45 protein-coding genes (2 of these 45 running past the window's edge) are annotated in these 57,671 nt (G+C 70.4%); 23 read left to right on the plus strand and 22 right to left on the minus strand.

The window, feature by feature from the left end; translation table 11 throughout:
• Together ACSRUE_RS44285 and ACSRUE_RS44290 are read right to left on the minus strand one after the other, a co-directional pair.
• Positions 1–957, minus strand: the 5' portion of a protein-coding gene (locus ACSRUE_RS44285; protein WP_441288834.1) for an SDR family NAD(P)-dependent oxidoreductase. The gene continues 6,699 nt to the left of window position 1, outside the view; 957 of the gene's 7,656 nt are visible here — the first part of the coding sequence; the start codon lies at positions 955–957; its stop codon lies beyond the left edge, outside the window.
• Between the two features lie 26 nt (positions 958–983).
• A complete protein-coding gene (locus ACSRUE_RS44290; protein ID WP_441288835.1) occupies positions 984–2,633 on the minus strand; it encodes a PfaD family polyunsaturated fatty acid/polyketide biosynthesis protein in 1,650 nt (549 codons plus the stop codon).
• Between the two features lie 478 nt (positions 2,634–3,111).
• Here ACSRUE_RS44290 and ACSRUE_RS44295 point away from each other — a divergent pair, with 478 nt between their 5' ends.
• Positions 3,112–5,691 carry an ATP-binding protein gene (locus ACSRUE_RS44295; protein WP_441288836.1) on the plus strand — a complete coding sequence of 860 codons (2,580 nt, stop codon included), beginning with the start codon at positions 3,112–3,114 and terminating at the stop codon, positions 5,689–5,691.
• 31 nt (positions 5,692–5,722) lie between these two features.
• Here the strand turns inward: ACSRUE_RS44295 and ACSRUE_RS44300 are convergent, their stop codons facing one another.
• The gene (locus ACSRUE_RS44300) at positions 5,723–6,472 is read right to left on the minus strand and encodes a hypothetical protein (protein WP_437761515.1); all 750 of its coding nucleotides are present in this window, start codon (positions 6,470–6,472) and stop codon (positions 5,723–5,725) included.
• A gap of 303 nt (positions 6,473–6,775) precedes the next feature.
• Between ACSRUE_RS44300 and ACSRUE_RS44305 the strand changes: the two genes are divergently transcribed.
• Entirely contained in the window at positions 6,776–7,972 is a 1,197-nt protein-coding gene (locus ACSRUE_RS44305) for a hypothetical protein (RefSeq protein WP_441288837.1), read from the plus strand.
• A gap of 557 nt (positions 7,973–8,529) precedes the next feature.
• Here the strand turns inward: ACSRUE_RS44305 and ACSRUE_RS44310 are convergent.
• A complete protein-coding gene (locus ACSRUE_RS44310; protein WP_437761397.1) occupies positions 8,530–9,732 on the minus strand; it encodes an IS110 family transposase in 1,203 nt (400 codons plus the stop codon).
• A 574-nt stretch (positions 9,733–10,306) separates the two neighbouring features.
• Positions 10,307–11,116: a transglutaminase-like domain-containing protein gene (locus ACSRUE_RS44315; protein WP_441288838.1), complete on the minus strand. Its 810-nt coding sequence runs from the start codon at positions 11,114–11,116 to the stop codon at positions 10,307–10,309.
• A gap of 558 nt (positions 11,117–11,674) precedes the next feature.
• On the opposite strand from ACSRUE_RS44315, the gene ACSRUE_RS44320 reads away from it, so the two are divergent.
• The 7 genes from ACSRUE_RS44320 (at position 11,675) to ACSRUE_RS44350 (ending at position 15,559) form a co-directional block, all read left to right on the plus strand.
• Entirely contained in the window at positions 11,675–12,448 is a 774-nt protein-coding gene (locus ACSRUE_RS44320; protein WP_437761518.1) for an acyl-CoA desaturase, read from the plus strand.
• Positions 12,449–12,724: 276 nt separating this feature from the next.
• A complete protein-coding gene (locus ACSRUE_RS44325; RefSeq protein ID WP_441288839.1) occupies positions 12,725–12,889 on the plus strand; it encodes a hypothetical protein in 165 nt (54 codons plus the stop codon).
• Between the two features lie 97 nt (positions 12,890–12,986).
• A complete protein-coding gene (locus ACSRUE_RS44330) occupies positions 12,987–13,343 on the plus strand; it encodes a hypothetical protein (RefSeq protein WP_437761520.1) in 357 nt (118 codons plus the stop codon).
• A gap of 222 nt (positions 13,344–13,565) precedes the next feature.
• Positions 13,566–13,730 carry a hypothetical protein gene (locus tag ACSRUE_RS44335; RefSeq protein WP_441288840.1) on the plus strand — a complete coding sequence of 55 codons (165 nt, stop codon included), beginning with the start codon at positions 13,566–13,568 and terminating at the stop codon, positions 13,728–13,730.
• 109 nt (positions 13,731–13,839) lie between these two features.
• Positions 13,840–14,196 carry a hypothetical protein gene (locus tag ACSRUE_RS44340; protein WP_441288841.1) on the plus strand — a complete coding sequence of 119 codons (357 nt, stop codon included), beginning with the start codon at positions 13,840–13,842 and terminating at the stop codon, positions 14,194–14,196.
• A gap of 251 nt (positions 14,197–14,447) precedes the next feature.
• Positions 14,448–15,182, plus strand: a complete 735-nt coding sequence (locus ACSRUE_RS44345) for a hypothetical protein (protein ID WP_441288842.1) — start codon at positions 14,448–14,450, stop codon at positions 15,180–15,182.
• 140 nt (positions 15,183–15,322) lie between these two features.
• Positions 15,323–15,559, plus strand: coding sequence for a carotenoid oxygenase family protein (locus ACSRUE_RS44350; RefSeq protein WP_441293193.1), 237 nt, complete (start codon positions 15,323–15,325; stop codon positions 15,557–15,559).
• 388 nt (positions 15,560–15,947) lie between these two features.
• On the opposite strand, the gene ACSRUE_RS44355 is transcribed toward ACSRUE_RS44350, so the two are convergent.
• From ACSRUE_RS44355 to ACSRUE_RS44380, 6 genes are all read right to left on the minus strand, one after another.
• Positions 15,948–16,778 carry an SDR family NAD(P)-dependent oxidoreductase gene (locus ACSRUE_RS44355; protein WP_441288843.1) on the minus strand — a complete coding sequence of 277 codons (831 nt, stop codon included), beginning with the start codon at positions 16,776–16,778 and terminating at the stop codon, positions 15,948–15,950.
• 368 nt (positions 16,779–17,146) lie between these two features.
• Positions 17,147–17,806, minus strand: coding sequence for a hypothetical protein (locus ACSRUE_RS44360; protein WP_441288844.1), 660 nt, complete (start codon positions 17,804–17,806; stop codon positions 17,147–17,149).
• A 341-nt stretch (positions 17,807–18,147) separates the two neighbouring features.
• Entirely contained in the window at positions 18,148–18,525 is a 378-nt protein-coding gene (locus ACSRUE_RS44365) for a response regulator (RefSeq protein ID WP_437761524.1), read from the minus strand.
• A 36-nt stretch (positions 18,526–18,561) separates the two neighbouring features.
• Entirely contained in the window at positions 18,562–19,098 is a 537-nt protein-coding gene (locus ACSRUE_RS44370) for a chemotaxis protein CheX (RefSeq protein ID WP_441288845.1), read from the minus strand.
• Between the two features lie 48 nt (positions 19,099–19,146).
• The gene (locus ACSRUE_RS44375; protein WP_437943845.1) at positions 19,147–21,933 is read right to left on the minus strand and encodes a nitrate- and nitrite sensing domain-containing protein; all 2,787 of its coding nucleotides are present in this window, start codon (positions 21,931–21,933) and stop codon (positions 19,147–19,149) included.
• 714 nt (positions 21,934–22,647) lie between these two features.
• Positions 22,648–23,157 carry a chemotaxis protein CheX gene (locus ACSRUE_RS44380; protein WP_437297878.1) on the minus strand — a complete coding sequence of 170 codons (510 nt, stop codon included), beginning with the start codon at positions 23,155–23,157 and terminating at the stop codon, positions 22,648–22,650.
• Positions 23,158–23,635: 478 nt separating this feature from the next.
• On the opposite strand from ACSRUE_RS44380, the gene ACSRUE_RS44385 reads away from it, so the two are divergent.
• On the plus strand, positions 23,636–25,807 hold the full coding sequence (locus ACSRUE_RS44385; protein ID WP_441288846.1) for an alkaline phosphatase D family protein: 2,172 nt from the start codon (positions 23,636–23,638) through the stop codon (positions 25,805–25,807).
• A 25-nt stretch (positions 25,808–25,832) separates the two neighbouring features.
• On the opposite strand, the gene ACSRUE_RS44390 is transcribed toward ACSRUE_RS44385, so the two are convergent.
• The 3 genes from ACSRUE_RS44390 to ACSRUE_RS44400 form a co-directional block, all read right to left on the minus strand.
• Positions 25,833–27,257: a multicopper oxidase family protein gene (locus tag ACSRUE_RS44390; protein ID WP_441288847.1), complete on the minus strand. Its 1,425-nt coding sequence runs from the start codon at positions 27,255–27,257 to the stop codon at positions 25,833–25,835.
• Positions 27,258–27,415: 158 nt separating this feature from the next.
• The gene (locus ACSRUE_RS44395) at positions 27,416–28,936 is read right to left on the minus strand and encodes a right-handed parallel beta-helix repeat-containing protein (protein WP_441288848.1); all 1,521 of its coding nucleotides are present in this window, start codon (positions 28,934–28,936) and stop codon (positions 27,416–27,418) included.
• 143 nt (positions 28,937–29,079) lie between these two features.
• Positions 29,080–30,723, minus strand: coding sequence for a GMC oxidoreductase (locus ACSRUE_RS44400; protein WP_441288849.1), 1,644 nt, complete (start codon positions 30,721–30,723; stop codon positions 29,080–29,082).
• A 24-nt stretch (positions 30,724–30,747) separates the two neighbouring features.
• Here ACSRUE_RS44400 and ACSRUE_RS44405 point away from each other — a divergent pair, with 24 nt between their 5' ends.
• On the plus strand, positions 30,748–30,972 hold the full coding sequence (locus ACSRUE_RS44405) for a hypothetical protein (protein WP_437761532.1): 225 nt from the start codon (positions 30,748–30,750) through the stop codon (positions 30,970–30,972).
• Between the two features lie 59 nt (positions 30,973–31,031).
• On the opposite strand, the gene ACSRUE_RS44410 is transcribed toward ACSRUE_RS44405, so the two are convergent.
• Entirely contained in the window at positions 31,032–34,022 is a 2,991-nt protein-coding gene (locus tag ACSRUE_RS44410; RefSeq protein WP_441288850.1) for a DNRLRE domain-containing protein, read from the minus strand.
• A gap of 581 nt (positions 34,023–34,603) precedes the next feature.
• On the opposite strand from ACSRUE_RS44410, the gene ACSRUE_RS44415 reads away from it, so the two are divergent.
• Entirely contained in the window at positions 34,604–35,083 is a 480-nt protein-coding gene (locus tag ACSRUE_RS44415) for a hypothetical protein (RefSeq protein WP_441288851.1), read from the plus strand.
• A 9-nt stretch (positions 35,084–35,092) separates the two neighbouring features.
• On the opposite strand, the gene ACSRUE_RS44420 is transcribed toward ACSRUE_RS44415, so the two are convergent.
• The 3 genes from ACSRUE_RS44420 to trmB all read right to left on the minus strand — a co-directional run bounded on the left by ACSRUE_RS44420 (position 35,093) and on the right by trmB (position 37,338).
• Positions 35,093–35,878, minus strand: a complete 786-nt coding sequence (locus tag ACSRUE_RS44420; protein ID WP_441288852.1) for an MXAN_6577-like cysteine-rich protein — start codon at positions 35,876–35,878, stop codon at positions 35,093–35,095.
• 485 nt (positions 35,879–36,363) lie between these two features.
• Positions 36,364–36,621 carry a hypothetical protein gene (locus ACSRUE_RS44425; protein ID WP_441288853.1) on the minus strand — a complete coding sequence of 86 codons (258 nt, stop codon included), beginning with the start codon at positions 36,619–36,621 and terminating at the stop codon, positions 36,364–36,366.
• 36 nt (positions 36,622–36,657) lie between these two features.
• A complete protein-coding gene (gene trmB / locus ACSRUE_RS44430) occupies positions 36,658–37,338 on the minus strand; it encodes a tRNA (guanine(46)-N(7))-methyltransferase TrmB (protein WP_441288854.1) in 681 nt (226 codons plus the stop codon).
• 111 nt (positions 37,339–37,449) lie between these two features.
• On the opposite strand from trmB, the gene ACSRUE_RS44435 reads away from it, so the two are divergent.
• From ACSRUE_RS44435 to ACSRUE_RS44465, 7 genes are all read left to right on the plus strand, one after another.
• Complete coding sequence (locus tag ACSRUE_RS44435) at positions 37,450–39,705, plus strand: hypothetical protein (protein WP_441288855.1); 2,256 nt, start codon at positions 37,450–37,452, stop codon at positions 39,703–39,705.
• A 388-nt stretch (positions 39,706–40,093) separates the two neighbouring features.
• Positions 40,094–42,433 (plus strand): TonB-dependent receptor, encoded by a 2,340-nt coding sequence (locus tag ACSRUE_RS44440; protein WP_441288856.1) that lies wholly within the window; start codon positions 40,094–40,096, stop codon positions 42,431–42,433.
• Positions 42,434–42,618: 185 nt separating this feature from the next.
• Positions 42,619–43,119: a chemotaxis protein CheW gene (locus tag ACSRUE_RS44445; RefSeq protein ID WP_441288857.1), complete on the plus strand. Its 501-nt coding sequence runs from the start codon at positions 42,619–42,621 to the stop codon at positions 43,117–43,119.
• Positions 43,116–43,628: a response regulator gene (locus ACSRUE_RS44450; protein WP_441288858.1), complete on the plus strand. Its 513-nt coding sequence runs from the start codon at positions 43,116–43,118 to the stop codon at positions 43,626–43,628. The genes ACSRUE_RS44445 and ACSRUE_RS44450 overlap by 4 nt, the downstream gene beginning before the upstream one ends.
• 75 nt (positions 43,629–43,703) lie before the next feature.
• A complete protein-coding gene (locus tag ACSRUE_RS44455; RefSeq protein WP_437761541.1) occupies positions 43,704–44,285 on the plus strand; it encodes a YfiR family protein in 582 nt (193 codons plus the stop codon).
• 137 nt (positions 44,286–44,422) lie between these two features.
• The gene (locus ACSRUE_RS44460) at positions 44,423–45,988 is read left to right on the plus strand and encodes a methyl-accepting chemotaxis protein (RefSeq protein WP_441288859.1); all 1,566 of its coding nucleotides are present in this window, start codon (positions 44,423–44,425) and stop codon (positions 45,986–45,988) included.
• Positions 45,972–48,152 carry a hybrid sensor histidine kinase/response regulator gene (locus ACSRUE_RS44465; RefSeq protein WP_441288860.1) on the plus strand — a complete coding sequence of 727 codons (2,181 nt, stop codon included), beginning with the start codon at positions 45,972–45,974 and terminating at the stop codon, positions 48,150–48,152. The genes ACSRUE_RS44460 and ACSRUE_RS44465 overlap by 17 nt, the downstream gene beginning before the upstream one ends.
• Before the next feature lie 30 nt (positions 48,153–48,182).
• Here the strand turns inward: ACSRUE_RS44465 and ACSRUE_RS44470 are convergent, their stop codons facing one another.
• Entirely contained in the window at positions 48,183–48,974 is a 792-nt protein-coding gene (locus ACSRUE_RS44470) for a hypothetical protein (protein ID WP_441288861.1), read from the minus strand.
• 302 nt (positions 48,975–49,276) lie between these two features.
• Between ACSRUE_RS44470 and ACSRUE_RS44475 the strand changes: the two genes are divergently transcribed.
• Positions 49,277–49,963, plus strand: coding sequence for a hypothetical protein (locus ACSRUE_RS44475; RefSeq protein ID WP_441288862.1), 687 nt, complete (start codon positions 49,277–49,279; stop codon positions 49,961–49,963).
• Between the two features lie 609 nt (positions 49,964–50,572).
• Positions 50,573–52,027, plus strand: a complete 1,455-nt coding sequence (locus ACSRUE_RS44480; RefSeq protein ID WP_441288863.1) for a glucose/sorbosone family PQQ-dependent dehydrogenase — start codon at positions 50,573–50,575, stop codon at positions 52,025–52,027.
• A gap of 57 nt (positions 52,028–52,084) precedes the next feature.
• On the opposite strand, the gene hcp is transcribed toward ACSRUE_RS44480, so the two are convergent.
• Positions 52,085–53,386 carry a hydroxylamine reductase gene (gene hcp, locus ACSRUE_RS44485; RefSeq protein WP_441293194.1) on the minus strand — a complete coding sequence of 434 codons (1,302 nt, stop codon included), beginning with the start codon at positions 53,384–53,386 and terminating at the stop codon, positions 52,085–52,087.
• Positions 53,387–53,717: 331 nt separating this feature from the next.
• Here hcp and ACSRUE_RS44490 point away from each other — a divergent pair, with 331 nt between their 5' ends.
• Complete coding sequence (locus tag ACSRUE_RS44490; RefSeq protein ID WP_441288864.1) at positions 53,718–55,508, plus strand: CotH kinase family protein; 1,791 nt, start codon at positions 53,718–53,720, stop codon at positions 55,506–55,508.
• Positions 55,509–55,566: 58 nt separating this feature from the next.
• On the opposite strand, the gene ACSRUE_RS44495 is transcribed toward ACSRUE_RS44490, so the two are convergent.
• Positions 55,567–55,989 carry a DoxX family protein gene (locus ACSRUE_RS44495; protein WP_437761548.1) on the minus strand — a complete coding sequence of 141 codons (423 nt, stop codon included), beginning with the start codon at positions 55,987–55,989 and terminating at the stop codon, positions 55,567–55,569.
• 97 nt (positions 55,990–56,086) lie between these two features.
• Positions 56,087–56,989: a LysR family transcriptional regulator gene (locus ACSRUE_RS44500; RefSeq protein WP_044963922.1), complete on the minus strand. Its 903-nt coding sequence runs from the start codon at positions 56,987–56,989 to the stop codon at positions 56,087–56,089.
• A 414-nt stretch (positions 56,990–57,403) separates the two neighbouring features.
• Between ACSRUE_RS44500 and ACSRUE_RS44505 the strand changes: the two genes are divergently transcribed.
• Positions 57,404–57,671, plus strand: partial view of a glycoside hydrolase family 15 protein gene (locus ACSRUE_RS44505; RefSeq protein WP_441288865.1) — the 5' portion only. 1,103 nt of this gene lie beyond the right edge of the window; the window shows 268 of its 1,371 coding nt (coding positions 1–268); it begins with the start codon at positions 57,404–57,406; the stop codon falls past the right edge of the window.

Here is a 57,671-nt window from a genome sequence, read left to right on the forward strand (position 1 = left end):
TTCCGGCACCGGCGCGTACACGCTCTTGCTCCGCCCGTCCGAGGACGAGCCGATCCCGCGGATCACCGCGTAGACCCGGTCCCCGTCGCGCTCGGCGTCCTCGAGCCGCTTGAGCGCCACCATCCCGATGCCCTCGCCGAGCAGCGTGCCGTCGGCCTTGTCGGAGAACGGCCTGCAGTCGCCCGACTTCGACAGCGCGGGCGTCTTGCTGAAGCACATGTACATGAACGCGTCGTTCATCGTGTCGCAGCCGCCCGCGATCACGAGATCCGACTGGCCGAGCGCCAGCTCGTTGATCGCCATCGACATCGCCGACAGCGACGACGCGCACGCCGCGTCGGTCACGCAGTTCGTCCCGCCGAGGTCGAGCCGGTTCGCGATGCGCCCGGCCACCACGTTCCCGAGCAGGCCCGGAAAGCTCGACTCCTGCCATGGCACGTAGTTGCCAGCGATCTTGTCGCAGGCGCGCTTCACCTCGTCCTCCGGATACCCGAGATCCCGGAGCGCCTTCGCCCACACCGGCCGCTGGATCCGGCTCACCATCGAGGCGAGCAGCTCCTGCGCGGAGGTGACGCCGAGGATCACGCTCATCCGCTCGCGGCTCATCGCCTCGAACTGCCCCTGCGCCGCGTCCTCCAGGACCCGCTTCGCCACGATCAGCGCGAGCAGCTGCGTCGTGTCCGTCGCCGGCACGATCGAGGGCGGGACGCCCCACTCGAGCGGATCGAACGGCACGTCCTTGAGGAAGGCGCCGCGCTTCGCATACGTCTTGTCCGGGGCGGACGGGTCGGGATCGTAGTAGTCCTCGACCAGCCAGTGGGTGCTCGGGACATCCGTGATGAGGTCTGTCCCGGACAGGATATCGCGCCAGAAGCCGTGCGCGTCGAGCGAGCCGGGGAAGATGGCGCTCACGCCGACGACGGCGATGTGCGGGATACGCGAAGACGAAGGATGCATGAGGACCTCGGCAGGTGGTCAGGCGCTCAGGCGAGCGGGCGAGGAGTGAAGTGGAATGCGGCGCTCGGCACGGGGACGCCGTACGTCCGGAGCTGCTGGGCGCGCGTGACGACGGCCGCGCCCTCGAGCAGGTTGCGCGCGACCTGGACCGCCGTGCGGCGCGCCGGGTCCTCGAGGAACGACCCCTTGACCCAGCGGTTGAACGCGCCCATGGCCGGGCCGCACCAGATCTGGTAATCGGCGCGGCGCTTCGGGTCCCCGGCGATCGCCCACTTGCTGGACATGCCGAGATACCAGCGGAAGATCAGCGCCATCTTGTGCTTCGGGTCGCGCGCGGCGCGCTCGAGCTCGGCCGGGTCGCGCTCCGTGAAGAACCGCTCGCAGCCCGCCCACACCTCGTCGCACGACATCTGGAACAGCTCCCTCTCGATGCGCGCGCGCACGTCCGCGGGCAGCGACTCGATGGAGCCGTGGGCGACGTAGAGGTCGTAGAGCCGCTGCGCGCGGACGCCGAACATCGTGCCGCGCTTGAGCACCTGGACCTGCACGCCGAGCTCGAACATGTCGGCGGCCGGCGTCATCACCACGTCCGGGAGATCGGCCTGGGCCAGCATCTTCTTGCCCTCGTCGGACAGGCCCGACTCGACGCACGACTGGTTGACCGAGCCCGTGAGCACGTACGCCGCCCCGAGCGCGAACGCGGCGGCGACCGACTCCGGCGTGGAGAGGCCGCCGGCGGCGCCGACGCGGATCGGCCGGTGATACCCGTACTTCGCCGCGAGCTCGTCGCGGACGCCGAGGATCACCGGGAACAGCGCGACGAGCGGCTGGTTGTCGGTGTGACCGCCGGAGTCCGCTTCCACGGTGATGTCCTCGGCCACCGGGAGGCTCCGCGCGAGCTCCGCCTCGTCGCGGGTGAGCCACCCGTTGCGAACGCAGGTGTCGAGGATCTCGGCCGGCGCGGGCGACAGGAAGCGCGCGGCGACCTCCGGGCGCGAGATCTTCGCGAACAGGTGGTTCTTCCGGTCGACGCGGCCGTCGGGCAAGCGCTTGACGCCGCTGTAGGCGAACCGCACGACCATCGGGTTCAGGGCCATGTAGGCGGCCGCCTCGGCCCGCCGGACTCCCCTCTTCAGGTAGAGCTCCACCGTGTCGCTCTCCAGCCTGGGCTGGTTCGGAGCGTGGATGAGGTTGCAGCCCCAGGTGGGGCCGTCCGTCCCGAGCGCCGCCGAGATCTCGTCGATCGCCTGCTCGATCCGGTGCAGCCCGAGGCCGGCGGCGCCGAAGAACCCCATCATGCCTGCGTTGGCCATCGCGATCGTGAGCCGCGTGGTGTGGATGCCGTTCGCCATCGCGCCGGCCACGTAGGGGAAGCGCAGGCCGTGGACCTCGACGAAGGAGCGGTCTCCGAGCCACTCCGGGTACAGGGCGGGCAGCGTTCCGAGGAGCGGGAACGTGGGGACCCCGTTGACCTGATCCTCGCGGAGGACAGCGCCGCCCCGGGACACGCCGACGCGCCCATCCGGCGTCTCACGCACCACGTGCACCGGCTCTCGCACGCAGGAGACGGCCTCCCGCAAGTCCGTCGATGTGAACGCGGGGAGCCAGGGCCCGCTGCGCCAGATGCCGATCGGCTGGAGGCCGGCGCTGCGGATGACCTGCGGATCCTCAATCATGCTGAGCTGCCTCCTAATGACAAGCACGGCCTCTATAACACCCGTCGTGAGCGGCCCGCGGTAATGGTTCGGTCACGGCGCAACGGCGGGACGGACGCCTTCACCAGCCCATGAAAGCGCTTTCCCTCGGCTCCTCTGCGCCTGACGCGCCCTCGTGACGCACCGCGCCTTTGTTTCGTGACTGTCACGCGCGCCGCAGCGCGGCGCTCACGCCCAGGCGCCGGTGCAGAGCGGGTGGCGTTCAGGGCCAGTGGTACGAGGCCAGCGGGCGCGCAGGCCAGCGGCGCCGGGAGGGCTCGACGGGACCGACACCGGGCGCTACCACAGCGCCCCTGCGGCGAGGCGAGCGGCGGACTCGGACGCGCCAGCCTGCTCGCGCGTCATTTTTCGCGACCGCACGCGCTCGACCGCGGCGTCCCGGTGCTGCGCAGGTTTGATGTCGCCCGCGCTCGTCTTATGCTCCTGTGACGATACGACGATGAGACGTCTCTACCGCCTCTCTGCCAAGATCAGCAGGCTCCTCACGGCCCGTCGGACGCGCGAAGCACGCGCGCAGACGCCCCGTGTGGCGCCGCCGGACGAGGCCCCGACTGGCACCGCCGCCCAGGAATGGACGCCGGCGCCCCTCGACCAGCAGCAGGCGGTGCTCAAGTACGTCATCGCCAACGTCCCCCACGCCATCTTCTGGAAAGACCGTCATGGACGGTTTCTCGGGGGAAATCAGAACTTCCTCAACGACACCAACACGAAGGTGCTGGAGAACCTCGTCGGCAAGACCGATTTCGACGTGTGGGGCAGCAAGAACGCGGAGAGCTTCGTGCGCATCGACCGGGAGGTCATGGAGGGCGGCACCCCGATCCTCGACGTCGAGGAGCCGCTGCTCCGCCCGGACGGCGAGCAGCGGTTCCTGCTCACCAGCAAGGTGCCGATCCGCGACGAACGGGGCAATGTGACGGGGATCCTCGGGATCTACGCGGACATCACCGAGCGCAAACGGATGGAGATCGAGCTCCAGAAGGCCAAGGAGGCGGCGGACGCCGCGGCCTGCGCCAAGGGAGAGTTCCTCACGATGATGAGCCACGAGCTCCGGACGCCGCTCTCCCTCATCCTCGGACCGCTCGAGTCGCTCCTGTCCAACCGGGACGAACCGCTCTCGCCGCGGGTGCGGGCGGACCTCGAGCTCATCCAGCGCAGCGGGCGGCGGCTCCGCCGGCTGGTCGACGATGTCCTCGATCACCAGAAGATCGAGGCCGGCAAGATGCAGATCGACTGGGAGGCCGTCGACGTCGTAGAGCTCGTCTCGGACATGGTGGAGGAGGCTCGCCCGGCGGCGGCGCGCGGCGGGCTCGATCTCTCGATTCACGTGGATCCCGAGCTGCGGAGGGTCCCCGCCGATCGGCGCAAGCTCGAGAAGATCGCGCTCAACCTGCTGGGCAACGCGCTGAAGTTTACCCCTCCTGGCGGGCGCGTCACCGTCGGCCTGCGGGCGCTCGATGGTCTGTTCGAGCTCTCGGTCGAGGACACCGGCCCTGGCATCCCGGCGGACAGGAGACACCTGCTCTTTCAACGGTTTCAGCAGATCGACGCCTCGGCGACGCGAAAGCACGAGGGGACGGGGATCGGGCTGTCGCTGGCCAAGGAGCTCACGGAGCTCATGGGCGGCACGGTCGGCGTGGAGAGCGAGCCCGGGGTCGGCTCTCGCTTCTTCGTGCGGCTCCCGCGCGCCGCGGATTTCCTTGCAGCGCGGCGGGCGACCGCCGCGCCCGCGTCGCCGAGCTCGCTCGGCGGCGCGGGCACCTGCGAGCCTCCCCCGTCGTCGGTCAACCTCCGCGCCTTCGAGGTGCCTCCGCAGCCCGCCGCAGGCGCGCCCTGCGCCGGCGGCGGCGCGGCGGGGCCGCGCGTGCTCGTGGTGGAAGACAACCCGGACATGAGATCGTACCTGGCGGACATCCTGTCGGCCGGACACGAGCTCGCCCTGGCGACGAACGGCCGGGAAGCGCTCGAGTCGATCACGGCGAAGCGGCCCGATGTCATCGTCTCGGACGTGATGATGCCGGAGATGGACGGATTCGAGCTGGTCAGGCGGCTCAAGGGGGATGCCGCGCTCCGGGACATCCCTGTCCTCCTCTTGACGGCCAGGGCGAGCGGCGCGGAGGCCGTGGGGGGGCTCGACGTCGGCGCCGACGAGTACATGAGCAAGCCGTTCGACCCCCTGGAGCTCAGGGCGCGGGTCCGCGCCGCCGAGCGGCTGCACCGCGCCTATCTGGAGCTCGCGGCGAAGAACGGCGAGCTCGCGGCGGCGCTGGAGCGGCTCTCGGAGGCGCAGCAGGAGCTCCTCCAGGCGGGCAAGATGGCGGCGATAGGGACGCTGGTGGCGGGGCTGTCGCACGAGATGAACAACCCGGTGTCGGCCATCCTGATGAACGCCCAGCTGCTGCTCAGGCGGCACCGGAAGGGGCACGGCCTGCCCGACGAGGCCTCGCTCCTGAAGGCGCTCAGCACCATCGAGCGGCAGGCGATCCGGTGCTCGGACCTCGTGACGGCGCTGCTCGAGTACGCGCGCGGCAAGCCGATCGGCCGGGAGCCGTGCGACGTGCGCGCGGCGCTCCGCCGCGCGGTCGACCTGTCCACGCCGCGGGCGCGCGAGCGCAGGGTCCACCTCGAGACGGACGGCACCTCCTCGGCGCTGCCCGAGGTGCTCGTCAACGCATCGCAGCTCGAGTCGGCCTTGCTCAACGTGATAGGCAATGCGCTCGACGCGAGCCCGCACGGCAGCGCCGTGGTGGTCGAGGCCCGCCCGCTGCCCCGCGGGGACATCCACGGCGTGGAGATCGACGTGCACGACCGCGGCTGCGGCATCCGCGCCGAGGACCTGAACCGCATCTTCGAGCCGTTCTTCACGACGAAGCCGCCCGGGCAAGGGACCGGGCTCGGGCTGTCGCTGACGCACCGGTTCATCGAGGAGCACCAGGGCAGCATCCGTATCGAGAGCGCGCTGGGCGAGGGCACGACGGTGCGCATGTGGCTGCCCGCGCGGCAAACGGAACGGGCGGAGTGAGGCGAGGGAGCGACCGCGCCGGCCGCGCCGGTCAGCTCGCCGGCGAGGCGCGGAGCTCCGCGGCGAGCGCCGCGCCCAGGGCGAAGAACGCCGGCCGGGCGGGCTCCGGGCCGCCGCCCAGCCGGCGCTCGAGCCGCGCCGGATCCCAGCCGCAGGCGTCGTAGGTCTCCAGCGCGTGCCGGTCGCGCCTGGACAGCCGGGCCCTCGCGCCGTGGAGCGCTGCGGTCATGGCCGGCAGCACCGCGGAGAGCGCGCGGCCGGTCTCCCCCCAGTCGTCGAGCGACGATGGGCTCTCCAGCACATCGACGACGAGGCCCGTGAAGAACAGGCCGACGACGGCCTCGCAGAGGCGATCCAGCGCGCCGCGGACGGCGTCGTCGCCCATCGTCCAGAGCGCCGGGTCCGGGTTGAAGTAGCCCAGGAACGCTTGCAGCATGAGCATCGGCGTCTCGGGCATCAAGAAGCGACGCTCGCCCCGCTCGCGCGACCGCCTTCGGAGCACGCGCATCATCGAGATCATGATCTCGCCGACCGCGAACCCCTGCTGCGCCTGCTCGGCGAGATCGTCGCCCATGTCCACCTCGACGCGGACCCCGGGGGCGAGCCGGGCGACGAACGTGATCCCGAGCGGGTGCACGAACAGCGTCCTCGTGGCGAGCATCTCGACGTCACGGAGGACATCCGCGGGCAGAACCGCCGCATAGGCGACCAGCGCGCGCTGGACCGCGCCGGTGAGGAGCGGCTCCTCGGGGACGTCGTCGACCAAGTCGCCCAGGCTCATGATCGACTCCGCATGATCGCGGAATAGCACAGCTGGGCGAGGAGCGGCGCCCGCTTCGCGCCGGACGCCCTCGATGCCGCCGGCGGCGGCGCGACATCGGATCTGTCATTTATTTGCGGCGAGCGTTCTGTCATTTATTTGTGACGGGAGATCTCGTCATTTATTGATCACGAAGAGGGAGGGAGGCCACGGCGCGCCGCGCCCCCCTCGGGCCGACAGCGCACCGCATCAAGCTCGCCCGCGAGCCGGAGCTCGATCTGCGGCGCGCGCCGTACGGGCGCCCCTGTGTGATAGCTTCGGCGCATGACCAGCGCGGGCGCGACGCTGCCAGTCCCGGTCGCGACGCCGCGTCGAGCCGCGCTGCGCGCCCACCTCGCCGAGTTCCTGCTCGTCGGGGGCGCGACGCTCGTGCTCTTCCCGCTCGCGTGGCTCGCCCGCAGGGCCGTCGGGCTCGACGCGGCGGAGCTCGCGATCGGCTTCCTGACGTTCCACGCCGCGTCCGTGATCAACGATCCTCACTTCGCGGTGACGTACCTGCTGTTCTACAAGGACGCGAGGCGCCGCGCGCTCGGCGGCGCGTTCGCCCCGGCGCAGCGAGCCCGCTACCTCCTGGCCGGCCTCCTGGTCCCGGCCGCGCTGCTCGCGTGGGCGATCGGGGCGCTCTCGACCGGCTCCGCGCGGTCCATGGGCTTCATGATCCAGCTCATGTTCCTCCTGGTGGGCTGGCACTACGTGAAGCAGGGCTTCGGCGTGCTGACGGTGCTCTCGGCGCGGCGTGGGTTCCGGTTCGGCCCCCTGGAGCGCAAGGTGATCCTCGCGCACTGCTTCGCGGCCTGGGCGTACGCGTGGGCGAGCCCGGCGGATCCGGGCAGGGAGGTCGAGGAGAAAGGCGTGGTCTACACGTCGCTCGCGCACCCACCGGCGCTCGAGCCCGTCACCGGGCTCGCGTTCGGGCTCAGCGCGCTCGCGCTGCTCTGGGTGCTCGCGCGCAGGTGGCGAACGGAGCGGCGCCTGCCGCCGCTCGCGCCGCTGACCGGTTTCCTCGTCACGATCTGGCTCTGGACGGTCTACTCGAGCCTCGACCGGCTCATGGTGTACGTGATCCCGGCGCTCCACTCCGTTCAGTATCTGTATTTCGTCTGGCTCATGAAGCGGAACGAGGCGCGCGACGCCGAGGGCCCGCCGCTGTTCGGGCGGCCGGCCGGCCTGCGCCTCGCGATCCTGGCGGCGACCGCCGTCGGCCTCGGGTGGGTCGTGTTCCGCGGCGCCCCCGCGCTCCTCGACGCCGCGCACGGCGCGCACGGCGCGCACGGCGCGCTGGTGCTGGGCTCGAGCGACGGCGAAGCGATGTCCGACCTGGGCCCGACGCCGTACTTCGCGGCCGTCTTCGTGTTCGTGAACATCCACCACTATTTCATGGACAACGTGATCTGGCGCCGGGACAACCCCGAGACAGCGTATCTGCTGCGACAGGACGACCGAGGCAGCGCGGCCGGCTGAGCGAGCGGCCCGGCGCGGCGGCGCTCCCGCCCCCGGCCCTGCGAAGCGCGGAGCGCCCGCCGGCGCGACCAGGCGGCGCAAGGAGGAGCCCCCTCACCGCCCCGATGAGCGCGGCCACCGCGCGAGGCTGCCCCGGGCGGAGCTAGAACACCAACGATGAGGCAGCCCCGAGGTCAAGGGCTTTAGCGCTCTCTTTCCGCGGCTGGCCGGCTTCGGCTCGGCAGCGGTAGCGCTCGATGTCGTCAGTGCAGGTCGTTTCGGCATGGGCGTCTCCCTTCGCCCTGGCGGGCGTCGTTACGGTTGGGCTGGAGCGCCGCGTCGCGTGCGCAGGAGCGAGCTGTGGCTCAATCGACGATCCGCATTCACAGGCCGGCGGTCGCCCTGGTGACCTGGATGCAGGCTGGGGTCCGAAACGGGATCGTGGAGGCGCAATCTATCAAACGGCGTGTTCCACCCAGAGGCGGATCACCCTCGGTGTTCCCGCGCTCATCCACGTAGCCCTCGTTCACGCTCCTGGCGTGGCGCGCTCGTGGCGCATGTCCCCCGTGTGGGGGAAGTCAGTGCATCGAGGCCCTCCTTGAGGTCGAGCTCGGCCTCGATGGAGCCGCTGCCGTGGCGGCGTTGAGTCCCTTGTCGACGGACCGTTGCCGGCGGCGCGCCTTGACCGTGGCTCGCTGCAAGGCGTGCGCCTGCTGCTCGACCGACTGCGCCTGCAGGCGCAGGCCCTTGGCCGAGGCAGCCGCTGCGCTCTGCGCGTCGTAGAGCGTGCCGTCGCGCCACATGGCCCACAGCACCCCCGACAGCCGCCGCGCCAGCGCCACGACGGCGATGTGGCGACCCCGGCGTTCGGCAATGGCGTCTGCCCATCGACGCAGTGGGTCGTCGCCGCTCTTGTTCTTGTGCCGCAGGATCGTGTGCGCGGCCTGTGTCAGCAGCACGCGCACGTACGCGTTGCCTTGCTTGGTGATCGAACCCAGCCGCCGCTTGTCGCGCCCGCCGGAGGTGTCCTCCAAGGGAACCAGACCCAGGTAGGAGGCGAGCTGGTGGGCGTGGCGAAAGCGCTTGGCTTCGTCCACGACCGAGACGAACGCGGCAGCGACGACCAGCCCCACGCCGGGCGCCGTGGTCAACCGCGCGATCACCGGCTCGTGGGCGCACAGCTGCTCGAGCGCGGCATCGACCAGCGCGATCTGGGGGTTGAGCACCTCCAGCGTGATCACCAAGGGCCCGACCAGCTGACGGCTCTCGGCTGGCAAAGAGGCCTCGCGCAGCCGCGCGAGAAAATCCTCGGTCATACATGTCGCGAGCTTGTGTCCGCAGGCGCGCAGAATGCCGCGCACGGTGGTGACGTACTGGGCTCGCGTCTCGACCAGCGCGCGCCGGACGGCCAGCTGGTGGCGAATGGCCCGCCGGTGAGGCGAAAGCACGTGAGCGAGCGGAATGCCCCCGCGCTCGACGGCGCGCGCCAGCGCCTCGGCGTCGAGGCGGTCATTCTTGCGGCCGTGCTGGCCAACGCCGACCTGACGTGCTCGCGTGGTGTCGACGACCAGGACGTCGTGGCCCCAGTCGCGGAGCTTGTCGTGAGCCACCCAGGCCTCCCGGCACGCCTCGATCGCCACCCGGGCCGGCGAGGACGACGGACCGAGGACATCTTGAAGCGAATCAAGCGAGCGGACCGTGCGTCGCAGCGCCACCTGCCCGCCCACTACCTCGCAGAACGAAATCTCGTTGACCCCCAGATCCAGCGCTACACTTCGCATGGCTGACCTCTCCTGGGCCCCCGTCGACTGCGTCTTCGAACGCGTGGGGGTGCCCGCAGGCAACCCTGCAGGCGAGAGGTCGGCCATCTTGCTTGCTGCTCCGAGTGGCTCCTTCTTGCGCGCTGCTCTCCGGAGCTTGGAGCCCCCGCCGGAGGCCTCCGTCCGCCCATCGCCCGCAGCTTTGTCCGGCTGGAGCGCGCAGGGGGAGTCAAGGGCGGCGGAGCCGGCGAGCTCCGCTCGCGAACCCTTGACCCCCCCGAGCACTCCAGCACGCTCTGCTGCTGCCGATGGGCCGACCTCCACGGTGATGCGGGCTGTCTTCGCAGGCCCCGCCGCGCGAACGCGTCGAGCAGACGCACGGGTCGGTGCGGTCGGCATCGTGGATCCAGGCGCCGCTTGGGCTGCCTCATCCCATCTATCAATCATGTTGAAACCCGGAGAATTTCACAGGGAGGCGAGGAGGCGGGGAGGAAGAAAAAAAAGACTCTCTCCTTCTCGCCGTCTCTCGCTCCCCTTCTCCTCGCCTCCCTGTGAAATTCCTGCTTTTTCTCGGGGTTTCAACCCGTTTGTCGCTCTAGCCCCCGATCTCATCCGTCCAGACGCGGAAGCTCCGCAGCGTGTTCTCGCCGAAGGTCGTGGTGATCGCCACGTCGGCGGCATCGCGCCCGCGGGCGATCAGCACGCGCCCGATGCGAGGCACGTTGTTGCGCGCGTCGAACGTATGCCACTCGCCGCCGAGATAGGCCTCGAACCAGCCGGAGAAGTCCATCGTCCCGTGGGGAGGAGGTACGCCGATGTCGCCCAGGTAGCCGGTGCAGTAACGAGCCGGGATGTTCAGGCAACGGCAGAGCGCGATCGCGAGATGCGCATAATCTCTGCAGACGCCTCTCCGATCGTTGAACACCTCCTCCGCCGTCTTGGTAGGGCTCGCGAACTCGTAGCCGAAGGCGATGTGCCGATGAACGAAGTCGCAGACGGCCTGCACGCGACCCCAGCCGGTGGGCGACTGGCCGAACAGGTCCCATGCCGCCTCTGACAGGCGATCCGTCTCGCAGTACCGGCTGCCCAGCAAGAACACCAGCGTCTCCTCCGGCAGCGCATCGACGGGGTGTTGCTCGGCCGATGTCACGACGCGGTCCGGCGCGCCCGTGTCGTTCACCACCGCGTCGGCGGAGATCTTCAGCTGCCCCGCCGGCGCGACGATACGGCTACACCAGTTGCCGAAGGCATCCCGGTAAGCTCGGACCGGGATCGACGGGCTGGTGAGCATGTGATCGGGCCGCACCAGATCCGATGCGCGCGAGTAGTGGACGCTCAGCGTCAGGATCACCGGCGTCGGTCGTGGGAATTCGTAGAGCAGCTCGTATCCTACGCGGATCTGCATGCGTGCACCTCGATGTGATCGCGCGGCTCCAGTCACGAGCAGGACGCAGCGAGGCCCCCTGTTCTTGCGGCGCACGAACCGCCGCGCGACGGCCGGCCGCGCCGGCTCCCCGCCGCGACGGAGCGCTCGGACGAGCCATCCCACGTCAAGCTCGACGAGCCCGCACCGCGCGACGCCGCTGCGAGCCCCTGGACCCCGAGCGCGACGAACACTTCGGCGCACGCTCGAATGGCTGACTGAAACAGTCTGTACGCAGCGCCCATGTATGTCAAGAACGATCCACCGCCGCTGACGGTCTCGACGTTCGGCTCGTCGTGATAAGGCGGCGTGCGACGTCGCTTGCGCGTCGCCGTGATGCGCTATACCTGCAGGAGCGACGCGGCGCCTGGCAGCACAGCATTGTTTCCGGTCGATGAACTTGCCCGTTACGGACTCGCCTCCACGGACGAAATCGCGCGGCAAAAGAACGCGCTCGCACGAGCGACGCGGCGACGGACCTCGCGAATCGTGACCGTGAGCTGACCGCAAGTGGGCCCAACCGGGGTGTACAAGCGAGCCATGGAATTCGTCGCCATCCTGATCGCCCATTCGACGCTATCGGTCTTTTTCCAGACCTTCTTCCTGCACCGGTACGCCTCGCATCGGATGTTCACGATGTCGAAGCGCTGGGAACGGATCTTCCATCTCCTCACCTACGTCACGCAGGGCTCCTCGTACCTTGTGCCCCGGGCGTATGCGATCCTGCACCGCATGCACCACGCGTACAGCGACACCCAGAAGGACCCGCACTCGCCGCGCTACTACGCGGAGCCGGTCTCCATGATGCTGTCGACCGCGAAGCGCTACGACGCCATCTGCGACGGCACGGCGGAGGTGGAGCCGCGCTTTCTGGGCGGCTACCCCGAGTGGCGCGCGCTCGACCGCATCGGCAACTCGTGGGCCAGCCGCCTCGCGTGGGGGACGGGTTACGCGCTCTTCTACATCGCCTTCGCCACGCAATGGTGGCAATTCCTGTTTGTCCCGCTCCACTGGACGATGGGCCCGCTCCACGGCGCCATCGTGAACTGGTGCGGCCACCGCTACGGTTACCGCAACTTCAACAGCGACGACGACTCCCGCAACACGCTCGCCCTCGACCTCGTGACGCTCGGCGAGCTCTTCCAGAACAACCACCACAAGTACCCGCAGAGCCCGAGCTTCGCGGTGCGCTGGTTCGAGATCGACCCGGCCTACCAGGTCATCCGCGTGATCGCCTGGATGGGCATCGTCCAGATGCCCGGCAGGCGCCAGATCGCCCGGTTGGACACCGGCACCACGGGGGCCGAGGGTTGAGCTCCCCTCCTTGAGAGACATCTCTCATGAGGCCCGGGGCGCCGCGCCGCGAAAAAGCATCGTGCCGGTGAAATCGTGTGTGCTCCGCCGATAAACGTGGTGCCGCGGCCGTCCCTTCTGCTATAGGTTGTTTGCGCACACGCAGCGAAGTTGTCGGTGATGCCGTCTGGGCCCCGTCGAGAGCTATAGGCCATGAAAGCGTCGTTGTCGCGGGTCGTGGACGGTGTGGAACAGAGGCTCTGCTGGCGTTTCCATGTGCATGGGAGGAGCGACGTCATGTACGAGCCGGCGAGCGGGCAGCACGGTCCATTCGATCGCGACAGGCAGCGGCACCTCAAGACGGGCGAGACGTTCAAGCGGCTCGACCGCTCGGGCTCTCCCCGGAGGTACGACGGGCTCTCCTGGCAGCCGGCGAGCGCGCTCGCCGGCGCAGGCCCGTGATCGCCGGCTCCGCGAGAGCTCGGCCGCCGGGCAGCCCCGGAACGACACGTCGCACGGGAACTTGCAAGGTCCATCAACGGAGCTGTTCATCACCGCCATGTCCATCCCTCAGAAGCCAGTCGCCTCCTCCCTGTTGCTCGCCACCGCTGCCCACCTCCACTTCCGCGCCACGGCGCGCGACCGGAGCGGCTCGACGCTCGGCGTGCTCATCAACACGTCGGGCGCTCGGCAGCACCTCGTGATCGAATCAGGCGGCGCGGAGGGCACCTGGACGCTGTCCAGCGCGGCGCCCGCCGGTCACGCCTCCTTCCTTCTCTACGAGAGCGCCGCCAACGTGTTGCGCGGCGGAGACCTGAGTGAGGACGGGAGCATCTCCTACCAGGGAGCGTTGTACACCATCGAATCGTCGCTCGACGGGAATACCCGTACAGCGAAGGTGAGCGGCAGCGTGTGAGCGGTGCCATCGCCGGTCCTCGGCGGACGCGCCGTGACAGCGCGGTGTTCCGGCCGCCTGGCAGGCGAACGAGGACGGAGGAACGCGCGGGTCCGGCTGTCCGGCGTGGTGCTCGTCACGGGCCAGCCGCGGGTGGCGGGCCTCAGGAACCGCTTCCGCCGCGACGCATGGACGGGTCGCCATCTCGGCCGCCGAGGCCGTGCGATCGAGCGCGCTCGCTCGATGCAACCCCATAAAAGAAGAACCGGTTGCGAGCGGGGCTGGTCGTCGGACGCCGGCGCCACCGTGGGAGAGAACCCCGGGCTGCTCGGCATCTCCCTCGACGCGATGGTCTTCGATCCCGTCCCCTGGAATCGCCGCGACGTCACCGCGGACGCCGCGGCGTAAGGGCAAGCCTCACGCGCTCACCGAGACGGGCACCTACCGGCTGCACCTCCTCCACCGGGTCAGCAAGCTCGCCGCGGGCGCGGCGCTCACGCTCTACCCGGCAGACCACGTGAGCAAGTGGCACGACACCCTGTTCGATGAAGGCCTGCGGACGGAGTTCCTGGCCAACTACGGCCTCGGCGCGGCGGGCGCGGTCGCGCTCTCTTCCGCCGAGGTGACGAGCCTGTTTCCGGACGCGGGGCGGGGCGCGCTCACCGAGGACTGGTACAACACCCACCTCCTCGATCTCGCCAAGAGCGCCGGCGTCGCTTACGCGCTGACGTGGCAGACCTACTACGACGGCAGCGACTTCGACGACAAGGCCGTCTACTACTATGTTCCCTTCCCGGGCCACCCGGAGGCGGACAACTTCCGTCGCTTCGCGGACGATCCGGCGGTCTGCTTCGGCGCGGCAGCCTGCCAGTAGCCCGGCGAGGAGGCGAGGAGGCGAGGAGCGAAACGCGGACATCCGCTCTAGACGTGAAAGCTGCGTCGAGCCCCGGGCCTCGCGGTCAGGTGACGAGGATCAGGCGGTCCCAGGCGGCGCAGGGCCGCCGGAGCGAGGGAGCTCGGGCGGCTCCTTCACTGTCCCTGTCGCCGCGGCCGAGCGCTCCCTCGCCGGCGCGCGCTGGCCTCGACGACCGCGCTGGAGTAAGGGGAGAGTGTTCAGGAGGCACCATGGGCATCTCCATCGCGTACTCGGGCAAGCTCCGCGACCCGATCGTCGTCCCCGAGCTCGTCGCGGATCTCGCCGCCAAGGCCGCGGCCGCCGGCTGGCCCAGCAAGACCATGAAGGAGCTCGTCGCCGATCGGCGCGTGACGTGCTCGGGTCTCGAGGGGATCACGCTCTATCCCCACCGCGAATGCGAGCCTCTCCACTTTCACTTCGACGGTGAAGGCACCTTCATCAACCACACGTACCACGCGCTGCTCAGCGACTCGAAGATGGCGGACATGATGCGGGAGGCGCTGGCGGAGTCCGCGGCCATCACCCGCAACCTCACCCGCGCAGCGCAGGAGAAGGCGGGGCGCGGCGGAGGGCCGCACGTCAGCGTCAGCGTCCCCAGCCTGCCGGAGGCGCCGGGCGTCGAGTTCTTCAAGGAGGGGAGCCGCTACAACTGGACGAAGACGCAGTTCGCCGGCCCCAAGGTCCACGTCGCCGTGTGCGCCATCCTGCGGTACGTGAAGCAGCGCTATGCGCCCGAGCTCGACGTCAAGGACGACAGCGGGTACTTCGTCGACGGGGACTACGAGAAGCTCGAGGGCCAGCTCGCCTACGTCGAGCGCCTCACCTCGCTCGCCTCGCAGGCCATCGAGGCCGCCGCCGCCGCGAGCAAGGGCCCGATGACCCTCGACGCGTTCGTGGACCGGATCAACGAGGAGCTCGCCGAGGCCAAGGACAGGCTGCACTGACGAGCGCGCGCGCCGCCGCCGGCGGGGCGGCGCGCTGGGTCCCACCTTCTCGGCCCACCCGCACCGGGTCGCTGCGAGGAAGACGAGCTACAACTTCGGCGTCCATCGCCCGCGTCGACGTCGACACGGGCGCGATCACCCTGGCGCGCGTCGCACACCACGAGCGCCCGTCGGAGCCGATCTTCGTGCCGCGCGCTCCCGGCGCCCCGGAGGGCGACGGCCACGTGCTCGCCGTGGTCACCGATGCGAAGGCCGGGAAGAGCGCCGTCCACATCTGGGACGCCGCGCACCTGGACGATGGGCCAGCGGCGCGGGTCCACCTGCCCCACGCCTCGCCCCAGACCTTCCACGGGGCGTTCCTGCCCCGCGCGGATTGAAAGCCGCTGCTTCCGCCCCGGCTGGCGCGTCGCCGTCAGGCAGGGAGAGGAGGTGGCGCCGCGCCGAGCGAGAGGCTCGTCGGGCGTCGAGACCGCGGGGAGACGCGGAGCTAGAACGACAAGCGAGTTGAAACCACGAGAGAAAGCAGGAATTTCACAGGGAGGCGGGGAGGCGGGGAGGGAGAGACGACAAGAGCGAGAGATTCATTTCTTTCTTCCTCCTCGCCTCCCCGACTCCCTGTGAAAATTCTCCGGGTTTCAACGTGATCGGTAATCTAGACCCGCGGGCGACGCATCGCCCCCCGCGCCACGGCTGCTGAGAGCCTTTCGAATGGCGAGCTCAGCGTCCGCGGCGAGGAGTGGAGCACCACGCCCCACGCTCGAACGCTCACCGTCGCGTCGCTCGCTCTTTGGCGATCTCGTCGCGGCCGCCCTTCTCGACGAGCGCCGGGAACATCCTGCCGAGGCGCCAGAGGAAGCGTGCGCGCGAGGGCAGCACGATGACGGGCTCGTCGTCGGCCGCCGCGTCGAGCGCCTCGCGCGCGAGCGCGTCGGCCGGGTAAGGCGGGCCGGCGAGGGCCTCGAGCAGGCGTCGCGCGTTCGGAACCCACGGGACCGCCGGCAGATCGCGGGGGTTCTCGGAGTCCAGGATCGGGGTCTCGACCGCGGCCGGGCAGAGCACGCTGACGTGGACGCCGTAGGCCGCCGCCTCGATTCGCAGGCTCGTGCTGAGGCCGACGACGGCGTGCTTCGTCATCGCGTACGGCGTGAAGAGCGGCGCAGGGCCCAGGCCGGCGAGCGAGGCCACGTTGAGGATGTGGCCGCTCTTCTGGCGCACCATGATCGGGTAGCCCGCCACGATGCCGTGGAGCACGCCGCGCACGTTGACGTCGAGGACGCGGTTCCAGTGCAGGAGCGGGATCTCGTGCGCCTCGCCGGCGGCGCCGACCCCCGCATTGTTGATGAGCAAGTCGAGGCGCCCGCCACGGGCGGCCGTGTCCTCGATGGCCTCGCGCATGCCCGCTTCATCGCGCACGTCGAGCGCGCGCGACGAAGCGCCGTTGCCGGCCTCGGCCGCCACCTTCGCAGCGGCGTCGCCGTTCACGTCGGTCACCGTCACGCGCGCGCCGCGCCGCGCGAGCTCCAGGCTGAGCGCTCGACCGATCCCCGAGCCGCCGCCTGTGATGAAGGTGACTGCATCTTTCCACGTTTTTTTCATGGGCTCTCCGAGCAGGAGAGGGCATACGATAACGTTGCTCGTGTCAAGCTCCCGTTCGGCTCGCCGGGCGCACGCAAACGCGCTCTTCGCGATTCCGTCGGCCGACGCGCGGAAGCTCGGTCACGTGACCTGTGGCGACACGCCCGTACCAGCGTGCCGCCCTTCGTGGCGCCGCGCCTGCCCAACGTCTTCGTCATCAGCCGCAAGGCACCTTGGCAACTGCATTGCCGGGTTCGGCGGCCTCGCTTGCGGTCCGCCCCAGGGCGTCAGTGCTGCGGCAGCTGCAGGAGCGCATAACTATGTACGTCGAGCCCAAAAAGTTCGCAGGAAATTCAGGACTCCTGCCAGCTGCCGACCACGAGGCCATGTCAGGGCACGCCCACGTCATCGCCCGCGGAGAAAAAGACGACGAGCGCCGCCTGCACCGCACCGGTGATCAACCCCGTCGCGAGCAGCGCCACAACGATCCTGGCGAGCAAGCCCGCGCGCAGAGCCGAGAGCCAAGGCCCCAGCAGCACCGCAAGCCCACCGAGGACGATCGCCAGGGCGCTCGCCAGCACCAGGCCGAACAGCGCATCGCCGGGCGTCGCGAACGCTCGGATCGCCTGCCACGACGCGCACGGTGTAGCGCCGTACCCAAAGGTCGTCGCCCCCACCCCCACGGCGATCATGAGGCCCGCAGCGACGGGTGCCGTGAACGGGAGGAGCGCGTACGTTCGCCAGAGCGGGCGCTGGGCGCCGAGGCCATGGTGGGTCTGCCACGCGAGCGCGACACTGCAGGCGGACGCGGCGACTTGGGCAGCGCCAGTGCGCAGCACGGAGGCTACCAGCAGTCCGGCGAGATGCTTCTCTGCGCCGAACGCTGACAGCGCGTATCCGATCTGAAAGGCGAGCGCGGCGCCCCTCACCAGCGAGGCCCCGAGAAGCCACGTGACGAAAACCCTCGCAGCGCTTCGTGACAAGGGGCCCGCGGGGACGGCCTCGACCGGGGTGCGCGGCGCCTGGTAGCGGTTCTCACGCTGGTTCATCGCGCTCGACACTGACAGAGCACGCGCGGGGCGCACAGGCGAATTACGAGTTCATCGGCTGGCACAGGCCGAAGTCAAACCGGTGGACCAGATCCGTGCGTTCGGGCTCCTTTGGAGAACTTCCGCACCGAGGGTCACACTGTTCGGCGCTGCGCCGCAAGTGCCGAGCGCTGTCCAGCGCCGTCGGGTAGCTCTGTCTAGGAGCAGCGGCGGCTGTGATTCGGCCCTTCCGGCCTCTGCCGCCGCAAACGAGGATTTCGCGGCGCTCGAGGTCGCGGCCCGCAAGGGGAGACCGCGCCCCTTCGTGCACGGGGAGCGGTCTCCCCTTGCGGGCCGCAGCTTCAGGGTTCGCCGGCGAGCTTCTTCACCGCCGCGAGCAGCAGATCCGGCTTGAACGGCTTGATGATCCACCCCTTCGCCCCGGCCTTCCGGGCCTTCTCGATGAGCTCCGGCTGCCCCTCGGTGGTGAGCATCAGGATCGGAACGCCCGGCGCGAGCCCCTTGTCGCGCAGGCTCTGGATCATCTCGATGCCGTTCATCACCGGCATGTTCACGTCCGCGATGATCATCGCCAGCCCGTCCTTGTGGGCCGCGACCGCGGCGACCGCATCTCGGCCGTTGTCCGCTTCCAGCGTGCCATAACCCGCCCCCGACAGGAGAATGCCGACCTGCTGGCGGACCGTACTCGAATCCTCGACGAGAAGAATCTTCTTGGCCATGTGACGTATCTCCTCTTGCGTGTACGGCCATCCGGCTCAGAACAGCAGCACTTCCCCCTCGGGCTGCGGATCGGGCATGTTCACTTCCTCGAGCTCCAGCGCGCCGTCGGGCGCGAGCGCGTCGAAGAGCACGACGAGCCGGTCGGGCCCCGCCGCGAACAGGATCCGCCGGAAGCCCTCGCTCTGCTCCTCCCTCGCGCGCAGGTGCTCGCCGATCGCGGCGCTCGGCGTCGAGAGCACGATGACCAGCCCGAAGTGACGCAGGCGGTTCTTCACCCGCCCGAGGAGCTGGTTGGCGAGCTCGCTCGCCCAGTCGCACACCATGTCTTCGTCGATCTCGCGCTGCTCTCGCAGCGGGTGGCTGCGCGTGATGAGCGCCACGGGGGCGACGACGGTCAGGCTCCCGCGAAGGTGGTCGCCCGTGAAGCCGATGAAGGAGACCACCGCGTTGCCCGGCGTCGCCTCCGACGTCCCGTCGTCCAGCCGCCGGAGCTCGACGCCGTTGTCACGAAACAGGTGGACGCACGACGAAGCGAGCTCCTCATGGATGCGGTCCCAGCTCTCCGAGTTCATTCCCCTCTCCTCGATATCTCGCTCTGCATTGTCGATGTGCTCACCGTGTCACGCGCTCCCCGAGGCCATGCCCGGGCTCGATCCGCCCCGCGAAGGAGGAGGTACCAGCGAGCCCCGCCCGCTCGGAGGCGGCAGCGAGGCAGGGAGCGACACCCCCGCGGCGTCGCTCGGCTCCCGGGGGAACCGGAAGCGGAAGGTCGTCCCCTGGCCGCGCTCGGTGTCGAGCTCTATCCGGCCCGCGAGCCGCCGGCACTCGTGGAGCGCCACGCCGAGACCGACGCCGCGGCCGGAGACGTCCGTGACCTGCTCGGCCGTGCTGAAGCCGGGCGCGAACAGCGCGGCCTCGAGATCTCGGCGCGTCGCGCCCGGCAGCCCGACGGCCACGGCCTTCTCGCGCACACGCTCCCAGTCGATGCCCGCCCCGTCGTCGCCGATCTCGATGACGATCTCGTCCGCCGTCACCCGCGAGACGAGCGTGAGCGTGCCCCTCGACGGCTTGCCCGCCGCCTCGCGCGCCTCCGGCCGCTCGATCCCGTGGTCCATCACGTTGCGCACCACGTGGCCCAGCGCCTGCCACATCCCGGCGAACCGCGACGCGGGCAGCCGGACGCCCCCGGCGTCGATGCGCACCTCGGGCTTCGGCTTGCCGAGCTTCCGGGCCAGCGTCTCGGCCTGGTCCCTCATCCGGCTGAACCGCACCTCGGTCCGCTCGTCGCGGAGGGCCGCGACGGCCCGCTCGATCTCGGCGGGGTCGCGGCGGTGGCGCACCATGGCGAGCAAGGCCTCGACCTCTTCATGGCCGACGTCGGCGCGCGAGGACTGCGCCGTCGACGCGAGCAGGACGCTCACGCGCCCCACGAACGCGAGCCACACGTCCCTCAGCGCGTCGATCTGCTCGTCGGACGGCAGCGCGCGCTCCTCGACGACGAAGCTCTCGATCTCGTGCGCCACCCTCGCCACGCTCGTCACGTCCCAGAGCCCGGCGTTCCCCTTGATCGTGTGCACGAGGCGCATCACCTCGTCCACCTCGCCGCTGGACCGCGCGCTCACCGCGTCGACGAGCTTCGTCGTGTCGTTGACGAAGCCGACGAGGCCGAGCCGGTCCTTCACGGCCCGCTCGAACACCTGGATATACTCGTGCTGCTGCTCGGCCTCGCGCACGGAGGCGATCGTGGACGTGACGTCCGTGATCACCATCAGCGCCCCGTTGAACTGGCCCTCTCCCGACAGGATCGGCTTGAAGCCGAGCGCGAGGTAGCGGCCCTCGCGGCGCAAGGTCTTCGGGAGCTGGTCGAGGACGACCTCGAGCGGGAGGAAGTCGTCGCAGGCCGCCTCCCACCCCATCCTGAGGAACGCGCTGGCCCGCGGATCGTGGCCGGCGATGCGATCGGCGAAGTGCTCGTCGCGCGCCGGTACGCCGAAGAGGCGCTCGAAGGCGGCGGAGTGCACGGGCTCCATCGTGCCGTCCCGGTGGAGGGTCACGAGGGCCTGATCGACGTTGTCGAGGACGAGGCGCATCTCCCGGTTGCGCTTCTCGAGCTCGGAGGTCCGCTCCGCGACCGTGGCCTCGAGGTTCTGCCGGTGGCCCTCGAGGACCTCGTCGCGCGCCTGGATGCCCGCCAGCATCTCGTTGAAGGCGTCCGTGAGCGCCCCGAACTCGTCGTCGGCGGTCTTGCGGGCGCGCGTCGTGTAGTCGCGCGTCCGCCGGACGTGGGCCGCGGCCTCGCCGAGGACCTCGAGCGATCGGGAGATCCCCCGCACGAGGACCAGCGCCAGCGCGGCCGACACGAGGAGCACGAACGCCGAGACCGCGACGCCGTCGCGCACCGTCCTCCGCGTGTCCGCCACCCTGGCCGCCGCGGCGCGCCTCATCCCGGAGATCGCCTCCTCCTCGATCGCGGCGAGCCCGTCGACGCGCCCCTGCTGCGCCTCGAACCACGCGTCGTGATCGATCGCCAGCGCCTCGTCGGTCGACGCGATCGCGGCGGCGCGCAGCTCGTCGGCGCGCCGCACGCGCGGGTCGGAGCGGGCGGCGTCGTAGAGCGCCCGCGCCGGCTCCGACGCGTTGGCGATGAACTCCTCGTGGTAGAGCTGCTCCTCCGTCATCAGCGTCACGAGCGTCTTGAAGGCGCCCGGCTCGAACTGCGTGGACGCGAAGGCGTGCGCGAGCAGCGCGTGCTGGCGGCTGGCGCGCTCGGCGAACTCGTGGACGGCGACGATCGACTGGATGCCGCGCAGGAGCTCGCCTTCGTCGCTCAGCTCGGCGAGGCCGGCGTTGGCCCGGATGAGGCTCACGTTGATGCCGCCGAAGACCCTCAGCACGCTGTCGAGCGACACCGTCTTCGCGTCGGCCTGGCCCCGGAACGCGCCGAGCTCGCCGACCTTGGCGCGCCCCTCCGCCAGATCGCGGGCGAGCCGGCGCGGCAGCCCGGAGAGGTCGCGCGCGGCCAGGAACGCGTCGAGCTGGGCGAGGCTCTCGTCGGTCGCCGCCCGCGCGTCCCGGAGCTGGCCGCCGGCGCGCAGGAGCTCCGCCGCGCGATTGAGCGGCGGCGCGGCGTGCGGCTCGCCCTCGACGTCGGTCGCCTCCGGCGGACGGGCCTCCAGCCCCTCGACCAGCGCGGTCCACGCCCGCTCCTTCTGGAGGGCGTGCAGCGGCTGCGCCATGATCGAGGAGAGCTGCGCGAGGTCCTCGATCGAGCCTATCCCCGCCGCCCTCGCCGCCTGCTGCCGCGCGTCGCCGACGATCATCGCCGCCAGCAGCAGGGCCCCCGCGACGGGGACGCCGGCGAGCGACCACAGCTTCAGTCGAATCGAAGCGCTACGCAATGTCGGCATGCCCCCGTCCCCCCGGCGTGGCCCGCGCGGCGCGGCGCCCGCGCGCGTCTCGTGTGCTTCGTGACGAGGGCTCTCGCGCGAACGCCTGTCTCCCCGCGCGGCGCACTCAGCGCGAGCACCGGGCGAGCTGAGCCCCGCGCGCGGCGCGGATGATGCGGATGACGCTGATGATGCTGCTGATGCAAACGACAATCAACACGCGCCCACGTGGAGTCATCATCGACGTTCGCCCGCACACCATGTACGCTCCCCTGATCCACGTTCTTTTCTGTTGAGATGTCTCACCTGGCCGTGGTGCACCGGAGCGTCACGGAGCGCGTCGAGTTCCCCGACGCCCTCGTCGCTGTGTATGCTACGCGTGAAGGTCGCGAGTCCGCAAGAGCGCGTGCGACGTCGGCCGGAGCCGCAACGAAGGCTCCGCGAGCGGGGAGAAATCAAAGAGGATGGGCCGGAGTTCACTGCGGCGAGCGCGGACAGGTCGCCTCGCGCGCGCTTCGAGCGCGGCCATCGGAGCAGTGCTCTTCACGGCATCTCTCGCGCACGCGCGGAGCCCTGGCGCCGGCGTCGCCCCGGCGCCCGCTGCGACCGGGGCGCCCGCCGCCGCGACCGGGGCGCCCGCGGCCGCGCCTGCCGCGACCGGCGCGGCCGCGGAGACACGTGAACCCCACCGCAGCAGAGCTTGACCGCGCGGCGCGGGCGCCGCGCAAGAGCGGCTCAGAACAGGATCACCTTGCCATCGAGCGGAAGCGGGGACGAGTTCGAGAACACCAGCGAGCTCTCGTCGAAGTCGCCGCCCAGCGTGACGACCACCTCGCCCTTCAACGTCCGGAAAGCATAGCAGAACTGCTGTTTGCTGCCCCGGTACCGCCGCGCCACGTCGCTCGCGCGGCGCAGCTGCGGCAGCTCGGCGTGAAGCGCTATCTGGAACCGCGCGAGGCGGCTCTTCACCTTTCCCATGAGCTGATTGACGACCTCGCGCATCCAGTCGTCGACGCTGTCGAGCGCGGGCGGCAGCCCCGTCATCGCGCGAAACACGCCAGGGTGCGCCGACAAGGCCAGCAGGCCGGAGAAGCCGGGCGCAGAGAACTCGACCGTGCTCGCCGGATCGCTGTGAACGAGCGCCTCGTCGCGGCTCTCCCCGATGTCGGCAGGCGCTATGGCGACGCCGTAAAAGTGGAAGAGCTCCACGGTCGCGCCCTGAACGAGGACGTCGATGGTCCGCACCTTGCGCGATGAAGCAGACCTTGGAGCAGGCGACGGCTCGCTGGACGGGCCGGAGCGCTCAGGCCCGGAGGATGGCTGCCCGAACCGGGGCGGGGGGAGCGAGTCGCGACGCTCGGCGCCGGGGCGGTCAGGGATGCTGTGCCCCGACCTCATGTCGGACTCACCCTCCGGTGTCGTGCTCCGCCGTCGCATGACAAACGCTCAACTTAGCTCATCTGCCCCTCGAGGACCAATGCGGTCCTCGGACAGGACGCACGAGCACGCAACGCCTTGTCTATCACACTTGATCACGCTCGACCACGCTTAGCCACACTGGACCACGCACCTCAACGCTCGGAAACGTGTGGGCACACACACTTGTCCGGATCACCGGACGCCGTGCCTTGCGCTTTACAGGCGTGGCCGGCAGCGCGCGAAGCGCGCGGGGTCCACGAGGAGATTGACATCGGCGAAAGTTCCAGGATTCCCTGATCGCCCGATGCTGAAGCGCAGAGATTTCCTTCGAGCCACGCTCGTCACCGCCGGCGCGCTGGTCGTCCCGGCCTGCGGCGATGACCCCGAGCCGATCAACCCGCTCGACGACGAGCGCGAGCTCGCGGACGGCTCCGAGTACTTCCCCCAGTCGGTCGCCTCCGGCGATCCGCGCCCCGGCAGCGTCGTCCTCTGGACCCGCGTGCAGGACGGCGCAGCGGATCTCGATCTCGAGGTCGAGGTCGCGACCGACGCCGGGTTCGCGCGGCGGGTGGCGCTCGACGCCGGACAGGCGAAGGTGAAGGCGCTCGCGAGGCACGATCACTGCGTGAAGGTGAAGGTCCGCGGCCTCGCGGCGGGCACGGTCTACTACTACCGCTTCATCTACGTGAAGGGCGACACGAGCTACGCGTCTCGCGTGGGGCGCACCAAGACCGCCCCGGCCGAGGAGGCGGACGTCAAGGTCCGCTTCGCCTACGTGTCGTGCCAGGATTACGTGGGGCGTTACTACAACACCCACCTGGCGCTCGCCCAGGAGGAGCTCGATTTCTTCGTCCACCTCGGCGATTACATCTACGAGACGGACGGCGATCCGAGCTTCCAGAGCGCGACCGGGCGCCGCATCGTCTTCACCGACGTGGCCGGCAGCATCTCCCTCGGTGACGGCGACGGCGCCTACCACGCGGCGAGATCGCTCGATAACTACCGGGAGCTCTACAGGACATACCGCTCCGACGCGAACCTCCAGAAGGTCCACGAGAGCTTCCCGATGATCGCCACGTGGGACGACCACGAGTTCTCGAACGACTGCTTCGGCGCCACGGCCACCTATTTCGACGGCCGGCAGGACGAGACCGACGCGGACCGGCGCAAGGCCGCGAACCAGGCCTGGTTCGAGTACCAGCCCGTCGATTACGGCGACGACGTCGAGCTCGACCCGGACGCCTCGCTCCCGGACGAATTCCACATCTACCGCGACTTCGTGTTCGGCCGGCACGTCCACCTGGTGATGACCGATCTGCGCAGCTACCGGCCGGATCACCTCATCCCGGAGGACGCTTTCCCCGGCAGGGTCGCGCTCGATCAGCCGAAGCTCGTGGCCGAGCTCGGGGAGGTCCCCGCGGCCGCCCTGCCCTACGTGGACGTGGAGACCTACGGCGGCGGCATCTATGCGCCGGTCCTCCTCGGGGCCGCGGAGGCCGCGGGCTACGACCCCGCCGAGGTGACGGGGAAGATCAGCGTCGCCTTCATCAACGAGATCGTCGCCGCCGCCAACGAGGGCCTGCCGGCGGACATGCAGATCCCCCTCATCGACGCCGCGGAAGAGGGCCTGGAGCGGGGCATCGCCTACGTGGATTTCGGCAAGATCAACGCGTACGGCATGATCGGCACCCGCTACTTCATCGCCAAGGACCCCTTCGATATCTACGCTGCCATCCGCTACAAGGAGACGCAGGGCGCGAGCGAGGACGTGATGGGCGCCGAGCAAGAGGCCTGGTTCCTCGACACGATGGAAGGCTCGAAGGCGACCTGGAAGGTCTGGGGCAACGAGTACTGCCTCGTCCAGATCGCCGTCGATCTCAGCCCCTATTCCCTCCCCGCCCAGTTCAAGCGCAGCTTCTACACGACCACCGACGCCTGGGACGGCTTCCGCAACAAGCGGGACGAGCTGCTCGGGAGGCTCGTCGGGCTGGGGGGCGTCGTGGCGATCACCGGCGACGTCCACGCCTTCTACGCCGGCACGCCCGGGCCGAGCGGCGATCCCACGAAGAAGATCGTCGAGCTCGTGGGCGGCGCCGTCTCCTCGGCGTCCTTCCGCGAGATCCTGACGGGCCAGATCTCGAGCGATCCGACGCTGCGCGGGCTCCCGGGCGCCGCGGCGCTCGCCCTCAGCATCGACACGCTGCTCACGTCGCCCGAGACGAAGATCAACCCGCACCTCGCCCACGCCAACAGCAGCGCCCACGGCTATGTGGTGGTCGAGGCGAGCGGGCAAGAGCTCGTCGCCGACATGCGGAGCATCAAGGCCTCCGAAGCGCAGACCGACTACTCGGGGAGGATCGGCGAGCTGAAGATCAGCAGCAAGCGCTTCCGCACCCTCCCCGGGGAGAGCGAGCTCTACCTGGACGACGCCGGCGCCTGGAAGCGCTGGGATCCCACGACGCAAGCGTGGGTCTGACGCCCGGCAGCCCTCGATAGACCGCTCACGGCATCAGGTGGAGCATCGCCATCATCCCCAGATCCGCGTGGTCGAGGATGTGGCAGTGGAACATCCACATGCCGGCGCGGTCGTCGAACGGGATGGCGATCCGCACGGCCTTTCCAGGCACGAGGTTGACGGTATCGCGCCATGCGCGCACGGGCGGCTCGGCGCCGTCGATGTCGAGCACCTGAAAGAAGAACCCGTGCAGGTGGAACGGGTGATCGTAGTGGGTGGTGTTCGTCAGCGTCCAGATCTCGACCGTGTTCGTCTTCGCAGAGAGCATGAGAGAGCCGTCCGTCTGGCCGTTGATCCCGAGCACCGCTCCGTCGGCATCGCCCTGCTCCATGAACTCCACCGCCTGTCGTTGCGCGCCCGTGGTGTCGATCGAGGCGATCTCGGCCAGACGCTCGGGAAGCGGCGGTGCGCCGCTCCCCGGAGGCTCGTCGGCCAGCTCGAGACGCATGAGGTCCGTGGGATCAACCTCGTTCGGCAGGTGGAATCGATTCGCGTCGAGGAGCGGGATCACCACCGGCTCGCCCTCGACGGGCAGCATATAGAGCTCCGCGCGCTCCCCCGGGGCGAGCCTCACCTCGTCCACGGGGAGCGGGCTCTCCGAGAGGCCCGCGTCTCCGCCGATGAGCACGAGCGGCTGGCCCGGCACGGTGAAGCGGAAGTAGCGGCTGCGCGCGGCGTTGACCACCCGCCAGCGCTGCGGAACCCCCTCCCGCGCCGCGACCGTCGGCAGGATCTTCCCGTTGACCAGGACCGTCCCGCCCTCGCGCCCGAAGTAATCGCCGAACCATCCGCTCTCGTCGGCGGGGGTGAGCGAGCCGTCTTCCTCGACGCCGATGTCGCTCATCACGAGCAGCAGCTCGTCGCCGAGCGGCGCCTCCTCCGCGGCATCCTCGACGACGAACGCGCCGTAGAGGCCCGCGCCGACCTGGGCGCTCGAGCGAAGGTGGGGGTGGTACCAGAACGTGCCGGCGTCCGGCACGGTGAAGGAGTACTCGAAGCCCTCGCCCGGCTCGATGGGCTTCTGCACGTGCTGCGTCCCATCCATGGCCGCCGGCACGCGCAGACCATGCCAGTGGACCGTCGTCGCCTCGGGAAGGTGGTTCTCGAGCTTCACCACCACGCGGTCGCCCTTCTTCGCGCGGATCGTCGGACCGGGGAGCATCCCGTTGTAGGTCCAGACCTCGGTCGTGAGCCCTGGGACCACCTCGATCGCGGCCACCCTGGCCTCGAGGTGCACCTCGACCACGTCGGGCGCGGGGTCGTGATCCTCGGCGTCCGGCAGCCGCAGCGCGTCGTCCCAGCCCGCCGGCTGGCGGAGGTCCGGCGGCGGCTCTTCCGCGCCGCACCCCGCGAGCGGGCTCACGAGCGACAGGATCACCGCAACCTCTCCGGCAAAGCGTGCCGAGGACACGCATCCTTTGCGCCTTGCGCGGGGCAAGGCGCATCCGATCCAGCGCATGCGCCGCCCCCCTGCAAGGCGCGATCCTTCACGGGGGAGCCGACCTGGGTTGTGTGGGGTGACCCCGCGGGCCGTGGCGTGAGCCTCGCCGCGGGGCTGCGCGGCGCGGGCTACCGCCCGAACGCGCCGATCGTGAGGGTCGCGCCGTCGTTGCGCGCCCTGGCCTGCTGGTGCGGCGTGTACTGGTGCTCGACCGGCGGGAGGCCGTCGAGCGAGGCGCCAGCGCCGATGAGCGGCGCGCTCGCGGCCGGCATGAAATCGTGGTTTGCCGCGGACGCGAACGCCGGATCGACGCCGAAGATCGAGTCGTCCAGGCCGTCCACCTGCCCGACCACCTTCACCACCTCCCGGACGGGATCGAACGGCAGCCACCCGTTCGTCACCCAGTTCCCGGACAGGGTGAGGGCCCCGGCGGCCACGCCGTCGCGGTCCCCGAGGAAGGTGACCGCGCGGAGCTCCGTCGGCTCCAGGCTGCTGGCGAACACGTTGTTGCGGGCGTCGATCTGCTCGTCGTTGGTCGAGGCCTCGAACATCGCAGAGCGATCGTAGTCGTCGTAGTTGTCGTTCTTGACGAAGACGGTGTTGGAGAAGAAGTGGAGCGTGCCCTTCCTGTAGTACTCGGTCTCCCCGCTGTCCCCGCCGTAGTGGATCATGGACGCGCCGTAGCCGTTGCGCAGGAGCACGTTGCCGTAAATGAACGTCTCGTGGAACGAGGGCAACGCGACCGAGTCGGTCGCCTCCTGCGCGTCGACGAGGTCGATCAGGTGGGCGCCGTCCTCGATCCAGTTGTACCGGATGACGACGCCGGCCGAGCGCTCCTTGATGTTGTTGCCATGGCCGCCGCGCGTGGGGCCGAAGCGGTTGAACTGGTAGATGACGTTCGAGGCCTCGTTGTAGACGTTGTGCTCGTTGTAATCATCCATGCCGTTGTCGTGGATGTAGTTGGATTCGATGAGCACGTTCGTGGTCAGGATATCCCCGCCGGCCGTGCCGATGAAGAGGCCATTGGCGTTCTCGTGCACCTCGCAGGCGCGGATGGTCACGTGATCGCCGCGCTCCACGAAGACGCCGGCCGCGTTGCCCGCGTAGCCCACCCCTGACCCCGCCTTGTCGGTGAAGCCGTGGGGGGGCGCTGCGTTCTTGATCTCGAGCCCCTCGATCGTGATGTGGGTGGGCCCGAGCTCCCACGGGTCGTCGTGCTTGTGCCCGACGATGATGAGCCCCCGCACCTGGTGGCCGTCGAAGGGGAAATCGAGCTCGGGCCGGGTGGTCGCGTCCTGACCGTCGATCACCGGCAGCTCGCCGTTCGGCCCCGGGACGCCGCAGAGCCGGATGGGTTGCTCGGCCGTCCCCTGGCCCCCGAGCATGATCTTCTCGTGGTACCCCTCGGCACGCCAGAAGACGCGCACCGTGTCGCCGGCGACGAGCGATTCAAGCGGGACGTCGCCGATCGCCTCGAATTCCTTACCAGGACCGACCTGGTAATCCGTGCCGCTTCCGACGTGGCTGCAATCGACGTGAATCGGCGGAATGTTCACGACGGGCGGAGGGAGCGGCGCCGGACCGCCGCCGCCGTACGTCGTTCCGCCAAGCTCGCCGGTGCAACCGGCAGCCAGGAGCAATCCTGTCACGCAGGCTCGAACTCTCACAGAGGCTCCTCCTCAAATCTGCTTTTGCAAGCGATGTTGGATTTTTACAGCAGAGCGCACAAACGCCCCGCAGTGGACCAAGATGACACGTCGGCGCTCGTTGTCATCGGCCCGGAGGCCCTTCTTCATCGCGGATTCCGTGCGTCGGTGGGAGGATGTGTCCCGGCGCTCCCGGACGTTCCGGCGAAGAGGGCGTTATCGCACCTCGGGGGCAGCTTGCTCATCGCCCGCTCCGCCATGGCGGTGATGGTGAGCGACGGGTTCACGCCCAGGTTGGACGGCACCATCGAGCCGTCGACCACATAAAGGCCCTCGTGGCCGAACACCTGGTTGCGCTCATCGATCACCCCGCGCTCGGGGCTCTCGGCGATCGCGCAGCCGCCGAGGAGATGCGCCGTGGTCGGCACGTTGAGCACCGCCTCGTTGATGGCGTTGCGCGGGGTGCCGTCCATCAGCACGGCCAGCCGCCTGCCGACCTCGTTGGCGACGGGGATGTACGCCGGCGGCTTCGGCTGGTCGGGCGGCCTGTGGGTGGTCATGCCGCCGCGCTTCCAGACGAGCTGCATGTAATTGTCCAGCGTCTGCATCACGAGGAGGATCGTGGAGCGCCTGGCGAATTTGAACGGCAGGAGCCCTGAGAGCAGGTCGATCGGGTGGAGCAGCCGCCGCCCCAGCCAGCGCAGCCAGCGCGGCAGGCCCGGCGCGTCGTCGGTGAGCACCGTGCCCAGCGCGCCCATCACGTCCGAGCCGGCGGGGTAACGCACCGGCTCGATGTGCGTGCGCGCGTCGGGGTAGATGCCGCTCGTGATCGCGATGCCACGGGAGTAATCGACCCGATCGTCGCTGGCCGTCACCCCGAGGATGACCTCGCTGTTGGTGCGCACGTAATGGCCGAGCTGCGGAGAGAGATGGGGTAACCGGCCCTCGGCCCTCGCCTTCAGCAGGAGCTTCACCGTGCCGAGCACGCCGGCGCTGAGCACCACCGCGCGCGCCCGGAGCACGCGGCGGCGCTTCCTGAGCAGCGCGGTCGAGCGCTCCAGGGTGAGCTCGTAGCCGCCGCCCGGGAGCGCGTCGATGGCGGTGACCATCGTCTCGGGCTGGATGGTACAGCCCTTCTTCTCGGCCAGATAAAGGTAGTTGAGGTCGAGCGTGTTCTTGGCGCCGAAGCGGCAGCCCACCATGCATCCGCCGCAGTGGACGCACGTGGTGCGGTCGGGCCCCTCGCCGCTGAAGAACGGGTCCGGCACGCGCTGCCCTTCCTGCTCGCCCTCCCTCGCGAAGAGGACGCCCACGCTGGCGACGTGGAACGTGTCCCCTCGACCCATCTCGTCGGCGATCTGCCGGAGCTGCCGGTCGGCCGGCCAGAGCTTCGGGTTCGCGGTCACGCCGAGCATGCGCTTCGCGAGCTCGTAGAAGGGCATCAGCTCGTCGCGCCAGCTGGCGCCGGCCGGCCAGCCGGGGCTGGCGAAGGCCTCGGGCGGGGGCACCAGCAAGGTGTTCGCGTAGACCAGCGAGCCGCCGCCCACGCCCGCGCCCGAGAGGATGAGCGTGTCCCTGAGCAGCGTCAGCCGCTGGATGCCGTGACAGAGCAGCCTGGGCGCCCAGAGGAACTTCCGTACATTCCAGTTGGTCTTCGGGAAATCCTCCTTGCGCCAGCGCTTGCCGCACTCGAGCACGGTGACGCTGTAGCCCTTCTCGGTGAGGCGCAGCGCGGAGACGCTGCCGCCGAAGCCCGAACCCACGATGGCGAAGTCGACGTCGAAATCCATGCCACTCGCTTCTCGGGACGGAGTATGGCCCAGCCGGTCTCCGGAGCCCACCCGCGGATGCGGCCCGGCCGAGCGCGGGTGCAGGTCGGCTGCTCGCTGCGCAGCAGCGTCGCGCGCTTGCCCGGTGGACAGGTGTTCGGCAGCACCGGGGAGCGCGATGAGGCCGCGCGCGCCGCCCTGCGCCGCGCCCCCAACCTGCGCGCGCCGGGCGGCAGCGTCCTCGGCGCGGGCGCCGCGGCCGGGGGATAGGCGACTGGCTGCACATCAAGGTGGTGGGATCCGGGAGGACCTGTCTCGACTGCGCGGCGCTACTGGAAGGTCACCGAGAGCGTCGGACGCCTCGCGGTATTGGCCACCTCGCTCGAGCAGATGCGCAGATCCTTGCCGGTCGCGGAGTTGGCGAGCACGAGGCCTTGATTGGCGGCGCTGCTCCGGACCCACCTCTGCACGCTGCCGGGGTCGAGCGCGATCGATCTGCGCTGATAGCCGCTGGCGTCGATGTTCAGGAACTGAAAGGTCGGTCCCTGCACGTCGCCCGAGCCGATGCCCGGCGCCGTCCAGTTGCTGCCCGCGCCCCCGCTGGCGAAGCCCAGCGTCGCGGAGCTGTAGCTCCACGGCGTCTTCATGAAGTTGCCGTTCAGGACTTGCGGCCCAACCCAGCTCTCGAAGGTCACGTCGAGCCTGGCGGCCGTCACCGTGGCGGTGGTGGGGATCTGCGATACGTCGAAGCGAATGAGCGCCTTGGTGCTGTAGCGGCGCGTGTCGGCGAGAAGCACGTCGTTGGTCCTGTAGACCGTGCCGACAGGGTTGCTGGACGAGTAATTCATACTGGAGATGCTCAGATCCTGCACGCCGGTGTAGCCATTGACGCCCTGAGTGAAGGTCAGCGTCTGCGCTGTACCGCTGGGCGCCGGCGGCGCCGGCTCGGTGGGGGTCGCGGGCGTCGGCGGCGCCGGCTCGGTGGGCGGCGACGGCGGGGTCGGCGTCGACGTCGGAGGCGTCGAGGAGCCCGCCGTGACAGCGCCGGTGGCGCTGACCTTGAAGCTTAAGGTCTTGCTGGGGCCCGACACCTGCAGCGCGCCGCCCGCGCTCACGCGGATGCGCCATTTTCCGCCGGAGGCGACGGCCGTGACCGCATATCCGGAGCTCGAGGGCGCAACGTCGACCAGCACGTGCTCGGCTGCCGTTTGCGAGACCAGGTACTCCGCGCTCGACACGGCGCCGGTCGCTGCCTGATCGGCCGAGAAGAGCACGACCTGATTCTGCGGCGCCGAGAGCTCGACGCCCACCACGTTGCCGGCGATGACGTTGCCGTCTGCAGACGACAGTCGCGTTTGCTCGCCGGGCGTCGCGCCCGCCGAGACGACGGTCAGCCACTGCTGCGCCGCCGCACGCACCGGAGCGTGCACCTCGAGCCGCGCCATCGAAGCCGGCAGCATCGTCGTCGTCGTGCTCGCGCTCTTCGGCAGCAGCGCGCGCACGCTTCCGACCAGCGCGGAACCCACCACGACGTCGAAGCGCCTCTGTGTCGCGTCGGCGGTGGTCACCTGACGCGGCGCCACGGGTGTGTGAAAGCTCATCCACTGGTCCGCGCTGGCCTTCGCCACCGTCGTGCGGTCGAACAGCACGAAGCTGCCTGGACGGAAGAACACCACGTCGCGCGTGAACTGCGAGACCGGCTTGACCGTGGGGCTGCCGTACTGGTCTTCGAGGCCCGTGGCGCGCGCGCGCACGAAGGCGCCGCGGTCCTCGTACCGCTCTACATGGGCCTTCGAATCGGCCGGTGAGAGCGAATTTTGTCCGGGGTTGTACCGGTTCGAGGCGTCGTCGACGAAGAACGTATTGTGCAGCCGGCGCTGGCTCTTGCCGTAGCTGTCGTCGTTCACCAGGTTCTCGCAGGCGTTGCCGCAGTTCTGGGGCAGCCAGCCGGTGGCGTTCATCAGCACCGGCTGATCGCCGACCACCACGCTCAGACCGCCGGCGTTGAACATCTGCTCACCGGAGTAGGCGGCGTTGATGTACGCGCCGCCAGACAGCGCCCCCCACACGGCCGTCCTGTCCCAAGACGAGCGCATGCCGACGTGGCCAGGGCCCGCCGCGAAGTGCGACAAGCCGGTCGACTGGTACCCGCTCTTTGCGGCGCCCGTATCGCCATACAAGAACCTGGACCACGGCGCCGAGTCGTCGCCTGCTGCCGCGATCACGTCGGCGGCGAAGCCGCGCGCGACGGCGGCCGAGGTGTCGCCCTGCTGCTCGAGCATGGTCGCCAGACCGAGGAACAGCGCCGCAGAAGGACGCATGTTGATGCCCGCACGAATGGTGCCCTGGTCGTCCATGTGCTTGAGTGAAGGCCACGTGAAGTACCGAGCATAGGTCGCCTCGTCGCGGGCCAGCGGCAGCTCCTTCCACCAGTCGAGGCCGGTCGCCGTCCTGGTCGCCCACAGCGCCTCGACCATGTACAAGACGGCCCTGCCGCCGTAGCCCCAGCCCTCCGGCCAGCCTCCGCCGCCCATCATGCTCGTGAACTTCGGCTTCACGAGCTGTCCCCACATGCGCGTCACGACGTCGTTCCAGTACACGCTGGCCTTCGCGTTCTCGCCCTCGGTCGCCAGCGCCGCCGCGGTCTTGGCCAGGTAGTAGCCGGCGAAGTAGTTACCGATCGGGTCGTTCTTGATCAACCCGCTCTCGTCGTACCAATCGATCCACGCGTTCATCGAAGCGACCAGGCGCGTCTTGGTCGCAGCCGGCAGCGCCGGGTAGAGCCAGTCGTAGCCGAACGCCATACCGACCACGTAGTTTCGGATGCCGTAACCCAGGTCCGTCGACGGCTTCTGCCCCCCGGACGCGACCGGGGTGCTCATGGCCTCCAGCAGGCGAACGCCGGCCTCGCCGTAGCGAGCCTGCGCGGCCGTGTCGGTCGTCACGCGATAGCAGATGCCCAGCGCGCGCACGACCGGCGGATACTCGTCACCTTGATAGCCTTGCCCGACGTTCGGGTAGCCCGGGTAGGTACTGCCGTTCGGCGGGTGCATCGTGCCGGTCGTGTAATCGTCGCAGCGCTTCTTCAACGCCGTCCAAGCGGCGTCGCCAGCCGCGGCGCGCGCCTTCAGGCGCGCGATGACGGAGTCGGTCAGAATGAGCCGCGCGGCGGGGCGCGCTACCAGCATTTCCTCGCTCGCGCCCACGTCTTCGTCGGCCAGTTCAGCCAGCTCGTCCGAATCGGGGATGCCCAGGCAGCCGAGCAGGCCGGAGATCCCGGCCAAGAAGGTCAAGGGAAGGAAGCGGCTGATTCTACGCATTGAGTCTCCTTTGAGGGCACACACGTGCCCCGTCGCAGACTTGCTTCGTCTGCCGGTTACCCGTTCAGCGACTGACTTCGAATCGGGGCCTGGGCGGCTCCTCCGCGGTCACGTCCTTATCGAGCGGCGCTCGACGTTCGACATCGCCACGAGCGAGGCGATGAGCTTCCCGGCGGCAAACGACCGCGGCCCAAAGCCTTGAGAAATCGAATGCATGGCTTTTCTCCCCCGGCGTCGTCGAACCGCTGTGGTGGACAGGGCCGCGACGGGCGAAGGCACCAGGGGGCAGAAGAGGAGCCTCCCGCTGCATGCCTTCGCGCCGCGAGCCATCGGTGCAGACCATCCAGCACCAGAGGGTGCGGATACCGGCGCTCTCGTGAAACGACTTTATTCCCGGATCGATACGTCCGGTCAAGACGAAACACTTTCGAAGATCAAACGACCGCCCGATTAGGTCGCACACTTCGGCCGTTCTTCACGTCAAGGTCACAAATTTTCGATAAAGAACTTAAGCGCTCAGCCCGCCCGCCGGTGTGAAGCAAGGCATAGAGAAGCGGTCGTTCGCTCGCTTGAATGTAGGAATGCAGACGAAATCCACAGAAGTGTCGGCGAACACCAAGCGCGACCAGGTTATCCAGGCCAGCCAACGACCTTTACTTACCCGCCCCCGCGCTGGCTGGCTCGGCGGCGGCTCCCGCGACGCGATGGAAGTCGCGCGCTTCGTCGGCGACACCGCGACTCCGCAAGCAAGAGGCCGCTCGCAGTCCTGCTCGAGCGCTGCGCCGGTCAGCTACCCGGGTCGCGGCTGGCCAGCGCCGCTGGAGCGCCGCTCGCCGCCCGCGTCGACTCGCTGCCGAAGCCTTGCCGCTCGCCAGCGCCTGGCGCGCTTCCTCTGCGTCGACCTCGATCTGGTCGAGGAAACCACCGCACGTCTGCAGTTGGCGCGGGGTCGCCTCGACGATCTCGATCACGACGCCGCCCGGTGTGGTGAACCGCTCCCCCCGCAGCCGGGATCCGCCCCGCGAGTTCCAGGCACAGCCCGGCTCTGGCGGGATCTCTGACACGCGGAACTAGCGACAGATACCCGTGACGCAGTTCTGTCCGTCGGTGCAGACGGCGCCGCACGCTCCGCAGTTGCTCTCATCGTTGCTGAGATTCACGCATCGGTCGCCGCAGTACGCCAGCCCCGCATTGCACGTGCACTCCCCAGCGGTGCAGAACGAGCCGCCGCCGCATGTGTTGCCGCACACCCCGCAGTTGAACTGATCGAGGTTCGTGTTGACGCAAAGCGAATCACAGTAGGTCTGCCCTGCCAGCGGGCATGTGCAGGCGCCGGCCTGGCAGGTCGAGCCCGCTGTGCACGTGGTGCCGCACGCCCCACAGTTCATGCTGTCCGTCTGCGTATCCACGCACGAGGCGTCACAGAACGTCTGGGTCGGGGGACACGGAGGTTCGCTGGCCCCACCCTGTCCCCCCGAGCCGTCGAGGCCGCCTTGCCCCCCCGCGCCGCCGGAGCCACCCGCGCCGCCGTCACCGCTCCCGCCTTGCCCTCCGGCCCCCCCGAGCCCACCCGCGCCGCCGGCGCCACCCGCGCCGCCGGCGCCGCCCGTGCCTCCATCACCGCTCCCGCCTTGCCCTCCGGCGCCCCCGAGCCCGCCCGTGCCCCCCTGCACGTCTCCACCGCTCCCCCCGTCCCCGCCAGTAGCGCTACCCGTGCTCGTGGTGGTGGAGCCTGACGTGGCGCTCGTCTCCTCCTGGGCGCTCTCGCCGCCGCTACATCCGACCATCGTTACCGAACAGACGGCCACGCCCGCCAGCGAACCCAGGATCCACATGTTCACGCGCGCAAGATGCATGTCGTCCTCCAGATGTAAGAGGTAAGTGGAGTCGTGCCAACATCATGGCTTGCTCTGGGCAGCCTCGACGACTCCCATGGACCCGCTGTCGCTGCAAACGGCGCGTGCGGCTCAGCTTTTTCTCATCAGGGGTCCGAAAAAGCGACAGCCTCTGTTCGGGGAACCACGGAGAGCCCAGGACGGCACCTTCTCTCGCGCCTCGCGCCCCCATGAAAGATGCGCCCCTATTTCAGCAGGGCACACCTGAGCCACAATACCGGGCGAACGGGCCCGCCGTCGACAAGGAGGCGCTCAACTCCCACTGTTGCGTCACCACGGCGGTGTCGGCCCACGACGAGGGTCGGCGGCGCACATGCGGAGATGGGCTCTGCTCTGCGCGCCGACCAGGCTCCCTCTCCCGATCCGGCAGCATTGTGGCGGCCACCGTGCGTGCCCGGGCGGAGATCTTCAGAGCTCGAGCATCGCCCGCCGAGCAACGGAGGACGCTACTCCTCGTCGTCACTCTCCATCTCGGTGTTCGGCGTCGGCCGAGAGACATCGTCTTCCTGCCGCAACCCCGAATGCACAATGAAGGATCCCGCGACCGGCAATAGCCATATCAGCGCGCTTTGCAGGAGATTCTGGTCGCGCGAGCACAGCTCGCTCCGCCACAGGCGCACGGTGATGAACGCCTGAGCGAGGATCGCCGCGGCGACGGTTGTCCACGTGAGGATCGAACGCACGATGTGCAGCGCAGCCGCCATCCGCCTCACGCGCCTCGTCGAGCGCGTCCAGCGGGCTCAGCCGGCGTCTTGGCCGGGATCCAGCGGCGCACCGCCGGCCGGGCGCGGCCGCCTCCGGTAGAGCAGCCGGCTCACCGGCAGCCCGTCGGCGATCGCGTGGTGCTCGCGGGGGCTCCGCGCGCCGTAGGGGTTCTCGGCGAGGTGCGGCGAGCCGGGCGCGTCGCCCGCCGGCTCGAAGGCGGGGTGCGCGCCGATCTGCTCGGCGTAGAGCGCGCCGCGCTCCTCGACGTCGGTCTGCACGAAGAGCTCGCCGCCGTCCACGAGCAGGCGCGCCAGGCTGTCGAGCAGCGTCGGGCCCATCACGAGGCGCTTCGTGTGGCGCTTCTTCCACCACGGATCCGGGAAGTGCAGGAAGAACCGCGCGATCGACGCGTCGGGGCGGAGCCGCGCGAGCGCCTCGCGCGCGTCGGCGTTGAGCGCCCGCACGCGTCCGCCGAGGCCGCCCTTCCTCAGGCGCCCGTCGACGATCGCCGCCCACTTCAGGCGGATCTCCAGCCCGAGCAGCCGCGCCTCGGGGCTCGCCGCCGCGCGCTCGAACAGGAAGCCGCCGCGGCCGGGGCCGATCTCGATCTCGACGGGGCCGGCGCCCGGGATCAAGGCGTCGATGGAAACGTCGTCGCCGTCAGGGAAGCGAGGCGCGTCGGCGTACGGGTGGTTCGGGCGCGGCTGGAAGACCATGGATCCCCGGCGCTCTACCAAATGCCGGCCGCCCCCGCGCGGGAAATCCGCCGGCCACCCGGCGCGGGAAATCGCTGTCCCCGGGCGGCACGGTGGTATGCGTCGGGCCCCATGGCGGCACCTCCGGCCCCCTCCCGGCTGCGCGCCCTCGCCGCGCGCGCCCTCCCCTATGCGCCCGCCCTGGCCGTGAGCGGCGCGCTCGGCGCGCTCTGCGTCAGGGCGATCCTTGCGCAGGCCGGGCGCCCGGCCCTGCCGCTCGACGACGCGTTCATCCACATGCAATACGCCCGGCGGCTCGCCGAGGGCGGTTTCTTCAGCTTCGTCGCCGGCGACGGCTACTCGAGCGGCGCCACCAGCCTGCTCTGGCCCGTGCTGCTCGCCCCCTTCCACGCGCTCGGCCTGCGCGATCTCTCGCTCGTCTATGCGGTCTGGGCGCTCGGGCTCGTGTTCCACGCCGCGCTCGCCGTCGAGACCGCGCGCCTCGCGCGCCCCCTCGCCGGCCCCGCGGCCGCCGCCGGCGCGGGCGCGATGTGCGCCGGGTTCGCGGCGTTCGCGTGGTTCGCCTGGAGCGGGATGGAGACGGTCGCCTTCGCCTGGATCCTCACCCGCACCGCCCGCCTTGCAGCGGCGCTCTGCGAGCCAGCACCGCCAGATCCCGCCACGGACAGCGCCGCGCCCGCGCGGCCGCCCGGCGCGCCCGCGCAGCCGCCCGGCGCGCCCGCGCGGCCGCCCGGCGCGCCCGCGCAGCCGCCCACCGCCTCGATCGCCCGCTCCCTCGCCGTCTGCGGCTTCGTCGCGCCCCTGCTCCGCCCGGAGGGCGCGCTCGCCTCCCTGCTCGCCGCGACCGCGCTCGCCCTCTCGGCGTCACGCGCCGTGCCTCCAGCGCTCCTCCCGGCGCCGCCCCTCTCCGCTCCATCCCCCTCCCGCAGCGGCGCTCTCTGGCCCTCCGCGCGCTCCGCCGGGCGCCTGCTCGCCCTCGCGCCGCTCCTCGGCCCGCTCGTCGTCCCGGCCTTGAACCTGCTGCTCGCGGGCCACCCGACCTCGTCGACGACGTCCGTCAAGTGGCTGATCGGCAACCCCAACTACGACGGACCGACGCTCAGGGCCGCGCTCCTCGACAACGTCCGGCTGCTCGTGACCGACGTGATCGACGGCGGCCAGTGGACGGCCGTCTTCCTCCCCGAGGGCTCCGCCGCCGTCATCGCCCTCGGCGCCGTCGCGCTCGCCGTGGCAGCGCACCGGAGAGGCCGCCCGGCGCACGCCGCGATCGTGGGCGCCCTCGCGCTCGGCGCGCTGCTGCCCTGCACGTACCTCAGCTTCCTCTGGAACCGCGTGCGGTACGTCTGGCCCTTCGCGCCGGCGTGGATCGTCATGGCCGCCTGCCTCGCGCGCGAGCTCGGCGACGCCGCCCAGCGGCTCCGGCCCTCGCTCCACTACGTGACGCCCCTCCTCGCCGGCGCGTTCGCCGGCGCCCTGGCCGCGCGGCTGCCGTGGGCCATCGGCGACCTCGCCAACTCCGCCCGCGCCATCGATCGGCAGCAGGTCTGGCTCGGCCGCTGGGCCGCGCAGCACCTGCCGGAGGACGCCAGGATCGGCGTCAACGACACAGGCGCGCTCGCCTACTTCAGCGGCCGCAGGACCTTCGACGTCGTGGGACTGACCACCGAGGGCGAGGCGCGCTACTGGGTGGCCGGCGCCGGCTCCAGGTTCGAGCACTACGAGAAGCTGCCCCCGGAGCGCCGGCCGACCCACTTCATCGTCTACCCGCACTGGATGGCGTGCCCGCCGGTGCTGGGCCGCGCGCTGGTCGACGCCACCGTCGAGGACCAGGCCATCCTCGGCGGCACCACGATGATCGCCTACGAGGCGCGCTGGGACCTCCTCGGCTCAGGGGCGCTGCCGGTGCGGTCCGTGCCCGGCGAACGGATCCTCGACGAGCTCGACGTCTCGGACCTCGAGTCCGAGGCGGCGCACGCCTACGCGCTCGAGCCGCTCGCGGACCAGCGCAACATGGCGATCGCGCTCGCCGCGCCCGAGAGCAGCGCGCCAGGGGAGCTCGACCTCGCGCGCCCGGAGCTCGCGGACGGCGGCCGCTACCACCGGATCGCCGATCGCTTCGTCGCCCACCTCGCGGCGCTCCCCGCCGAGGCGCGCCTCGTGCTCCGGGTGGCCTCGGACGACGGCGCCGAGCTCGCCGTCTCCGTGGCAGGCGAGGAGATCGGCACCGTCGACGTGCCGCGTGGACCGTGGGTGGAGCGGGCGCTGCCCCTCCCCGCCGCGCGCCTCCCGACGCCGACCCCGATCGCGATCACCCTGCGCCGCGGCGCTGGGTTCCACGCCTTCCATTACTGGATCACCGGGCGCTGACGCCGGCCCCCTCGCCGGGGAACACCACACCTTCTCACATCGACCTCACATCGACTCCTATCGAGTCGCGCTCAGGGAGCGACTCCCGCTCCCGCGATGCGCTCTCGAGGGCGCGCCGGCGGGCTCGCGGCGCTCCACGTGGAGCGTTCAGGACAGCCGTTGACGCACCCGGGCATTCGTGTAACATCGAGATGTTCGCGCAATACAGCAAGTCAGCGAACAGATCCGTTGCAGACTCGTGGGGGAGACCGGGCAGCGCGCGCCCGCTGGCGCCGCCGCGCACAGCCATGGCCGGCGGTCCAGGCGCGCTCCAGACTTCGGGCCACCGGCACGCCGGCTCGCCCCGAATCCCGTGCGCCCTGCCCGGCGCTCGGACGTGGGGGAATCGATGCGCAAGTCGGCTTTGCTCCTCTGCTCGCTGCTATGCCCTCTCGGGGCGGCGGGCTCCTCCTGGGCGCAGGCCCCGGGGAGCGAGGCGCTGGCCAGCGGCGATGACGGCGGTCAGGGGCAGTTCCTCTCGCTCGATCTCGAGGAGCTGCTCAACGTGAAGGTCTCGTCGACTGGCTTCTTCGAGACCGAGAGCAAGACGTCGACCGGTCAGGCGCGCCTCTATGACGCGCGGACGCTGAAGCTCTACGCCGTCCGCTCGCTCGACGACCTCTTGCAAGCCCACCAGCCCGGCGTCGTGATCGGCGAGCACGAGCGCACCTCGCGCCTCATCGGCGCGCGCGGCGTGCTCATCGACAACAACGCCAAGACGCTCGTCATGGTCGACGGCGTGAACACGAACATGCGCGCCCATTTCGGCGCCATCGGGAGCACGCTGGCCGTGCCCCTCACCGGAGACATCGAGCGGGTCGAGGTGATCCTCGGCCCCGGCGCCATCGTGCACGGCTCCGGCGCGATCAGCGGCTTCGTCAACGTCCTCAGGCCCACGGGGATCACCCGCCCCGGGCTCTGGGGCAAGGCGTCGTATGCCTCCGGCGACACGCGCACCCTGGAGGTCAGCTACGGCGGCCTGCTCAGCGAGAAGCACAACGCCGATTGCTTCCTCTACTTCGGCCACGCCGACAACGAAGGAGAGCTGCCCCAGGCGCCCCGGCCGAACACCGCGGAGCTGTATGGCAAGGGCTACGCAGGCGTCACGACGTCTCCCTTCCTGCGCCACACGCGCGTCAACGCCCTCGGCGAGCCGAGCTACAAGGGCTTCGGCCGCTTCCGCTACGGCTCCGAGCGCAGCCCCGTCAGCGTCGATCTGCGGCTCGACTACGCGCAGACGTCGATGATGGGCAACGCCCCGAACAGGGCCATGACCCGCGAGCAGCTCGCGGGCCAGTGGTCCGACAGCAACACCGGCCATGTGCGGCAGAGGACGTTCGCCGTCACGCCGGAGATCCACGTCCACCTGTCCAAGCAGCACAAGGTCGAGCTGGTCCCGACCTTCTCGGCCTTCGAGACGGCCCTCGTCCCGGCCGACTGGGTCGCAGACGAGATGGCGAAGGCGTCCAATCCGGTCCCGGGCGCGGGGGTCCTGCCGGTCGGGGGCCTCGGCGAGGAGCACCGGGACATCAAGGCGGTCTACAAGACGACGGCGCTGCCGAACAGCCAGATCGCGATCGGCGCGTCGGCGAGCCACAAGCGCTTCAGCGACCAGAGGTCCCGCTGGGGGCGGCTCTACGGGACCGCCTTCGAGTCTCCGGAGAGCTTCTCGTGGACCGAGCTCGCCGCCTTCGGCGAGAGCACGGTTACCTTCCGCGATCTCACCGTCTCCGCGGGCCTGCGCTTCGATCACACCGGGTTTGGAGAGCTGAACCTCCGCGGGGGCCTCTCGCGCGCGCCCGAGCCGGTGAACAGCCCCTCCTACCGCGTCGCGGCCGCTTACGCGATCAGCGACACGCAGAACGTCAAGCTGTCCTACCAGAAGGGCTTCCGCTTTCCGGACGCCGCCTACTTCAACTGGCTCGAGCAATTCAACGCCGCCTTCGAGGACGAGCCCATCGCGCCGCTGCCCTCGCTCGTTCCGGAGTCCTCCCACCTCGTGGAGCTCGACTATGTCGTGGGCCTGCTCGACGGGCGCCTCGCCCTCGACGTCGCGGTCTTCTATGAGCGCTACAAGAATACCCTCGGCTGGGTGTCGTGGGATCAGGTGCGGCCCGAGGACTTCGAGCACCACGTGGCCCACAACCCCAGGCACCCGTCCGCGGGCGGCTGGTGGGGCAGCTTCTCGAACAGCACCGCGGACGTCGACGCCCTCGGCAGCGAGATCGGCGCGATCGGCGACCTCGGCGGCGGGTTCGCGGGGGACCTCTGGTACAGCGTGTCGAAGCCGTTCGGCGCCGAGAGCGACCTCAACATCCTGACCAACTGGGACGGCGAGACCTGGGCCAACTACCCCATCCACCTCGTCAAAGGCCACCTGAGCTACAGCGCCAGCCGGTTCACCGCCGGGCTCGCCGCGACCTTCCGGACGGGCATGAACAGCCACGGCTCCAGGGACGCGCCCGCCCACGACACGGACGAGCTGCCGCCCAGAGATCGGCTGGCGGCGCGATCGGCGTTCAACCTCGACGCCGCTGTGTCCTTCTCGCCGATCGAGCGCGTCTGGGTCTCTGTATTCGGCAAGAACCTCACCTTCAACAAGGTCCCTCCACCGTCCTACGCCTCGCACCGGCTGATCATCACCACCGGTCGCCCCTACGTGGGCGCCTCGGTCGAGGCGTCTTACTGACGCCGCCGGCCTGCGCGGGAAGGCGGCCCGCGCGGGAAGGCGGCTCGCGCGGGAAGGCGGCCCGCGCGGGAAGGCCGCGCGCACGACAGCGACAGCAGAACCGACGTCAGAAATCTCCCGACACCGCGCGGCCCGATACGAATGCACCTCCCCGGCGTCTGCCCTTGTGATAAATCGAGGACACCTTGTCCGAAGCAATCAGCCAGGTTCACGATCTGCGCGACGACACCCCGGACAAGGGCCCGCGCGAGAGGGCCGTTGTCGATTTGCTGCTCTTCGACATGGGCTCGGTGACTTTCGCGCTGAGGGCGCAGCAGGTCGAAGAGGTGATCGCGTGGCGCGCCCCCTTGCCGCTGCCGCGCGCCGACCCCCGGGTGATGGGCATCCTCCAGGACCGGGGGAGGATCATCGTGATCGCGTCGCCCGTCCTCGCGGAGCCGGAGGCCACCCCGCTCCGCATCGTCGTCTGCCGCGCTGCGCGCGGCTACCTGGGATTGCCCGCCGGCAAGACGCGGTGTGTCGCCGCGGTCGAGGTGTTCGGGGAGCCCGCGCCGAACGCTCTCGTCGACACCAGCGAGGGAGCAGTGACCTTCCTCGACGCAATCCACCTGGTCGACGCCTCCGACGCTGCGCCGCGGCCCTTCGCGGCGACGCGCGAAGCTCAGGGCGTCTGGTCGAATCCATGAGCGTTCCGAGCTCCCGATCACCTGCGTCCAGGGCCAGACCGCCGCTCGATTCGGCCGAGGAGGCGCCCCCGGCGAGCGCGGCCCCGCTGTCGCGGTCGCCGGCGAGCACGCCGGCGAGCACGGTGACAAGCGCGCCGGCGAACCCGCCTGTGCTGGTGATCGACGACAGCGAGATCGCCCGAGAAGAGGTGTCTCGCGTGCTGGGCTCTGCCGGTTTTCAGGTGCTCGCGCTCCCCTCCCCCATCGGGGCGACGCAGGCCATCGTGCGGCACCAGGTGCGCGTCGTCGTCCTCGACATCTTCATGCCCACCATCCGTGGGGACCGGCTGCTCACCCTGTTCCGGAAGAACCAGCGGCTCGGGCAGCTCAGCGTCATCCTGATGTCCGGACACTCCGAGCGGGAGCTCGATCAGCTGAAGCTGGAGGTCCAGGCGGACGCGGTCCTCTCGAAGCGCCACCTCGATCGTCTGCCGGCCCTGGTCAAGCGGCTCGCCGGCAAGGAACGCTGACGTGGGGACCGCGGTCGCCTGATGCCACGCCCGTCGAGGATCCGTCCGCGATCGTACAGAGCTCGCCAGCGGAACATGGTGTCTCCGATCTCGTCGATTCGAATGCTGATGGCCGCGGCGCTCCTCACGACCGTGAGCACCGAGAGCCGCTCTGCCCCCTCCGTCCCCTACGAGCTGCGGGGCGCCATCCTCCTGCGGTCGATCGGCTACGAGAGCGGGTTCGCGAGCCGCGCGGGCCCGGCCGTGCTCGCGGTCGTCGGGGCGGAGTCGGGCGCGAGCGCGGAGGACGCGAGCGCGATGGCGGCCGTGCTCTCGAGGCTGGCCGCGAAGACGACCGTGGCCAAGCGCCCGGCGTCCGTCCTGCGCGTGACGTACAGCGGAAGGGCCAAGCTGCAGGAGGCGCTGCGCGCCGCCGGCGCCGAGGTGGTCTATGTGGCGCGCGGCCTCGCCGCGGCCATCCCGGACATCCCGTCGCGCGAGGGAGCGGTCGCCCGCATCGTCGTGTGCGGCGACGGCGACGACACGAAGCGCGGCTGCGCCGTCGCCGTGGGGCTCTCGGGCGCCAAGCCCGAGCTCCTGCTGAACGTGAAGCACGCCAACGCCATCGGCCTCCGCTTCGACCCGCAGCTCCTCCGGCTCGCCCGCATCGTCGACTGAGGCCCTCGCGACGTCCGTCACCGGACGCCGCGCGTCGCCGCCCGCAGGTTCACGGCTCACGGTTCACGACTCGCGATCTCCCGTCGCCCATCCAGCGTCCCTCGTTCAGCGTCCGCCATCGCCGCCCCTCACCCGCCATGCTCAACTTTCGCTCCATCCGCTGGAAGATCGCCGCCCTCGTCGCGTCGGTGGCCATCGTGCTGTCGGCGCTCGATCTGTGGCTGATCCCCGAGCACGCCGCGCGGGCGAGCGAGGCCGAGCTGCGCGAGCGCGCCGGCATCCTCGCCACCATGCTGAAGGAGCCCATCGGCGTGGCCATGGACCTCGAGCAGCCGCCGGAGACCTTCCCGGACACCCTGCGCACCGCGATGACCGATCCCCTGGTGAGCTGGGTGTCGGTCTACGACGCGAGGGGGCAGCGCATCGCCGCGATCGGCGCGGCGCAGGCGCCCGAGGGCGCGCGGGGCCGGGGCGACGCCGGCGTCGTCGTCAGCGAGGCCCCGATCCGGTCGCGGAACGGCGATCGCCAGCTCGGGACGCTGGCCGTCGGGCTGCGCAGCGACCGGATCGCCGAGCGCCGCGCTTCCGCGCGCAGGACCATCGCCCTGCAATCGGCGGGGATCGCGCTGCTCGGCCTGGGCCTCGCCTGGGTCATCTCGGCGCGCATGACGCGCTCGATGGCGCACATCAAGGAGGCGGCGGACCGGATCGCCCGCGGCGACGTCTCGGCCCGGCTGTCCCTCAGGATCTCGGACGACGAGCTCGGGGACATGGCCAGCGCGTTCGAGCGGATGAACACCCAGCTGCGCGAGCTCCAGGAGACGGCCGCGCGGGTCGCGGGCGGCGATTTCACCTGCAAGATCACCGGCGACGGGGAGCTGTTCGCCGCGTTCCGCTCCATGGTGACGAGCCTCCAGGAGCTCGCCTCGCGGATCGGCAACACCTCGGCGGAGGTCGCGTCGGCCGCCGCCGGCATGTTCTCGTCGGTGCGCGAGCAGGAGACGAGCGCGAGCCAACAGAACGCGGCGCTCGAGGAGATCCGGCGGACCGTCGAGGCCCTGACCGCCAGCGCGGATCACATCGCGAAGGACGCGGCCACCGTGCGCGAGACGGCGCAGCGGAGCCTCGTCAGCGTCCAGCACACGGCGGAGCAGACGCGCCTCGTCAGCTCCCACTCGGACCGCATCGGCGAGATCCTGTCCTTGATCCAGAGCATCGCCGACAAGTCGGACCTGCTCGCGCTCAACGCCGCGCTCGAGGGCACGAAGGCCGGCGAGGTGGGGCGCGGGTTCTCGCTCGTGGCCGCCGAGATGCGCCGCCTGTCCGAGCACGTCATGGACTCGGTGCGCGACATCCGGAAGCTCGTGGCGAACATGCACGCGGCCTCCCACGCGTCCGTGCTCGCGACCGAGGACGGGATCAAGCTGGCCCGCGACACGGCCGCGGCCGCCGCGCAGATCTCGGACGCGGTGGACCACCAGCGCGAGGGGACGGCGCGGGTCAAGACGGCGATCGTCAACATCGTCGGGGCGGTGAACGACACGCTGACGAGCAGCGTGGCCGCGACGCGCTCGGCCGAGTCGCTGCTCCAGCTGTCGCACGTGCTCAAGACGACGGCGAAGGCCTTCCGGGTCAAGCCGCTGGGGGCGAGGGCCGGCAAGCCCGAAGGCGCGGAGGCGGACGCGGATGAGGAGCCGGGCTGATCTCGTCGCCGCGTTCCACCGGACCATGCCGGACCGCGTGGCCCAGGCGACGGACCTGTGGCTCGGCTACGAGCAGGGCCAGAGCGGCAACCTGCAGGTGCTGCGCCGGCTCCTGCACACGCTGAAGGGCGAGGCGCACATGCTGGAGCTCGCCGCGTGCGGCGACCTGGCCGAGCTGACGGAGGACGTCATCGACGCGGTGCGGGGCGGCGCGCGCCCCACGCAGCTCACCGGCGACAGCCTCCTCGGGGCGCTGGAGGGGCTCGGGCTCCTGTCGGCGAGCCCCGACGCCGAGGCCGCGCCCGAGCTCGAGATCGTGAAGGAGACCCTCCGCGCTGCGCGCGCGGAGCTCGGCGGCAGCGTCCCGCCCGCCGGCGAGCTCGCGCCGCCGCTCGTGCCGCCGTGTGATTCCGTGCACGAGAGCGCCCTGCCGCCGCGGCTGGACCAGCCCGACGCGCCGCCCGACCTCGCCCAGCCGACCGCCCGCGCGGCCCTCGACGCCGAGGCCGTCGGGACGCTCTTGCGGGAGCTCCAGCGGCTCCACGACGAGCGGGAGGTCATCCAGCGGCGGCTCCGCGAGTCCCAGCGCATGCTCCGCGCGCTGCTCGTCGAGATCGACCCCCGCCGCGCGGACGTGGATCGATTCGCGGAGCGCATCGCGAAGACGCTCGGCTACGGCGCGGAGATCGAGCGCCTCCTGAGCGCCGTCCGGGCGGACTGGTCCAGCAACGACTTCGCGGCGGGGCGCGCGCTCGGCGAGCTCGACGAGGTGGTGCGGAGGGCGTCGGTCGTGCGCACCGAGCGCCTGCTGAACCAGGTGTCGCTCGCCGCCCGGAGCGCGGCGCGCATGCTGGGCAAGGACGTCGAGGCGCGGGTCGAGGGGACGGGGCTGCTCGACGCGGCCGTGGAGCGCCGCCTCGAGCCGGCGCTCCTGCACCTCGTGCGCAACGCCATCGACCACGGGATCGAGCCGGCGGACGTCCGGGCGCGCCGCGGGAAGCCCGCGCGCGGGACGGTGGCGGTGACCGTGGTCCAGACCGACGCCGCCGTGCGGGTCGAGGTGAAGGACGACGGCGGCGGGGTCGACTTCGCCCGCCTGCGCGAGGTGCTCGCGCCGTCGGTCCCGGGCGCCTCGACCCTCGACGACGCCGAGCTCATCCCGTACCTGTTCGCGCACGGGCTCACGACGAGCCGCAGCGTCGGCGCGATCTCGGGCCGCGGCGTCGGGCTCGACATCGTGGCGCGCGAGATCGGCGCGCTGGGCGGGCAGGTGCGGGTCGACTCGAAGCCCGGGCTCGGCACGACGATCCTGCTCGTGGTGCCGAAGAACCTGCACGGCGAGGAGGTGGTCCCCATCTCCAGCGGGCGCTTCCGGTGCGCGGTGCCGACGCACGCCGTGCACTCGGTCGTGCTGCTGGAGGACGAGGAGCTCCTGCGCGCCCCCGACGGGCCGCGCGTGCGCCTGACCGGCGGCGCCGGCGCGGAGCTCGCGCCGCTGTACGCGCTCGGGGCGGTGCTCGGCGACGGAGGCCAGCCCGAGCCCGGGGACGCGGCGCTCGTGCTGCACCACGCCGCGGGCCTGTTCGCGGTGAGCGTGGACGGCTACGAGAACCCTCGGCTGGTCGCGCTCGTGCGCTCGGAGGAGATGCCCCTCACCTCGCCGCTCGTGCGCGGGGTGGCGCCGACGGCGGACGGCGAGGCGATGCTGCTCCTCGACGTGGAGCGGCTGTTCGCGTACGCCCGGCAGGCGCCGCGGGACGCGCCCTTCACCGCCGCCGCCGAGCAGAAGCGGGAGCCGCTCGCGCTGGTCGTGGAGGACGCGCCCGTCGCGCGGGAGCTGCTCTGCGGCATCCTGCGGTCGATGGGGCTGCGCGTGGAGGAGGCGTGCGACGGACGGGATGGGCTCGCGCGGGCGCGGGCGGCGCCGCCCGACGTGGTGCTGACCGACCTGGAGATGCCCTACTTGAGCGGCCTGGAGATGGTGGCGGAGCTCAGGCGCTCGCCCGGGCTCGCCCGGGTGCCGGTCGTGGTGCTGACGACGGCGGCGCAGGAGCAGAGCGAGGCCGCGCTGCGCGGGCTCGGCGTGCGGGCGGTGCTGTCGAAGCAGCGGTTCGTCGAGGAGGAGCTGCGCCGGATCATCGCGGCCAGCCTGGGGGGCGCGTGACGGCGCGCACGTCGAGCGCCCGCGCGACCGTCACTTCTCCGCGGAGGCCGCCGGCAGCGCGACGGAGAGCTCGACGCGCCCCGGCGCCAGCTTGGTCTCGCCGAGCGCGGCGGCCGCGGGGTCGTGCTCGGCGTACCCGACCGCCGACAGCCGGGCCCCTGCCACCGCGCACTTGTCCTGGAGCGTCTGCGTGACGGTCGCCGCGCGGACCGCGGAGAGCTCCCACGGCGTCGGATAGGCGGCCTGCAAGGGGGCCGGCACCGAGGCCGGAGGACCGCTGACCGCGCCGACGCGCAGCGGCGCCTGGCCGCCGCCGCTCGCGGACAGCGCGCCCGAGACCTGGCACAGGAGGGCTTGCCCCTGCGGGCTCACGTCGACCGTGTTGGGGAGGAACACCGCGCCCTCTGAAAGCGCGACGAACGCCTGCCCCTCCGCGACCGCGACCGCCGCGACCCCTTTCTTGACGTGCTTGTCGAGCTTCCCCGCGAGCTCCGCCTTGATCTGCGCGACCCGCTCGACGCCCGACTTCTTCGCGGCCTCGGTCTGCTGCCGCTCCGCCTCGCCCTTCTCGATCTGCGCCGTCTTCGCCTCGAGCTCCCCGCGCACCTGGCTCAGCGTCTGTTCGAGCTCTTTGGCCTTCTGGTTCGACTTCCGCTGCTCCTCCAGCAAGAGCACGTGAGCGCGGTGAAGCGGGACGTAATATGCCGCCACGAACGCGGCGGCCGCGACGAGGAGGAGCGCCGGCATCACGCGCATCCAGCGTCGGAAGCTGGACGATCCAGCGCTGTTGCCGGCCGCGATCGCCTCATCCGCGATGTTCATGACTGCCTCCATGCTCCGCCGCCATCGCCGGCGAGGATACCGGCATGACGAGGATCCCGCCAGCGCCACGGGTCACACCTCACTCATTGCAAAAATCCGCACCGTCTCGAAAGCACGCGGAGCCTCATGTCGGTGTGTACGGTGCGCTCGCGCCGTGGCATCCTCGGGGACGCAAGGGAGGACTTTGTATGAAACCGCCGCCCCTTCCGGCCAGGCGCCCGGCGCCGCCCGTTCCGGCAACCGATGATCGCGAGAGCCTCTGGCACGTCGCGATCGCGCCTGACGACATCAAGGTACTCACGTTGGACAAGCTCGACGATCTGTTCCGTCTCGACGTGATCGACGAGACGACGAAGATCTGGCGCCCCGGGATGGCCGCCTGGCAGCCGCTCGGCGTCGTGGCGGGAATCGAGCCGACGCCGCCCGAGCCGGCGCAGGTCCAGGGTCCTCCGCCGAGCACGGCGCGCGGGGGCCCGCCTCCGCCCCCCCCGCGCGCCCCTGCGCGGCGGAACATGGACTCCGACCATCCGACGCCGGTGGCGTCGCCCATGTCGTCCACGATGCCGCTCGGCGCCCCGATGTCGCTCGGCGACACGATGCCGCTCCGAGCGCTGGACGACAGCTCGCCTCACCTCGTGACGCGGACCGAGGTGCAGGCGCCGCCCGCGGCGATGCTCGCGGCGTCTCGGCCCACCTCGCCGCCGTGGATGCCGGAGGCGCGGGAGCCGGAGTTGTTCAACGAGTCGCCCTACGCGGCGCCCCGCGCGCGCGAAACGGGCCGGGCGCAGCGCCTGACGCTCGCGCTGTCGGTCGTCGCGGGGCTGGTCGTGACGCTCTACCGCAATGACGTCCTCCTCGACGCCGCGCGCTCCTCCGGGCATCAGGACGTGTATCTGAAGGTCGAGACCGCGCTCGGCGGGCCCGGCTTCGGGACCCCGCGCTCGATCGAGAAGCTCGACGTGTCCGCAGAGCCGGCGCCGGCGAAGTAACCCCACCGAGATCCAGCGCTCCTTCGAGCGCCGTGCGGCACGCGACATCGCGAGCGCTGCCGCGCTGCGGCGCTCGGCCGTCCTGACACAGCGACCCGGACACGAAGGCCGCCGAGGCGCAAGCGACGCCGCGAGCGCGATAAGGGCGCGCCCCTCGGCGTCCCGGCGGCTCGCCTCCGTCTCGTAAGAGCACCTCCGCCGCGCCACGCGCCGCCAGCGGTGGATCGCCCCGCCGCTCGCCGCAACGCGCGGTGGCGCCTCGCGCTGGGCTTCGAGCCGACCGGAGCAGCCATGTCCGCGCCAGGAACGACACAGCGGCTCGTTCACGCACAATGTCATCCACCGACATCGCAAATCAACGTTGTCGGCGCGAGCGAGCGAGCGCCCCATTTGCTATAGTAAAGACCTTACTCTAATCGGGGAGGGCTCTACCGGATGTCACGCAATCCCCGGTTGCATGCCGAGATTTACCCAGCGCGCCCGCCACGCCATGGCGCGGCGGGATCTGGTTAGCACCGACACACGAAAGTCCCTTGAACGAGACAGGGAGGTAGTCCTATGTCGCCCTTTATCTCATGCAACCTGGCTGTTGTTCTGGCTCAAGTTGGTTTGCTTACCACGGCTTCGTGGAGCCTCACCGGATGTGGCCAGGCGGGTCCCCCGGACGAGCCGCTCGAGTCCGATGCTCAGGCCATCGTCACCGGGGATCCCGGTGATGCCGAGGATTGCTCCGGCGAGGAGCCGACCTTCACCTCGCGCGAGATCGTACGGGATCTCTCGTTTCCGATGCGGATCGTCCGGGGGCCGGATGGCTACCTGTGGCTCACCGAGCGCACCGGGAAGCGGGTCGTGCGCGTGAGGCCGGAGGACGGCCTGCAGAAGACCGCCATCACCGTCTCGGAAGCGTTCCAGTCGGGAGGTCAGGACGGGCTGCTGGCCCTGGCGTTGCACCCGGATCTGCTCAAGCACAAAGGGAAGGACTACGTGTACGTGTCCTTCACCTACAACGTCGCGGCGGATCCAGCGGTGGACCGCAGGACGAAGATCCGCCGCTACACGTACAACCGGGTGACCGAGACGCTCGGAAACCCTGTCGACGTCATCACGGGCCTGCCGGGGAGCGACGATCACAACTCCGCGCGGCTCCTGTTCGGCCCCGATGGGAAGCTCTATTACACCATCGGGGATCAGGGGAACAACCAGTTCGCCAGGATGTGCAACCCGAACCGCGCGCAGGAGCTGCCGACGGCGGCCGAGGTCGCGGCGCACGACTGGTCGAAATACGTGGGCAAGATCCTGCGCTTGAACGTCGATGGCTCGATCCCGAAGGACAACCCGAAGATCGACGGGGTCCGCAGCCATATCTACTCGTACGGCCATCGCAACGCGCAGGGCCTCACGTTCGGCCGGGGCGACAAGCTCTACGCGAACGAGCACGGGCCGAAGAGCGACGACGAGCTGAACCTCATCCAGGCCGGCAAGAACTATGGCTGGCCGTACGTCGCCGGCTACCGGGACGACCAGGCGTACACGTACGACAACTGGTCGGCCTCGAGCCCGACGCCGTGCAACGAGCTCTCCTGGAGCGACTTCGCTCCTCCCGAGTCCGTGCCGCGACAGCTGGAGAGCGCCTTCAGCCATCCGGACTTCAAGGAGCCGCTCCTCACCTTCTACACCGTCCCCAACGACTACGTCTTCTTCGACTGGGCGTGCGGCTTCAACCAGTACATCTGCTGGCCGACGATCGCGCCCTCCTCGCTCCACTACTACCCGGCCGGGCACGGCATCCGCGGGTGGGATCACTCTCTCCTGATGACCTCCCTCAAGAAGGGCGCCGTGTACCAGGTGAAGCTGAGCCCGAACGGCAAGACCGTGGAGGGCGAGCCCGTCGTCCTCTTCCAGACCACGAACCGGTACCGCGATCTCGCGATGAGCCCGGACCGCAAGACCTTCTACATCATCACGGACACCGCGGGGAACACGAGCGGACCGACCGGCGGCGTCACGACGGTCCTGGACAACCCGGGGGCGATCCTCGAGTTCAAGTACACGACATCGCACTGAGCCAGCACCGGAGCCGCGGGGCCTGCGTCGTACCGGCGCAGGCCCGCGCACAGGCGCTCAGGCGCTCGCGGGCGCCCGGTGGAGCTGCAGCAGGTCCATCGACGGCGCCCTGGCGGTCAGCCGGAGATCGTAGCGCTGCTGCAGCAGCCGCAGCACGTTCGGCGAGAGGAACGCCGGCAGGCGCGGCCCGAGCACGATGCCCTTCACGCCCAGGCTGAGCAGGGTCAGGAGCACCGCCACGGCCTTCTGCTCGAGCCACGAGATCACCAGCGTGAGGGGCAGCTGGTTCACCCCGCAGCGGAGCGCCTGGGCGAGCGCGCCGGCCACGCGGAGGGCGCCGTAGGCGTCGTTGCACTGCCCCATGTCGAGCAGCCGCGGCAGGCCGAGGAGGGTGCCGTGGTCCTGGTTGCGAATACGGTATTTGCCGCAACCGAGCGTGAGAATGAACGAATCCCGGGGCGCCTGCGCGGCGTAGTCCGTGAAGTAGCTGCGCGCCGCCTCGGGGCCGTCGCAGCCGCCGACCAGGAAGAACCGGCTGATCTTCCCGGCCTTCACCGCCTCCACGATGGCCCCCGCGTGCGCGAGGATCGCCTCGTGGTGGTAGCCGACCTCGGTCTCGCGGACGAAGTGGTCGGGCAGCGGCGGGCTCGCGAGGGCCGCCCGGATGACCTCGGAGAAGTCGCCGCCGCGCACGCGCCGGCCGCCGGGCACCGCGGTGACGCCGGTGGTGAACAGGCGATCGCGGTAGGCCTCCTTCGGGAGGAGCACGCAGTTCGAGGTCATCAGGATCGGCCCAGAGAACGCCAGGAACTCGGCCTTCTGGTGCTGCCACGCGGAGCCGTAGTGGCCGACGAGGTTCGGGTGGCCCGCGAGCTCCGGATACGCGTGCGCCGGCAGCATCTCGCCGTGGGTGTACACCCTCACGCCCGTCCCCTCGCACTGCCGGAGCAGCTCGGCGAGGTCCGAGAGATCGTGCCCCGAGACGAGGATCCCCGGCCCCGCCACGGTGCCTTCCCGGACCATCGCCGGCTGCGGCTCGCCGAAGCGCAGGCGGTGGCCCTCGTCGAGCATCCTCATCACAAGGAGGTTCACCTGGCCGCACTCCATGCAGAGCTCGAGGAGCGCCTCGGGGTCGAAGCTCACGTTGGTCAGCGTGGAGAAGAGCGCCTCCTCGAGGAAGCCGTTCACCCGCTCGTCGCGCATGCCGAGCTTTCGCGCGTGGTGCGCGTAGGCGGCGACGCCCTTCACGCCGTAGATCAGGAGCTCCTGGAGCGACTGCACGTCCTCGTCCTTGCCGCAGACGCCGGCCGTGGTGCACCCGGTCCCGTGGGATGCTTGCTCGCACTGGTTGCAGAACATGGTCATGACGGACCTCGAGGGTTGTGGGCCCACGCGCGCTGCGCGGGCGCCGGCCGGAGAGCGCGCGTGGCCGCAGCGCAGCCGCGCAGGGCGCGTCCTCGGCGGCCACGAGGCCAATCAACGTTCGTGCCGCCGGCTCGCCCCTCATCCGGAGAGGCCAGAAGGGGACGAGGCCGGGCTCTCCGGCGCTGCCCCGCGCCGGCCGCGGCGCAATCACGGCGCAGGGGTGCAAACGGTGCGCGCGCCTGAAACGGATAGCGCGGCAGCCCTGTGTGTCAGTAGAATGGAGGATCCTTGAACTCTGAATGAGGTCGCAGTGGAAAATCATACCATGGTCAAACGAGGGCGCTTTGCCCGGTTTCACCGTTCCATCTCGCTCGCCCTGCTCTCTCTGAGCATTGCTTGCGGCCAGGCACCGGCTGGCAACGGCAACGGCAACGGCAACGGCGGCGACGGCAACGGCGGCAACGGCAACGGCGGCAACGGCAACGGCGGCAACGGCAACGGCAACGGCGGCGGCAACGGCGACGGCAATGGCACCGCGGCGCCGCCCCCCTCCCTGATCGGGGAGGTGTCGTTCTCCACGCCCAGCCAGACGTTCAGGGATCAAATCCAGGTGGGGATGTCCACCCCCATCGAGGGGGCCGAGATCCGCTACACGCTGGACGGGCTGCTGCCGACCGCGTCCTCCACGTTGTACACGGGCGAGCCCGTGACCCTCACCGTCACGACGCAGGTCCGCGCGCAGGCGTTCGTGGGAGGCGCCGCGAGCGGCGCGGTGAGCACCGGCCTCTACATCGCGCGCACCTTCGACGCGACCTCCGATCTTCCCATCGTGATCATGGACGGTTACGGCATGGGCAAGCCGACGGACAAGGAGGTCTACTTCGACGCGGCGGTGATGATCTGGGAGCCGGTCAACGGCGTCGCGTCGATCGCGTCGCTGCCCACGCTGGCGATGCGCGGCGGGTACCACGTGCGCGGTCAGTCGTCGCGGAACTTCCCGCAAACACCGTACAAGCTCGAGCTGTGGGACAACGACGACAAGGACCTCGACTACCCGGTGCTGGGCATGCCCGCCGACTCGGACTGGGCGCTGATCCCTCCCTACTACGACCGCACGTTGATCCGCAATCCGTTCACCTACACCCTCGGCCGCGACATGGGCCTCCAGGCGCCACGCGTCGAGCTGGCCGAGGTCTACCTGAACTACGACGCGCGCGTCATCGGCGAAGCGGATTACCAGGGCATCTACTGGCTCTCGGAGACCATCAAGAACAACAAGGTCCGCACCGATCTCAAGGAGCTAGAGGAGACGGACCGGGCACTGCCGGACATCAGCGGCGGCTACATCTTCAAGTTCGACCAGGCGGCCGCCGAGGAGCCGAAGCTCGCCTGCACCGGGTCGGATCCCCTCCCGTCGTTCAGCTTCGGCGGCGGCGGTCCCCGTCCCGACGAGGGCGGCACGTGCTGGATCGATCTCGAGGTCGTGGACCCCGATCCCCTGAACGACGAGCAGGCGACCTGGCTGACGCAGTACATCCAGCAGTTCCACGACAGCATCCACCAGACGCCGATCGGCGATTACGCGTCGTACATCGACGTGCCGTCGTTCATCGATTATCTGATCATCAGCGAGCTGACGCTCAACGTGGACGCGTACGTGCGGAGCGCCTATTATTTCAAGGATCGCGATCAGAAGCTCAAGGCCGGGCCGCTGTGGGATTACAACTTCGCGCTCGGCGGGGTGGGCGCCCAGAGCGCGACGCCGCAATCGGAGAGCGACACCGGCTGGCGCTTCAGCGGCACGAGGAACGTCAACAACTGGTATCAGAAGCTCACCGCGGATCCGAGCTTCATGGCGCAGGTGAAGGCGCGCTACACGGCGCTTCGCCAGACGCACCTGTCCGAGGCCGCGATCGAGGAGCGCATGAACAGGCTGAGCGCGCCGCTCTCGCAGGCCGTCGTCCGCGACTTCGCCAAGTGGCCGGTGTCGAGCATCATCGAGTCGAGCGAGGGCTTCCTCGGCGGCCCCACCGCGCCGACGTGGGAGGGGCAGCTGCAGGTCATGCGCGACTTCCTGCGGGCCCGGCTCGCCTGGATGGACGCCAACTTGCCGTGACGCGGCGCGGGCCGCCGCGCAGATCGCGCGGCCCTTCTCGACCGTGCGCGGCGAGGCGCTAGCCGCGCTGCAGCCGGCTCACGGCGAGCGCGCCGTCGCCGAGGAGGGCCTGCGCGCCGAGCGCGATCATCAGGAAGGCGACGTACTCCCAGCCTCCCCCCTGACCGGCGAACATCCAGCCGTTCGGCAGGTGCACGAGCAGCGCGCCGATCATCACCGGCAGGAGCAGGAGCGAGATCAGGCGCGTCCTGAGCCCGGCGAGGAGCGCCGCGCCGCCGAGCAGCTCGGCGAGAAACACGGGATACGCCGTCCAGCCCGGGAAGCCGCTCGCCGCGAAGAACGCGGCGGTGCCCGGCAACGTGTACACGAGCGGCTTGGCGAGCGCGTGCGCCAGGAACACGGCGCCCAGCCCGAGGCGCAACATCAGCGCGGCCAGCTCGGCCGAGCGGGGAACGGAGAGGATCGTCTCGACACGGTTCATGGGTGATGCCTCCATGACCCGAGGAGTAAGCCCCGGCGCCGCGCCACGGTAGAGCGCGCCCGGGAACGAATTGTTCTCCAGGGAGAACGATCTGCCGCTACGCCCACGAGATCCCGCGGAACGCGGCCGCCAGGTGCTCGACGAGCCGCCGCACCCGCGCGGGCGGGCGCCGGCCGGCCGCGTGCACCGCGTAGATGCCCATGGGCCGGGGCGCGAACGCGTCGAGCAGCGTGACCAGGCGCCCGGCCGCGAGATCCTCGTCGACCATGAAGCGCGGCAGCACCGCGAGGCCGATCCCGGACACGGCCGCCTCGCGGAGCGCCGTCCCGTTGCTCGCCGTCAGCGGGCCGGAGACGGGGACGGAGACGCGCCCGCCGGCCCCGTAGAAGCGCCACTCGTCCTCGACGCGCAGGTGGAGGTAGCGCAGGCAGTCGTGGCGCAGGAGATCCCCCGGCTGCTCGGGCCGCCCCCGCCGCTCGAGGTAGCCCGGCGCGCCGACCACGTGCAGCGCCGTCGTGGCGAGCTGGCGCGCGACAAGGCTCGAGTCCTTGAGCTTCGTGATCCGGATGGCCAGGTCGACGCGCTCCTCCACGAGGTCGACGAGGCGGTCGTTCAGCATGAGCTCGACGTGCGCGCCCGGGCTCGCCCGGAGGAACCGCGCGAGCGGCTCCGCCAGGTACATCTGCGCGAAGCTGACCGGCGCGTTGAGCCGGATGCGGCCCCGGTCGGCGTCGGACGCGCCCCGCACCGCGGCGGCGGCCTCCTCGAGCACGCGCGCGCAGCGCGCATAGAGGTTCATGCCGGCGTCCGTGACGGTGAGCTTGCGCGTGGTGCGCACGAGCAGGCGCTCGCCGAGGCGCTCCTCCAGGCGCGCGACCCGGGTGCTCACCATCGACTTCGACACCCCGAGCTCCGCCGCGGCCGCGGTGAACGAGCGGCGCTCCACCACGCGCGCGAAGCACAGCAGAGCGGGCAGATCGTCGAAGAGCGGGTCGACCATGCGCCCACTGTGCGCGGCGGGGCGGATTGTTCGCAACGGAGAACATCCCGGGATCGGCGTCGCCCACGGCGGCCCGGCGAACGCGGCGCCGCGCGGCGGGCGGCCGGGGCCCCTTCGCGGAGCGCGACGTTCAGAGGAGACAAGGCGACAACGCCGCGACGCTCCGCTGGCCGCGTGACGCGGCGCGCGACCGCCGTACGCCTCCTCTCGACGCGCCGGCGCCGCCGGTCGTGGCGTCGCTCCGCGCGCGGGGTCCCTTCACGACAGGGGCAAGCCCCGTGCCCGGGCGTGCGACCGGATGGCAACAAGAAGGTGTTCGAGCAGGGCCTCCCACACCACGTCGCCGCAATCGCGCGTAGCGCACGGATCGGCGCCCCGCTATAAAGGAACAAACCACGAGAGAGAGGGGGTCCCATGGCCAGTTCATTCGGTTACCTGAGCACGAGCGTCGACGTCTCGTCCGTATCGTTCGACGCGATCAGCAAGTACATGCAAGTGCTCCTCCTGCGGAACATCGCGACGGGGACCTGGGTCTTCAGCAAGGGCGCGATGCAGTCCGTCAAGGGGTGCGTGCTCGCGTCCCCGTCCCTGCCGGACGACAGGGGTCAGACCGACCAGGACTATGTGCACCACTGGATCCGGGACGCGGCCATCTGCATTCCGGAGGCGCTCGACAACCCGG

Source organism: Sorangium sp. KYC3313 (assembly GCF_052075895.1).
In the GTDB taxonomy this organism is placed as follows: domain Bacteria; phylum Myxococcota_A; class Polyangia; order Polyangiales; family Polyangiaceae; genus Sorangium; species Sorangium cellulosum_B.

Excerpts from the sequence above, each read along its gene's own strand:
- ACSRUE_RS44290 (WP_441288835.1), bottom strand. The coding sequence starts at position 2,633 with ATGATTGAGGATCCGCAGGTCATCCGCAGCGCCGGCCTCCAGCCGATC.
- ACSRUE_RS44295 (WP_441288836.1), top strand. The coding sequence starts at position 3,112 with ATGAGACGTCTCTACCGCCTCTCTGCCAAGATCAGCAGGCTCCTCACG.
- ACSRUE_RS44300 (WP_437761515.1), bottom strand. The coding sequence starts at position 6,472 with ATGAGCCTGGGCGACTTGGTCGACGACGTCCCCGAGGAGCCGCTCCTC.
- ACSRUE_RS44305 (WP_441288837.1), top strand. The coding sequence starts at position 6,776 with ATGACCAGCGCGGGCGCGACGCTGCCAGTCCCGGTCGCGACGCCGCGT.
- ACSRUE_RS44310 (WP_437761397.1), bottom strand. The coding sequence starts at position 9,732 with ATGCGAAGTGTAGCGCTGGATCTGGGGGTCAACGAGATTTCGTTCTGC.
- ACSRUE_RS44315 (WP_441288838.1), bottom strand. The coding sequence starts at position 11,116 with ATGCAGATCCGCGTAGGATACGAGCTGCTCTACGAATTCCCACGACCG.
- ACSRUE_RS44320 (WP_437761518.1), top strand. The coding sequence starts at position 11,675 with ATGGAATTCGTCGCCATCCTGATCGCCCATTCGACGCTATCGGTCTTT.
- ACSRUE_RS44325 (WP_441288839.1), top strand. The coding sequence starts at position 12,725 with ATGTACGAGCCGGCGAGCGGGCAGCACGGTCCATTCGATCGCGACAGG.
- ACSRUE_RS44330 (WP_437761520.1), top strand. The coding sequence starts at position 12,987 with ATGTCCATCCCTCAGAAGCCAGTCGCCTCCTCCCTGTTGCTCGCCACC.
- ACSRUE_RS44335 (WP_441288840.1), top strand. The coding sequence starts at position 13,566 with ATGCAACCCCATAAAAGAAGAACCGGTTGCGAGCGGGGCTGGTCGTCG.
- ACSRUE_RS44345 (WP_441288842.1), top strand. The coding sequence starts at position 14,448 with ATGGGCATCTCCATCGCGTACTCGGGCAAGCTCCGCGACCCGATCGTC.
- ACSRUE_RS44355 (WP_441288843.1), bottom strand. The coding sequence starts at position 16,778 with ATGAAAAAAACGTGGAAAGATGCAGTCACCTTCATCACAGGCGGCGGC.
- ACSRUE_RS44360 (WP_441288844.1), bottom strand. The coding sequence starts at position 17,806 with ATGAACCAGCGTGAGAACCGCTACCAGGCGCCGCGCACCCCGGTCGAG.
- ACSRUE_RS44365 (WP_437761524.1), bottom strand. The coding sequence starts at position 18,525 with ATGGCCAAGAAGATTCTTCTCGTCGAGGATTCGAGTACGGTCCGCCAG.
- ACSRUE_RS44370 (WP_441288845.1), bottom strand. The coding sequence starts at position 19,098 with ATGAACTCGGAGAGCTGGGACCGCATCCATGAGGAGCTCGCTTCGTCG.
- ACSRUE_RS44375 (WP_437943845.1), bottom strand. The coding sequence starts at position 21,933 with ATGCCGACATTGCGTAGCGCTTCGATTCGACTGAAGCTGTGGTCGCTC.
- ACSRUE_RS44385 (WP_441288846.1), top strand. The coding sequence starts at position 23,636 with ATGCTGAAGCGCAGAGATTTCCTTCGAGCCACGCTCGTCACCGCCGGC.
- ACSRUE_RS44400 (WP_441288849.1), bottom strand. The coding sequence starts at position 30,723 with ATGGATTTCGACGTCGACTTCGCCATCGTGGGTTCGGGCTTCGGCGGC.
- ACSRUE_RS44405 (WP_437761532.1), top strand. The coding sequence starts at position 30,748 with ATGGCCCAGCCGGTCTCCGGAGCCCACCCGCGGATGCGGCCCGGCCGA.
- ACSRUE_RS44410 (WP_441288850.1), bottom strand. The coding sequence starts at position 34,022 with ATGCGTAGAATCAGCCGCTTCCTTCCCTTGACCTTCTTGGCCGGGATC.
- ACSRUE_RS44415 (WP_441288851.1), top strand. The coding sequence starts at position 34,604 with ATGCAGACGAAATCCACAGAAGTGTCGGCGAACACCAAGCGCGACCAG.
- ACSRUE_RS44420 (WP_441288852.1), bottom strand. The coding sequence starts at position 35,878 with ATGCATCTTGCGCGCGTGAACATGTGGATCCTGGGTTCGCTGGCGGGC.
- ACSRUE_RS44425 (WP_441288853.1), bottom strand. The coding sequence starts at position 36,621 with ATGGCGGCTGCGCTGCACATCGTGCGTTCGATCCTCACGTGGACAACC.
- trmB (WP_441288854.1), bottom strand. The coding sequence starts at position 37,338 with ATGGTCTTCCAGCCGCGCCCGAACCACCCGTACGCCGACGCGCCTCGC.
- ACSRUE_RS44435 (WP_441288855.1), top strand. The coding sequence starts at position 37,450 with ATGGCGGCACCTCCGGCCCCCTCCCGGCTGCGCGCCCTCGCCGCGCGC.
- ACSRUE_RS44440 (WP_441288856.1), top strand. The coding sequence starts at position 40,094 with ATGCGCAAGTCGGCTTTGCTCCTCTGCTCGCTGCTATGCCCTCTCGGG.
- ACSRUE_RS44450 (WP_441288858.1), top strand. The coding sequence starts at position 43,116 with ATGAGCGTTCCGAGCTCCCGATCACCTGCGTCCAGGGCCAGACCGCCG.
- ACSRUE_RS44455 (WP_437761541.1), top strand. The coding sequence starts at position 43,704 with ATGGTGTCTCCGATCTCGTCGATTCGAATGCTGATGGCCGCGGCGCTC.
- ACSRUE_RS44460 (WP_441288859.1), top strand. The coding sequence starts at position 44,423 with ATGCTCAACTTTCGCTCCATCCGCTGGAAGATCGCCGCCCTCGTCGCG.
- ACSRUE_RS44465 (WP_441288860.1), top strand. The coding sequence starts at position 45,972 with ATGAGGAGCCGGGCTGATCTCGTCGCCGCGTTCCACCGGACCATGCCG.
- ACSRUE_RS44470 (WP_441288861.1), bottom strand. The coding sequence starts at position 48,974 with ATGAACATCGCGGATGAGGCGATCGCGGCCGGCAACAGCGCTGGATCG.
- hcp (WP_441293194.1), bottom strand. The coding sequence starts at position 53,386 with ATGTTCTGCAACCAGTGCGAGCAAGCATCCCACGGGACCGGGTGCACC.
- ACSRUE_RS44490 (WP_441288864.1), top strand. The coding sequence starts at position 53,718 with ATGGTCAAACGAGGGCGCTTTGCCCGGTTTCACCGTTCCATCTCGCTC.
- ACSRUE_RS44495 (WP_437761548.1), bottom strand. The coding sequence starts at position 55,989 with ATGAACCGTGTCGAGACGATCCTCTCCGTTCCCCGCTCGGCCGAGCTG.
- ACSRUE_RS44500 (WP_044963922.1), bottom strand. The coding sequence starts at position 56,989 with ATGGTCGACCCGCTCTTCGACGATCTGCCCGCTCTGCTGTGCTTCGCG.